The organism is Streptomyces sp. ADMS (assembly GCF_033441795.1).
Classification (GTDB): domain Bacteria; phylum Actinomycetota; class Actinomycetes; order Streptomycetales; family Streptomycetaceae; genus Streptomyces.
In genome coordinates, this window is sequence record NZ_JAVFVX010000019.1 from 1 (window position 1) to 44,115 (window position 44,115).

The window sequence follows — 44,115 nt, forward strand, 5'->3', positions numbered from 1 at the left end:
GGGGCCGCTGCCGTGGGCCCACGGCAGCGGCCCCTCACACGTGTGTCCGCGTCAGCGGGGTGACCGCCTGCGCAGGATCACCAGGGCGATGAGACCGCAGATCGCCCCCTGCAGCGCGTTGGTGATGATCGTGGCGATCATGCCGGGTACGGCGATCACCTCGGCGCTGTCCAGGAATGGCTGCAGAGCCAGGTTCAGCAGGATCGCCAGGACGCCGTACGCCACCCCGGCGAACGCCAGCGTCTCCACGGGCCGCTCGACCCTGCGTACGACGGCCACAACGATCCACACCACGATGATCAGGGCGGTGAGGACCAGGGGCCCCACCGGCTTGTCCAGCGGGCCGTCGTCGTAGGCGCCCGCGATGCTCAGCACCGGGCGGAGCAGGGCGAAGGCGCCCAGCGCGACGATCAGACCCCAGGACAGTTGGCGCAGGTCGCTGCGGGGTGTGTCCTTGATGGCCATACGGTCGCTCCTCTCGCGGGCGCTCGGCCGGCGCACCGCTCCGGCTGCCGACGGCACCGGCCGCCTCGCTTCGAATATAGACAGCCTACATGTAGACAGGCAAGACGATCAGTCGTGTGCTCGGACACCGCCCCGTGATCCCTCGACTCCAGTGCCCCGCGACCCGCCTTCGAGACCTCGCCGGAAGCGTGTGACCGCAAGCGCGAACGGACCCAATGGCGGACCTCGGAGGGGCGGTCACATGTCAGGTGTCGTCGGCTGGATCGACTACTCGCGGAACCTGGTCCTGCAACGGCCGGTGATCACCGCGATGACCGGGTCCCTCGCCCATCGGGGACCGGACGGAGAACAGGTGTGGACCGCGCCACAAGCCGCTTTCGGGTTCCGCGCGCTGGCGGTCGAGCCCGGGGACGGGCGTCAGCCCGTGGTCGTCGAGGTGGACGGGCGGCCGGTTGTCGTCTGCGTAACCGGCGCGCCCGGGGGACTCGCAGGGCTGCGGGACAGGCTGCGGGCGGCCGGACGTAGGGCGGCGGTCGACGCCTCCACCGCCGAGCTCTTCGCGCAGGCCTACCTGGAGTGGGGCGGCGACTTCGTGCCCTGGATGAGCGGGGCCTTCGCCCTCGCCGTCTGGGACGGCCGCAGCGAGGAACTCCTGTTGGCCCGGGACCAGTTGGGCGGCCAGACGCTCTTCTGCACCGAGACACCGACCGGAGTCGTCTTCGGTTCCGAACGCAAGGCGCTCCTGGTCCACCCCGAGGTGCAGCCCGTCGTCCACGCGAACGGACTGCGGGAGGTCATCTGCCATGCCGTGCCCACCGGGCCGCTGTTCTCCGGGTTCACCCAGGTCGAACCCGGCGAGATCGCGGTTTTCGGGCGCTCCGGATGGAGGCGCCGCCAGTACTGGAAACTGGAGACCCGCCCGCACACCGACGACCTACCCACCACCGTCGCCCGCATCCGCGCGATGCTCGACGAGAGCGCCCGCAACAGCGCCCCCACCGACCCAGCACACGCCGCCGTCACTCTCTCCGGAGGCGTCGACTCCTCCACCGTGACCGCCCTGATCGCGAACGAGCTGCGCCGCCGCGACAAGGGCCGGCTGACCGCGTACACCATCGACTACGCCTACGACGCCTTCCGTTCGGACGCCATGCGCACCAGCAAGGACGCCCCGTACGCCCGGATGGTCGCCGAACACGTCGACGCGCTGCACCACGTCGTGCAGCTGGAGGCCGCCGACATCCTCGACCCGGTCGTCCGGCTGGCGATGCTGCGCGCCAAGGACTGCCCGACCCGCATCTACGACATGGACGCCTGGCAGCAGCTGTTCCTCCAGCGGGTCGCCGCCGACGGGCACAAGGTGGTGTTCACGGGGCTCGGCGCCGACAACGCCTTCCTCGGGGCGACCTGGTGCAACGACCGGGGACTCGTCGAGTCCGGGACCTTCCCCTGGGTCGCCCTCGCCCAACGGCACGGCGCCCGCAGTGGTTTCGGCACCGGGCTCGTCAACCAGGATCTGCTGGCCGAGCTCGACCTGTCGACGTACTACGCGGACACCTACGCGGACTCCGTCGCGGGCGTCGAGCAACTGCCGGGCGCCGACGACTGGGAGCGGAAGATGCGCACGGTCGCGTATCTCGTACTGACCCAGTTCCGAGGGGACTCGTCCATCTTCTCCGCCACCGGGCTCCAGGTCCGCTCGCCCATCAACACCCATGAACTCCTGCAGTACACCTACAACATCCCCGCCGCCATGCACCGACACGGCGACATCGAAAAGGGGCTGCTGCGCGAGGCGATCTCCGACCTGTTGCCGCAGGAGGTCGTACGGCGGCCACGCAGCGCCACCCCGATCAGCCACGACCCCGGCTATCCGGTGCGCCTCCAGGAGGAGTTCAAGGCGATGCTCGCCGATCCCCAGGCACCGGCCCGGCCGCTGACCGATCTGGCCGCCGCCACCGAACTCGTGGGACAGCCCGACCGGTTGGCCAAGGACCGGATGGCCCGCGCGAGCGTCGAACTGATCCTCCAGCTCAACCTCTGGCTCGACCACTACCGGGTGCGGCTCGCCCTGTGACGGGGCCCGACGGAACCAGCGGACAGGAGGCACACCGTGCCGGACAGCGAACCCTGCGAGGTCAAACCGTGATCAAGGAAAGCCTCTTGGACACCATCGGGCACACCCCGATGGTCCGGCTGCGGCGGTGGGCGGTCGGCGGGTCGGAGATCCTGATCAAGCTGGAGGGCTGGAACCCCGGCCGCAGCATCAAGGACCGCTCCGCCCTGTCCATGGTCACCCACGCCGAACGTGACGGCCTCCTCGGCCCGGGCGGCACCATCGTCGAGTCGACCTCCGGCAACGTCGGCAAGGCGCTGGCCCTGATCGGCGTGGTCAGGGGCTACCGGGTCGTCCTTGTCGTGGACCGCAAGGCGCCCCGCTCGATGCTCAGTTACGCCGCCGCGCTGGGCGCCGAGATCGACATCGTCGACAAGCCCGACGCCCAGGGATCCATGCAGGGCGCCCGCATCGAACGGGTCAAGGAACTGCTCGCCGACATCCCCGGCTCGTTCTGGCCCGACCAGTACAACAACCCCGCCAACCCGCTCGCGCACGCCGAGACCACCGGGCACGAACTCCTCGCCGACGACCCGCTGTTCGACACCCTCGTCACAGCCGTCGGCACCGGCGGCCATATCAGCGGTATCGCCGCCACCGTCAAACGGGCCAGGCCCGAGGTCGTCACCGTCGGCGTGGACGTCATCGGCTCCGCCACCTTCGGCTTCCCGCACGGCACTTGGGCCACTCGGGGAATCGGGCTCGGCTGGCACCCGGGCTGCCTCGACCGCGCGGTCATCGACCGCGTCCACATGGTCGCCGACCACGAAGGGCTCGCCGCCTGCCGGCTGCTGGCCCGCACGGAGGGCGTGCTGGTGGGGGAGTCCGCGGGGCTCGCCCTGTTCGGCGCGCTGCACCATGCCCACCACCACCCCGGCAGCCGCATCGTCGTGGTGGCCGCCGACGACGGCGCCAACTACCTCGGGGAGACCTTCGACGACGACTGGCTTTGGTCGCGCGGGCTGCTCCAGACCATCGAGGAGGCCGGACTGACCAGCCTGGACGCCCTGATCGAGGCCGCCCGCACCCCGGTCAGCCCTGCCCTGCCCGAAGCGCGGGCGGGTGACGCCGACCTGCCCGCGCCCACCTGGTGACCAAGCCCAACTGCACTTGGAGGCAGCGATGTTGGCCAATCTGCCCCGGCTGACCCGGCACATGGACGAACTCGGCCTCGACGCCGTGGTCGCCACCACCCACGAGAACGTCTACTACCTCACGGGCATCCCCAGCGTCGCCCTCGAAGTGTTCCCGCACTCCGGCCAGTTCTACGCCCTGGTCACCCGCGACCGGCCCGACCGCGTCCGCCTCGTCACCTCCCGCTGTGACGCCGACCAGGTCCAGGACGCCGCAGTGGCCGTGGACTCCGCAGTCGGCTACGGCACCTTCTACCGGGAGAAGGGCGCGGACGCCGTCCTCACCGAGGCCGAGGAGGCGCTGTGGCACATCGCGGTCGACGGACCGGCGCCCGCCACCGCTCTGGACGGCCTGGTCCACACGCTGCGCGCCGCCGGTCTCGCCGGCGCCCGGATCGCCGTCGACGAGGAAGGGGTGCCGCACGGATTCCTCCGTGCCCTGCGGGAGGCGGCGCCCACCGCCGACATACGCCTCGGGTCCGAGGTGCTGCGCCGGACCCGGAAGGTGAAGACCGCCGAGGAGATCCGCCGGCTGACGGCGGTCGCCGAACTGACCGAGTGCGGGATCAGGGCGGCCACCGCGATCGCCCGGCCCGGAGTGACAGCCCGGGACCTCGTGCGCGAGTTCGAGACGACCGTCGCGGCCGGGGGCGCCCGGCCGAAGTTCGCGATGGTCGCCTTCGGCCGGGCAGGCGCGGCGGGCCAGGCCGTCTCCACCGAGCCGCTGCGGCGCGGCGACTCCGTCTGGCTGGACGTCGGCTGTGTCCTCGACGGCTACTGGTCCGACATCGCCCGCCTCTACAGCCTGGGCGAACCCACCCCCAAACTCGCCCGCTACCACGCGGCCATGGTCGCCGGCGAGGAACGGGCGCTGGCCGAGGCCTGCCCCGGTATGACGGGAAAGGAACTGTTCGATCTGGCCGTGGAAGCGGTTCGCGAGGCGGGCGTACCCCACTACCGTCGTCATCATGTCGGGCACGGCATCGGGGTGGAGATCTACGATCCGGTCCTCGTCACGCCCGACAACGACGACCGGCTGGAGGAGAACACCGTGGTCAACTTCGAGACGCCGTACTACGAGTTCGGGCTCGGCGCGGTACAGATCGAGGACCCGTTCGTGGTGGGCGCCGACGGAAACCGGCTGCTGACCACCTTGGAACGCCGGCTGACGGTGATCGGCTGACATGCCCGGACCGACCGCCCCCAGTACGGTGACCGTCGCTCAGAACCCCGCCCTGCGCTCCCTCGTCTGCCTCCGCTGCGGCACCCACCACCCCGTGGGGGACCTCCCGCGGGGCTGCCCGGCCTGTCTCGCGAACGGCACTCCGGCGAACGTGGCCTGCGCGTACGAAGGCGCAAACGGCACCTCCGGCGGAGTACACCTGCCCTACTCCGTGCCCTGCACCCTCGGCGAGGGCCGGACACCGCTGCTGCGCGCCGACCTCGACCTGGACCTCGACCTGCGGCTCAAGTGGGAGGGTGCCAACCCGACCGGGTCGCACAAGGACCGCTTCAGCGCGCTCGCCGTCGCCCGTGCCCTGCATGGCGGCTACCGGGCCGTGGCGGCGGCCTCCTCCGGCAACGCGGGTGTGTCCCTGGCCGCCTACTGCGGGCGTGCCGGTCTCGGGTGCGAGATCGCCGTCACGGACGACATCCCCGAGCGCGTCGCCACGCTGATGCGTGACCTCGGCGCACATGTCGTCTCCTTTCCCGAGGCGGCGGCACGGTGGCGGCATCTCGCCGCACACGTGGGCTCGCCGACCGTGCTGCCGGTCACCAACTTCCAGCTGCCGCCGGTCGGCAGCAGTGCGTTCGGCATCGAGGGCTACAAGTCACTCGCCGCCGAGATCCTCACCGATCTGGCGGGCGAGTGGCCGGACTGGGTCGTCGTCCCCACCTCGCGCGGTGATCTGGCCTGGGGCATGTATCTCGGCTTCCGCGAGATGTGCGGGGAGCGTCCGGTGCCCCGGCTGTGCCTGGTGGAGCCGTTCCCCAGGGTGTCGGCCGTGCTCGACGGCGCCGAGCCGTACGGCGACTTCCCGGGCGGGACCGGTGTGATGCCGTCCCTCGCGGGCAACTCCGTGGCGCTTCAGGCGGTGGAGGCCGTACGCCGTTCCGGTGGACGGGCGCAGGTGGTGGACGACGACACGGTGACCGCCGAGACCCGCCGGTTGTGGCGTACCGGTCTGCCGCTGGAACCCAGCAGTGCGGCGGCTCTGGTCGCGGTCGCCGACGCCCGTGTCTCCGGAGCCATCGAGCCCGGCTCTCGGGTGGTGGCGGTGGCAACGGCCCACGGCCTGAAGGGAATGTGACCGGCACCGGATCACCGCCCGGGTATGTCACTCGGGGCCTGCTGCGTGCGGTGGCCGCCGTCCCGGGGTCTCTTCGGCACGGGCGGCCGCTCGTGCGGTCCGTCATCCTGCGTGCATCTGTTCCGTGTGCGTGTGCGTGTGTGGACGTGCTCCGCTCCGTGCAGGGCCGCCCCGCTCAGGGCTGTCCCGGCCACCTTCCGTAGGGCTCGTGAGGTCGTGGCTCCTTCGAACGTCCGGTGTTCACCGGGCTCGGTCGGCCCCCGGTGCCGGAACCGGAGGCACGGTTCCTCAAGAACCGGACCAGATGCGGACTAGAAGCGGATGGCGTCCAGCGGTGCCGTGCCCTGTTCGAGGTCACCGGTCAGGATCGCGTGGTGCAGCCGCTGCAGCACCCCCGAAGGGTCCACCCCCAACTCCCGGACCAAACACTCTCTGGCCTGCTGGTAGACCTGTAAAGCCTCGGACCGGCGGCCCGCGCGGTACAGCGCGATCATCAGCTTGGCCTGGAATCCCTCGTGCGTGGGCTGCGAAGCGACCAACTTGATGAGTTCGGCGAGCAGTTCATGGTGGTAGCCGAGCCGCAGGTCGGCCCCGATGCGCAGTTCGAGGACGCTCTTGCGGATCTCCTCCAGCCGCAGTGCCTCGGACACCAGCACCGGGCCGGGGTTCATGTCGACCATCGCCGGCCCGCGCCACAGCTCCAGGGCCTCGCGCAGGGTACGCGACGCCTTGTCCGTCTCACCCGCGGTGAGCTGGGCCCGGCCGCGCTGGGCCCGTTGCTCGAACCGGAGCGAGTCGAGGTCCTCGGCCGGCAGGGTGAGCATGTACCCGCCGACGAAGGTCCGCAGCTCGTCGCCTGGGTCCTGGTCGCAGACCCCGGAACGGGCGGCCAGGCGGAGGGACTTGCGGAGTTGGTAGATGTACGTCTGCAGCGTCGTCGCCACGCTGTTGGGCGGGCGGTCCTCCCAGACCTCCTCTATCAGCTGTTCGTTGCGAACCACCTGATTCGCGGACGTGGCGAGCAGCGCCAGGATCCGGCGTGGTTTGGGTGCCGTGGGAGTGACGTTCTTGCCGTTGACGGTGACCGAAAGTGGTCCCAACAGGCTGATCTGCATGGCCTCCACACCCTTCGTTGTGAATGCAAACTGCAGTCCGCCGCCAAATTGATTGCATGGTCAACCAAATGGCGGCCAATGAATTTTCGGCACTATGCGCAATGCGGAAATGAGGGAGGTGGTGGGTGATGTCGTGACGCCGGCGGGCGGTGTGGCCGGTCGACGCTCTTGAAATCGTGCGCGAGATCAGCGAGGCCGACCGGGCGGCTGGATTTCGCGCAACAATTCGCGCGGCGACTCGCGGTGGGTTCCGGCCGTGACTTCCGCCGGCCGTCAGCCTGTGGCGCGTGGCTGGATGGTGCCGATCACCGCAGTGCATGGGCGAGCGTATTGAGACATCTCTGTTGTTCCCCCGATTTTGATGGCGAGCAGACCTCTACCAGCATCCAACTATGCCCGAGGCGGATTCCCCCGGCAAGTAATTTGGTGATTTTTGGAATTTTTTGAAAGAATCTCCTGCGGTGTCAGGTTCGATGAAAACAACCTTCGGTCGCTGTTCGGAAAGCATCGTATTCCCGGTGGCGGCGGTTTCACCGCAGCTGTGACCAGAGTGCGTTTTCCTCGGGTTCAAGCGGAACGTGCGGAATGAGACGTTCCGGGTGTCCGGGTGCGGGTCCCCCCGTGTCGTCACCGGCGATGTCGGGTTCCTCGGCCGGGAAGGTCGGGGCGGTGGGGGTGGCCGGGTGGTTCACGAAGACTCCCGGTGGCGGCGGCATGCCGATGGCGAGGGCGCCCATGATCTGGGCGCCGGCTCCCAGATCGTGCGCGAACGACAGGAGCATCCGGCCGCACCACCGCAGTATCCGCCGTGCCTTCATCCGCCGACCTCAGCTCTCGCTGTCGTTTCCGGTACCCGCATCCTGTTCGTGGCGACTCGACTTCTGGTCGAGGCACGGTGAGGGCGCGGCGCGAACCCGCTCGAAAAAGGGCCCGGACGTGCGACGACGGCAGACCGGGGGCGGTCTGCCGTCGAGGGGGTGGCGGTGGATCGGCGGTGCCGTCGGTCCCCGGATCGGGGCCGGAAGCGGGGCGTACGGTTTGTTCGACCGTGCCCGCGGGTGTCCTGTCCGCTCCTATCCGTGCTCGATCGCGACCTTGGGCAGGCGCTTCGCCACGCTGCCGGGCAGCCACCAGGCGTACCTGCCGAACAGCTGCATGACGGCGGGCAGGACGAGGCAGCGGATGATCACGGCGTCCACGAAGACCGCCACCGCCAGTCCGAAGCCGAACTGCATGAGCATCCGGTCCCCGCTGAACATGAAGGCCCCGAAGACCACGATCATGATCGCGCCGGCCGCTGTGACCACCTGGCCGGTGGTGGCCAGTCCCTGCCGGATGGCCAGGGCGGGGTCGTGGCTGCGCTCCCACTCCTCGTGCATACGGGAGAGCAGGAAGACCTCGTAGTCCATGGACAGGCCGAACACGATGGCGAAGATCAGAACAGGGACGTATGCCTCGATGGGTCCTTCCTGGACGCCCAGGGCGCCGTTCTGGAAGACCAGGGTCATGACGCCCATGGAGACGCCGACGCTCAGCAGGTTGAGCGCCGCCGCCTTGAGCGGGATCAGGATCGAGCGGAACACCAGGAGCAGGAGCAGTACCGACAGGCCGACGACCACGGCGACGAAGGCGGGCAGCCGGTTGGCGACGGCGTCGGCGAAGTCCTCGGCGGTCGCGGTGGAGCCGCCGAGGAGGAAGTTCGCCCCGGTGTCCCGGGCCACCGACGGCAGTACGTCGTCGCGGAGTTGGCCGACCAGCTCGTTGGTGGCGGCGTCCTGGGGGGCGGACTCGGGGAAGACGATGATCGTCGACAGGTCGTCGCCCGACGACTGCGGCGGCAGTACGGCGGCCACGCCCTCGGTGTCCTGCAGTGCCGAACGGGCACTGGCGGCGGCGGCGGAGTCGCCCTCGGCGACCACGATCAGCGGTCCGTTGAAGCCCGGGCCGAAGCCCTTGGCCAGCAGGTCGTACGCCTGGCGGGTGGTCGTCGACGTCGAGTCGGTGCCGGAGTCGGCGAAGCCGAGCCGCATGTCGAGCGCGGGCAGGGAGAGGGCCGCGAGAGCCGCGACCGGCACCAGGGCGGCCACCCAGGCCCGGCGCTGCACGGCGGCCGACCAGCGGCCCCAGCGCTCGCCCTCGGTGCCCTTGCCCTTCTCGACCCGGCGGCGCACCTGCTTCTCGATCCGGCCGCCGAAGACACCGAGCAGCGCCGGCAGCAGGGTCAGCGACGCGACCATGGTGAGCAGCACGGTGAGCGCGACGGCCACGGCCACGCCCTGGAGCGAGCCCAGGCCGAGCACGACGAGTCCGAGGAGCGCCACGATGACCGTGCAGCCCGCGAAGAACACCGTACGGCCGGCGGTGTCGATGGCCTTCGTGGTGGCCGCCTCCCGGTCGGCGCCGGTGGACAGTTCGCTGCGGAAGCGGGAGAACACCAGCAGCGCGTAGTCGATGCCGACGCCGAGGCCGACCAGCATCATCAGGGGGGCCGTGAAGTTGGCGATGGTCGCCAAGTGTGAGGCCAGGATGATCAGCCCGAGCGTCGATCCCACGGCGAACAGCGCGATGACGACGGGCAGTACGGCCGCGAACAGCGACCCGAAGAGCAGGACGAGGATCACCAGGGCGGCCAGGATGCCGATGCCCTCGGCGGAGCCGCTGTCCTCGCTCTGCACCGCCCGGACCGGATCGCCGGACAGCTCGACGCGCAGCCCGCCGCCGTCCGCCTTCTGTGCGGTGTCGACGATCTGTTCGGCGTCGGCGGCCGGGATGTCCTCGGACTGCTTGTCGAGCGCGACGGTGGCATAGCCGATGGTGCCGTCCTCGGAGACGGCGCCCGTGTTGCCGTATGGGCTGACCACACTGACGACGTGCGGTTCCTTCTTCATCGCGGCGAGCATCGACTCGACCCGCTGCCTGGTCGCCGCCTCGGTGAGTCCGCCCTTCGCCTCCAGGACGATCTGTACGCTCGTCCCGGCCTGGGAGGGTGCCCGTTCCTGGAGTACGTCGAGGGCTTTCTGGGACTCGGTGCCGGGCAGGCTGAAGTCGTTGTGGTAGGCGTCGCCGACCGCCTGGGAGCCCAGGCTCACGGCCACCAGGGCGACGATCCAGCCGACCAGCGCCCACCAGCGGCGCCGGAACGACACCCGTGCCAGGCGCTCGAAGGCGCTCGGCCGCTCCGTTCCCGGGGCGTCCTGCGCCCCGGGAAGGCTCTCTTTGGACGTGGCCACGGCAGCTCGACCTCCCGTTCCATGGTTCTCCCGCCGTCGGAAGGGGGCGGGAGGGGAGACCACGGATAGATAGATTGCCTACATGTAGGTGGCCGACGTTAGCACATGATGTAGATTGCCTACATGATGTCTGATGCGCTACGTGGCCATCTGGACGCGCTGATCCTCGCGGTGCTCGAGAAGGAGCCCCTGCACGGTTACGCGGTCATGGAGGCCCTGCAGGTGAGCAGCGGCGGCGCGCTCGACCTGCCGACGGGGTCGCTGTATCCCGCGCTGCGCCGGCTGGAGCGGGCCGGCCTCGTGGAGAGCGAGTGGAGCACGGTCGGCGGGCGGCGGCGCCGCACCTACCAGTTGACGTCGGCGGGCAGTCGCACGCTGGCGGCCGAGCGGACGAAGTGGCGGGACTTCTCCGCCATGGTCGACGGCGTGCTGCGACCGGGGCCCGCCACAGCCTGAGTGCTCCGCCGGAAGTGCCGTGTGTCGCCCGCGGGTTCGTCGTGGCCGGCCGCTTCCCTCACTCTCGGCTTCGCTCGAACGGGGGCCCCTCGCGGCGGAGCCGCAGATCGACGCGCCCCCGCGCCCCTTCGGGATGCTGCCGAACCGCTCTGGACTGCACCGGACCCGCTTTGGGCCTGCCCGGCGGTGAGGGAACAGTCGTGCCCGGTTTCTCCTGCCTGTCCGTCACGGGTGGAGCCGGTCGGTCAGGCGGCGCGCAGGCAGCGGTGGCCGGCGACCGCGACAGCGGCCAGGGGGATGCCGAGCAGCAGGGCGGTGCCCGGCAGGCCGGTGATGCCCAGCAGAGAGTCGGTGGCCGGGCTGTAGAGCGTCAGCAGCAGGCCCAGTACGCCGAAGACGGCGCACACCAGGAACGCGAACAGGCCCGCCGCGCGCACCAGTCGGCGCCGTATCCCCAGGAAGCGCACACCCGCGCCGGTGGCGATCGCGAGGGACAGGGCGATGGCGATGGCGATCCCGCCGGTCCAGCGGACCGCCTGGTCCACCAGCAGATAGCCCGCGCTCACGTCCCCGCCCCCGCCGTGCCCGGCGAGACGGAGCATGGCCCACCAGGCGACCGGCTGGGCGATCAGCACGGCGCAGATCAGCACCGCGGTGCGTCGGCCCTCGGCCAGGCCCAACTCCGCCTGGTAGTCGGGGGCGATGGTCTGCACGGCGCCGAAGTCGGCGACTGCGAGCCGCTCCGCGCTCTCGCGGTCCAGACCGCTCTCCTCGTACGCCTCCGCGGCGTCGAACAGCCCGTCCCGAGCCTCCGTGAGGAGGTCCGCCTTGGCTGCTCGCGGGCCGTGCAGCGCCTCGGCCAGCTCTTCGACGTATCGGTCAATCACCGGGTCTCCTGAGCTCTTCCGCCGCGTGCGGTCGTTGCCAAGTATAGGCAGCGGATGACCACGGCCGGTCAGGGAAAACCCTGACTCACCCCTGATCCGGCCGTGCTCCCGCTGGGTGTCCAGGACTCGCAGGTCATGCCCGGGTCTCTCTCACCCGCCTCTTTCGGCCCAGCCCCGAGTACGTCCAGTGCCTCCGGCGTTCGAGAGGCGAGGTCGCAGCCGTCCAGGCCGCTTCTGCAGCCCGAGCCGGGGTGTTTCCCTGTCCGGCGTTTGCAGGACAGGGCCCGTCCAGGGCGGTGACGGGGGCGCAGCCCCCAGGCATGGGCACGGGCAGGGGCGGCGGGGGGCGACCGTACGAGCCCGGCTTGCCGCACCGTGGTAGCCGCCGCCCGCACCGCCGCACCGGCCTCAGCCGCTCCCGGAGCCCGCGAGCGCGGGGCCGTCGAGGAGGTGGTCGACCAGGTCGGGGACGGTGGGCCGGTCGAACACCAGGGTCGCGGACAGCCGTAACCCGGTGGCTGCGGTGAGCCGGTTGCGCAGCTCGACCCCGGCCAGGGAGTCGAATCCCAGATCCTTGAACGTCTGGTTGACGTCGACCGGTTCGTCCTGTCCGTAACCGAGCACGGCCGCCACCTCGGCCACCAGCAACTCGGCCAGGACGTCCCGGCGCCGCTCGGTGGGCAGCGCCGCCAGCCGCCTCGGCCAGGCCGGACCCGTGTCGTCCGTCTGCTCCCGCCGGGCCGTGCGCCGGGGCGGCGGACGCAGCCCGCCCAGACCGCGCAGCACCGGCGGCAACTCGCCCCGGCCGGCCGACGCGCTGAGCGCCGGCCGGTTCCAGCGCACCGGCAGGACATGCGCGATGCCCGTGGCGAGCGCCGCGTCGAACAGGGCGAGGCCCTCCGCCGCGCCGAGCGCGGTCATCCCGCCCCGGCTCAGCCGCGCGCGGTCCGCCCCGGACAGATGCCCGGTCATTCCGCTCGCCTGCTCCCACAGTCCCCAGGCGAGCGAGGTGGCGGGCAGGCCCTCGGCGGCGCGGCGGTGGGCCAGGGCGTCGAGGAAGGAGTTGGCGGCGGCGTAGTTCGCCTGCCCCGGTGAACCGAGGGTGGCGACCACCGATGAGAACTGCACGAACGCCGACAGCCGTCGCCTGCGCGTGAGTTCGTGCAGATGCAGAGCCGCGTCCGCCTTGGGCCGAAGAACGCGGTCCACGGCGTCCACGGTGAGCGCCCCGACGGTGGAGTCCGCGAGGACGCCCGCCGCGTGCACGATGCCGGTCAGTGGCAGTTCGGGCGGGACGGACTCCAGCAGCCGGGCCACCGCCGCCCGCTCCGCCGTGTCGCAGGTGGCGAAGGAGACCCGGGCGCCCAGCGCGGACAGCTCCGCCGCCAGTTCCCCGGCCCCGTCGGCGTCCGCGCCCCGGCGGCTCGCCAGCAGCAGGTGGCGGACACCGTGCCCGGTGACGAGGTGCCGGGCCAGGAGACGGCCGAGGGTGCCGGTGCCGCCGGTGATCAGGACCGTGCCGTGCGGCTCGTCGAAGGCGGGCGGCAGGGTCAGCACGACCTTGCCGGTGTGGCGGGCCTGGGCCAGGTCGCGCAGGGCCCGTGGACCCTCCTGGACGGGCCGGGAGGTCACGGGCAGCGCGGTGAGCGCGCCTTGGGCGAAGAGGCCGAGGATCTCGGTGAGCAGCCGGCCCACGTGCTCGGGCGGGGTTCGGAGCAGGTCGTACACGTCGTAACGGATGCCAGGATGCCGCCGTTCGATCTCCGCCGGGTCCCGGATGTCGGTCTTGCCGATCTCGACCAGGTGCCCGGAGGGGGCCAGCAGACGCAGGGACGCGTCGAGGAGCCGGCCGGTCAGGGAGTTGAGGACGACGTTCATCCCGGCGCCGCCGGTGACCCGCCGGAACGTCTCCGCGAACCCGTCGTCCCGCGAACTCGCCAGGTGGTCGTCGGCCACGCCTGCGGCGCGCAGGGTGTCCCACTTGGCGGGGGAGGCGGTCGCGAAGACCTCGGCGCCCAGGTGCCGGGCGAGCCGGACGGCGGCCAGACCGACACCGCCGGCCCCGGAGTGGACGAGGACACGGTCGCCGGGGCGCACCTTCGCCAGCTCCACCAGGGCCTGGTACGCGGTCAGGAACACCACGGGCACACTCGCCGCCCGCACGAACGACCAGCCGTCGGGAATCCGTACCACCGCACGGTGGTCGGCGACGGCCCGTGGCCCGAAGGAGCCGTCCGTCACCAGCCCCATGACGTGATCGCCGGGCAGGAGGCCGTCCACACGGGACCCCGTCTCCAGCACGACCCCGGCACCCTCCAGACCCATGCCCTCCTGACCCGGGACCATGTCCAACGCCACCACTGCGTCACGGAAGTTGACGCCCGCCGCCCGCATGGACAGCCGTATCTCCTGCGGGCCGAGCGGGCGCGTCCCCCGGTCGTCGGGCAGCAGCGCCAGCCCGTCGAGGGTGCCGGGCGCGCGGGTGTCCAGGTGCCAGCTCGCGCTTCCACATGGGGTGTTGAGTGTGTCTCGTGCGGGTGTCGCGGTGAGGCGCGGGGTGTGCCAGGTCCCGCCGCGGAGGGCGAGTTCGGTTTCGCCCGTGGCCAGGGCGGCGGCCAGAGCGGCGGACCCGGCCTCCTCCGTACCCGTGTCGATCAGGGTGAACCGGCCAGGGTGCTCGCTCTGGGCGCTCCTCAGCAGACCCCGGACGGCTGCGGCCGCGAGATCGGGACCCGGCGGGAAAGCGGCGTTCTCGGTGACGACGACCAGTTGGGACGCGCGCAGCCGCTCGTCGGCCAGCCAGCCCTGGACCAGTTCCAGGGACGCTCGGACGGCCGAGTGGACCGTGTCGGGCTCGTCCTCGTCGTCGGGGACCGGGGGCCGGAAGACCGCCACCACGTCCGGTACGGCGGCACCGGCGTCGAGCGCCGACAGGAGCGCGGGGAGGCCGGGGTGGGTCGGTGCCGTCGGCAGGGAGGGGTGAGAGGCGGGACCGAGTACGGCCCAACCGGGCTCCGGTGGCGTCGGGTCGGCGGGCACAGGATGCCAGGTCACCTCGAACAGGGCGTCGGCGGCTGACGGGTCGGCCGTGGCGGCCAGTGCGGCGCGTGGTGTGCGGCGCAGCGTCACCTGCTCCACGGTGACGACCGGTGCGCCGGACGGGTCGGTGAGGATCAGGCGTGCCTGGTGAGGGCCGATGGGTGTCACCCGTACCCGGACGCGGTCCGCCTCGACGGCGTGGGTGCGGACTCCGCTGAAGGAGAAGGGGAGGAGAAGCCCGTCGCCGATGTCGGGCGCGGTCAGGCCGTGCAGGACCAGGGCATGGAGCGCGGCGTCCAGCAGGGCCGGATGGATGGTGAAGCCGGTGACGTCCGTGTGGTCAGGGGAGAGTTCGACCTCGGCGTACAGCTCGCCGGTGAGGCCGTCGCCCTCCGCCGGGTGTCCGGTCGCGCGCACGTTCCGGAAGGCCGGGCCGTAGTGGTAACCGGCCTGTGCCAGGCGGGAGTAGACGGTTTCCGGGGCGAGCGGGCGGGCTCCGGGAGGCGGCCACTCGGCCAGGGGGGACGGTGCCTCCTCGGGAAGCGCGGAGAGGGCGCCCGAGGCATGGCGGGTCCAGGGGGCCAAGGGGTCCGTGGCGGGGCGTGAGTGGATCGTGAGGGTACGGCGGCCGGTGTCGTCGGGGCCCGTGGCGGCGAACTGGACGTCCACGGCTCCGGACGCGGGCAGTGCGAGCGGCGCCTCCAGTACGAGGTCGTCCAGGGCGAGTCCGCCGAGGCGGTCGCCGGCGTGCAGGGCGAACTCGACCAGCGTGGTGCCCGACAGCAGCACCGAGTCGTGCACGACATGGTCGGAGAGCCAGGGATGGTCGGCCGTCGAGAGGCGGCCGGTGAGCAGCAGGCCGCCGTCGGCCGCCGCGTCCACGGCCGCACCGAGCAGCGGATGCCCGGTCGCCGTCACACCGAGACGGGCCAGGTCCCCGGTGGTCGGTTCCGGGGCGAGCCAGTAGCGGCGACGCTGGAAGGCGTACGTCGGCAGTTCCACGAACTCCGGTCCCGCGGGCGGGAGTACGGACGTCCAGTCGACGTCCGCGCCCCGGACGTACGCCTCTGCGAGCGAGGTCAGCAGCCGGCGCCGGCCGCCGTCGCGCCGGTGCAGGGTGCCGACGGCGGCGCCCGCGACGCCCGCTCCCTCCAGGGCGTCCTGGAGGGCGATGGTCAGCACCGGATGGGGGCTGCACTCGATGAACAGGTCGTGTCCCGCGTCGACGAGCGCGGTGACGGAGTCCTGGAACCGTACCGGGTTGCGCAGACTGCGGAACCAGTAGTCGGCGTCCATGACCGTGTCGTCGGTGAGCGGGCCGCCGGTGAGCGTGGAGTAGAGGGGGACTTCGGGGTGGCGCGGAGCCACCGGGCCCAGTACGTCGAGGAGTACGGCGCGCAGACTCTCCACGTCGGGCGTGTGGGAGGAGTAGTCGACCGGGACCACCCGCGCGTGCACGCCCTCGGTCTCCCAGCCGGCGACGAGTGTGGCGAGCAGCGGGGCCGGGCCCGCGATCACCGTGGCGGCCGGGCCGTTGACGGCGGCGATGTGCACCCGGCCCGCCGACTCGGCGAGCCTCTCCCGCACTTGGTCGTGCGGCAGGGCGACCGAGGCCATCCCGCCGGTGCCCGCGAGCCGGATCAGCGCCCGGCTGCGCAGCGCGACCACGCGGGCCGCGTCCGTCAGCGACAGCGCGCCGGACACGCACGCGGCCGCGATCTCCCCCTGGGAGTGTCCGATCACGGCGTCGGGCACGACACCGTGCGCCCGCCACACCTCCGCCAGCGACACCATCACCGCCCACAGCGCGGGCTGGACCACATCGACCCGGTCGAGTGAGGCGGAGCCGGGAGCGTCGTTCAGTACGTCGAGCAGCGACCAGTCGGTGTGCGGGGCGAGGGCTTCGGCGCACTGGTGTATCCGTTGCGTGAACACCGGTGATCCGGCGAGGAGTTCGCGTGCCATGCCGGCCCACTGGGACCCCTGTCCGGGGAACACGAAGACCGTACGGCCGCCCGCCGTCGCCCGGCCGCGTACGACGCCCGGCGGATCCTCGCCACGGGCGAACTCGGCCAGCAGGGAAGCGAACCGGTCGGTGTCGTCGGCGAGGACGACCGCTCGGTGGTCCAGCCGGGCGCGGGTCGTGGCCAGTGCGTGACCGAGGTCGCCGGGGTGCACGGGGTGTGATTCCGGGCGGTCGGCCAGGGTTTCGGCGAGGCGGGCGGCCTGGTCGCGGAGGGCCGGCTCCGTGCGGGCGGAGAGGGGCCAGGGAAAAGGGAGGGAGACAGGGCTTGCGGGGAGTGGCCGGGCCGCTTCGGCGCCGGCGATGTCGGCGGCGGGCGCCTCCTCCAGGATCACATGGGCGTTCGTACCGCTGATGCCGAACGACGAGACGGCCGCCCGGCGCGGCGCTGCACCGCGGGGCCAGGGGCGGGCACGGGTGAGGAGTTCGACGGTGCCGTCCGTCCAGTCGACGTGCGGGGTGGGCGCATCGACGTGCAGGGTCGCAGGGAGCAGGCCGTGGCGCATGGACTGCACCGTCTTGATGACTCCGCCGACCCCGGCGGCGGCCTGGGCATGGCCGATGTTCGACTTCAACGAGCCCAGGAACAGCGGGCGTTCACGGCCCTTGCCGTACGTCGACAGCAGCGCCCGCGCCTCGATCGGGTCGCCGAGCCGCGTGCCCGTGCCGTGCGCCTCCACGGCGTCGATGTCGTCGGGGGAGAGCCCGGCGGCCTGGAGCGAGGCCCGGATGACCCGTTCCTGTGCGGGACCGCTCGGGGCGGTGAGGCCGTTGCTGGCCCCGTCCTGGTTGACGGCGGAGCCCCGGACGACGGCCAGTACCCGGTGGCCATTCGCCCGGGCGACGGACAGGCGTTCCAGTACGAGGAGACCGACGCCCTCGGCCCAGGACGTGCCGTCGGCCCCCGCGGCGAACGGCTTGCACCGGCCGTCAGGCGCGAGCCCGCGCTGCCTGCTGAACTCCAGGAACATGCCCGGCCGCGCCAGCACGGTCGCCCCGCCTGCCAGCGCGAGATCGCATTCGTCGTCGTACAGCGAACGGCAGGCCAGATGCAGGGCGACCAGGGAGGACGAGCAGGCCGTGTCGACGGTGACGGCCGGGCCGCGCAGGCCGAGGGCGTACGCGATGCGCCCGGAGGCGACGCTCACCGTGGTGCCGGAGAGGAGGTAGCCCTCGACGCCCTCGTCGCCTGTGCGGGACAGCGAGGCGTACTCCTGCGCGGTGAGGCCGGCGAAGACGCCGGTGCGGCTGTCGCGCAACCGGGTCGGGTCGAGGCCGGCGTGCTCCAGTGCCTCCCAGGCGCCTTCCAGCAGGAGCCGTTGCTGCGGGTCCATGGCGAGCGCCTCGCGCGGGCTGATGCCGAAGAACTCCGCGTCGAACTCGTCGGCGTCGTGCAGGAACCCGCCGTGGCGGGTGTACGTGCGGCCGGGCGACGGGTCGTCGGCGCCCTGATCGGCGTCGTACGGGTCGAACAGCTCGTCCGTGCGCCAGCCCCGGTCGGTGGGGAACCCGGAAACGGCGTCCGTGCCGGAGGCGACCAGACGCCACAGGTCGTCGGGACCGTGGACGTCGCCGGGGTAGCGGCAGGCCATCCCGACGATCGCGACGGGTTCGCGGGCCCGCTCCCGTGCCTCGGCCAGTTCGCGCCGGGCCCGGTACAGCTCGGTGGTCGCCCGTTTCAGATAGGCGCGCAGACGGTCCGGGGGCATGACGGACTCGGTCCCGGACTCGGGCTCAGGCGTCGAACTCGTCGATGAGGGCGAAGATTTCGTCATCGGTGGCGGTTCCGATCTGTTCGATGAGGTCGGTGTCCCGGGCCCGCCCCGAAGAGGGGGACGGGGACGACGGATGCGCCAACTCGGCTGCTTCGTAAGAAAGTTGAGTGAGGAGGTGTTCGGCGAGGTCGGCCGGGGTGGGCCGGTCGAAGACGAGGGTCGTGGGCAGGCTCAGCCCGGTCAGCTCCCGCAGCCGGTCCCGGAACTCGACGCCGGTCGCCGAGTCGAAGCCGGAGTCGCGGAAGGAACGGGTGGCGTCGATCGCGCCGGGGCCCGGGTGCCCGAGCACGGCCGCTGCCTCGGCGCGTACCAGGCCCAGGGCGGTGCGGTACCGGTCCCTGGCCGTGGTGTCGGCCAACATGCGCTGCCAGTAAGGGTGTTCGGGAGCTCCGAGTCGCTGGGGGCTCGGCACGGGTGCCTGTGGTGACGACGGCTCGGGCAGCCAGTGGTGGGCACGCCGGAAGGCGTACGTCGGGAGGTCCGTGCGGGGGCCCGGGCCCAGGAGGGCGGACCAGTCCACCGGGACCCCGGCCGTGTGCAGACGGGCGACCGCGGTGAGCAGGGACTCCGGTTCCGGGCGGCCCGGACGGAGCGTGGCCGTCAGGGTCGGGGGCAGCGGGCCGGTGGTGGGGTCGGTGGGCGGCAGGCAGCGGGCGGCCTGGGGGATGAGGGCGGGGTCGGGTCCCAGCTCCAGGTAGGCACCGGTGGCGGACGCGGCGAGGGTGCGTATCCCGTCGGCGAAGCGGACCGTGGCCCTGATGTGCCGGGTCCAGTAGTCCGGTGAGCGGAGCTGATCGGCGGTGGCGATTTCGCCGGTGACGTTCGAGAGGACCGGGAGACGGGGGGCGCGGTAGTCGAGGCCGGCCGCCACGCGCCGGAAGTCGTCGAGGACCTGGTCCATGAGCGGGGAGTGGAACGCGTGCCCGGTGCGCAGCCGACGGGTCCTGCGGCCCAGCCCGGCCCAGTGTCCGGTCAGCTGCTCCACGGCCTCGATGGTGCCCGAAACGACCACGGAATCCGGTGAGTTGACCGCGGCGATGTCGACGGCGTCTGTGATGCCGGGCAGGGCGGTCAGCGCGGTGCGTACCTCGTCCTCGGTCGCCTGGACGGCGAGCATGGCGCCGGTGCCGGAGGCGTGGTGCATCAGCCGGCCCCGGGCCGCGACGAGCGCGGCGGCGTCGGCGGTCGAGAGGACGCCGGCCGCGTGCGCGGCGGTCAGCTCGCCGACCGAGTGGCCGGCAAGGACGGAGGGGCGGACACTCCAGGACTCCAGGAGCCGGAACAGGGCGGTCTCCAGGGCGAACAGGGCGGGTTGGGCGTAGTCGGTGCGAAGGGTCAGGTCACTGTCTGCGGTGGCGAACATGGCCTCGTGCAGGGGGAGTTCGAGGTACGGGTCGAAGTGGCCGCAGAGCTCGTCCAGGGCGTCGGCGAACACGGGGAAGGCGGTGTACAGGCCCTGTCCCGCTCCGGACCACCGGCCCCCCTGACCGGCGAACAGGACTGCGAGTCCGTCACCGGCGCCGACTCGACCTCGTACCGAGCCGGGATCGGGCCGTCCTTCGGCCAGTGCGCCGAGGGCGTCCGAGGGGGGTGCCTGTCCGGCGGCGGCGAACAGTACGGCCCGGTGTTCGTGATGGTTGCGGGCGGTGGCGAGGGTGCGGGCGATGGTGGGTGGAGGCAGGTCGGGGTGGTGTCGCACGTGGTCGAGGAGGGCACGCGCCTGGGCCCGGAGGGCGGGGGCCGTGCGGGCGGAGAGGAGGAAGGGGACGGGGGTGGCGGCGGGCAGAGGTGTCGGAGGCTCGTTCGCCGCGGGCGGGGGTCCCGCCATGACGACGTGGCAGTTCGTGCCGCCCATCCCGAACGACGACACTCCGGCGAGCGGCGGCTCGTCGGGGTGGGGCCAGGCGGCGGGTTCCGTCTGGACGCGCAGACCCAGGGCGTCGAGCGGGATCCCGGGGGGCGGACTCGTGAAGTTCAGGCTGGGGGCGAGGAGCCGGTGTCGAATGCACAGGGCCGTTTTGAGCAGGCCCACCAGACCGGCCGCGCCCTCCAGGTGCCCTACGTTCGTCTTGGCCGAGCCGACCAGAAGGGGATCGGAGGCCCGGCGGCCGGCGCCCAGCACCGCGCCCAGGGCCGCCGCCTCCACCGGGTCGCCCACCCGGGTGCCCGTGCCGTGGAGTTCGACGTACTGCACCCGGGAGGGGTCGACGCCCGCCGTCCGGCAGGCGCGGCGCAGCACGTCCTCCTGGGCCGCACGGCCCGGCACTGTCAGCGGGTCCGGGCCGGCGTCGCTGTTCATGGCCGAGCCCAGGACGACACAGTGGACGCGGTCCCCGTCGGCGAGCGCCCGGGCCAGCGGCTTGAGGACGACGAGGACGCCGCCTTCGCCCCGCGCGTATCCGTCGGCGCGCGCGTCGAAGGTGTGGCAGCGGCCGTCCGGTGACAGTGCCCCGAAACTCCGGGCCGCCAGCAGGCTGCCCGGCGCCAGGTTGAGGTGGACCGCGCCCGCGAGGGCGACCGGCGCCTCGCCGTGCCGCAGGGCCGTGCAGGCCAGGTGCACCGCGGCCAGGCCCGATGACTGCCCGGTGTCCACGGTCAGGCTCGGGCCGCCCAGGCCCAGGACATGGCTGACGCGGCCCGCGATGACGCTCCGGTGGACCCCGGGGAGGGTGTGGGCGGAGAGGGCTTCCGGGCCGCGTGCGTGGGTGAGCTGGGCGTAGTCGTCGGCCATCGCGCCCACGAACACGCCGGTGCCGGTGGCACGCAGGCCGGCGGGGACGGTGCGGGCGTCCTCCAGGGCCTCCCAGGCCAGCTCCAGCATCAGCCGCTGCTGCGGGTCCATGGCGTTCGCCTCGCGCGGCGCGATACCGAAGAAGCCCGCGTCGAAGCCGGCCACGTCGTCGAGGAAGCCGCCCCTGGTCACTCCGTCCGGAAGGTTGGCGTAGCGGCCGGGGGGCGGGTCGGTGAGGGCGTCGCGGCCGGTGCGCAGCAGTTCCCAGAAGGCGTCCGGGGTCGGTGCGCCGGGCAGTCGGCACGCCATGCCGATCACCGCGATCGCGTCGGTAACCGGGGTGCTCATGGTGAGGCTCCCTCCGTCGGCCGGGTCGGTCCGTCGATCCTGCGGGCCGGGCATGGAAAACGGCTGAAGGATGGTTGGGGGTGGGGAGTGGGGGTCTGTCCGGCGGATCGGGCCGGAGGAAGGCCGAGGCGCCTTGTCGGTGCGCGAGGCCGAGTGCGGGGGCGCCGGCTGCCGACGACAACGCCGCTGGGGGTCCCCGCCGGGGGAAGCCGCGCGTCTCCGGCACGGGCCGGGCCGCCCGACAGGCCCCAGGGCCTTGAGGAGGGTGCGTCCAGGGCTTGAGGGGGGCGCGGCACGCTGGCGCGGCCGGCCGCCGAGACGCCGGTGGCGGCTCCCGTGCTGCCTGCGGTCCCCGTTTCCAGGAGGCGATCCACGATGCGGCTCGGTGTGAATCTGATGGCCCACAGCGCGGCGACCATGGCCCCGGAGGCGGAGCGGCTGGGCTACTCCACCGCCCTCGCGCCGGAGGGCCTGCACGACGCGGTGAGTGTGCTGGGCCTGGCGGCCGGCCGTACCGAACGCCTGACGCTGATGTCCGGGGTGTGCCAGATCCCGGCCCGGCAACCGGTGTTGGCCGCGATGACGGCCGCCACGCTCGCCAAACTCTCCGACGGCCGGTTCCGACTCGGCCTCGGGATCTCCAACGAGCACACCACCCGAAACTGGTACGGCGCCCCGTTCGGCCGCCCGCTGGCCCGCACCCGCGAGTACGTGACCGTCGTACGCACCGCCCTGCGCGGTGACGAAGTGCGGTACCGGGGTGAGCACTTCGCGCTGCCGCTCGGCGAGGAGTCCGCCGGGTTCCGGCTGGCGTCCGGCGGGGTGGAGGTGCCGTTGGACCTGGCCGCCGTGGGACCCCGGAACCTGCGGCTGGCCGGGGAGATCGCCGACGGCTGGCTCGGGGTGTTCTGCTCGCCCGAGCAACTGGCCGTGGCGGTGCCGGAGTTGGCGGCAGGGCGGCAGCTGGCCGGGCGGACGATGGACGGCTTCGAGGTCACGCTGACGCTGCCGCTGGCTCTCGGTGACGACGTGGCGACGCTGGCCCGGCCGATCCGCGGGTACGTCGCCCGGTTCCTGAGTCTGGGCCACCGGCGCGCCAACTACTACTACCGGCTGGCCGAGTCGATGGGCTACGGGACGGAGGCCGCCCGCGTCCAGGACCTGTACACCGCCGGCGACCCGGCCGCCGCCGCGGCAGCCGTACCGCTCGAGTTCATCGAGGCGACCGCGCTGATCGGCCCCGCCGAACGGATCGCCGACCGCCTGAAGGCATACGCGGCGGCGGGCGCCACCACCCTGTGCGTGGGCTCGGTCGCCCCGACGATCGACGCACAGGTGGCGATGCTCGGGGAGGCGATGGACGTGCTGCGGTCGATGGGGGTCTGACCGGTTCAGGCGCGGGCGAGCAGGTGCTCGGGCCGCCGATCCCGGGGGAGCGGCGGCCCGGCCGGTTGTCAGTCCCTGTCGCGCGCCAGCACCCGGTCGACCGCCGCGCCCAGCGCCCCGTCGGGGTCCGGCAGTGCCGTCGTCGCCCGCCATGCCACGAAGCCGTCGGGGCGGATCAGGACCGCGCCGCTCTCCGTGACGTCCAGAGCCTCGTGCCAGGAACCCTCGTGCTCGGTCACGTCGTCGCCCACGCGTACGACATCCAGCTCGTCGCCCAGCGCGAGCGCCGCCTCGTGCCACTCGTCCGCCTTCGCTCCGGCCATGAGCAGCGGCCGGCGTTCCACCAGCGCGAGCGTGGACACCGTACGGCTGCCGGTGCCGTCGCCCGTGGTCAGCCATACGTGCGGAAGCCGGGTGCCGGGTTCACCGGAGAGGGTGCTCGGGTCGGCGAACTCCGTTGTTTCGGGCGGGAGTTCGGTGCCCTGAACCGTCTTCGAGCCGTACCGGTAGCCGAACATGACGCTCAGTGTGTCCGCGACGACCGGCGCTCCCTCTCGCGGGGGACCCCCCGCCCGCGCCGCCAGCCGCAGCACCGCCTGGCGCATCGTCGCCAGCCCGACCGGCTTGCGTTCGGCGTCGTAGGAGTCCAGCAGCGCCCCGCCCGCCCGGCCGTCGAGCACCGCGGCCAGTTTCCACGCCAGGTTGTGCGCGTCCTGGATGCCGGTGTTCGCGCCATAGCCGCCGACCGGCGGGATGACGTGGGCGGCGTCCCCGGCGAGGAACACCCGTCCTTCCGCGTACCGTTCGGCGACCAACGCGGCCATCTCCCAGGGCAGCGTGCTGAGTACGGTGACCGGCAGACCGGGCACCCCCACGGCGGTCCGCACCAACTCCGTGCAGCGCTCCGGGGTGTAGCTCTCGAACGGGTCGGCGGCCGGGTCGTGCGTCACGATCAGCGTGCCGCGCCGAAGCGTGTCGTCGTGACCCAGCACCCCGTCCACCAGCGGATTCGCGATCCGGCAGACGGCGAAGCGGCGCCCGTTCAACGGCCCCTCCAGCTCCGCCCCGAAGACGATGCTGATCTGGTGCCGCAACGTCCCGCGCCCGTGCCGGGCGATGCCCAGGCCTTCGCGTACGGGACTGTGGGCGCCGTCGGCCGCGATGACGTACCGGGCGCGGAGGCGCTGTTCGGTGCCGGTCTCCCGGGTGCGGACGGTGGCCGTGACGCCCTCGGCGTCCTGGGTGAGTCCGGTCAGCTCGGTCCCGAAGCGCAGGTCGCCGCCGAGCTGTTCGGCGCGGCGCAGCAGGATCGGTTCGATGCGGTCCTGGCTCAGGGAGAGGATGCGGGCGATCGGGCTGATGCCGCTGACGTCCTCCGGCTCGGGGATACGTGTGACGGACAGTTCCCGGCCGGTCAGCGACTCGACCTTGCCGTTGAGGTTGTGGCCGGCGAAACCGGCGGCCTCGGTCAGCAGTTCGCCGGTCACGCCCACGGTGTCGAACAGCTCCAGCGTGCGCGGGTACAGACCCCACGCCCGGGGGTGGACGGAGGTGCCGGCATGCCGTTCCACCAGGACGTTGTCCACGCCGTGCCAGGACAGGAACAGTGACGCGGACAGACCGACCAGGCCGCCGCCGACGACCAGGACGGGTGTGGTGCCGTCGAGCATGTCGGACCCCTTCCGGGAGTGCCGGGCCCCGGACTGGGGCCCGTGGTCCCGGCGAGCCTGGCAGGGCGGCATGCAGGATCACTCGAACCGCGATCGAAGCACCCCGAACCCGAACGGCCTTACCTCACGCTGAAGTTGGCCATCATCCCCATGTCCTCGTGCTCCAGGTTGTGGCAGTGGAAGACATAGCGGCCCTTGTAGCCGGTGAAGCGGGCGATGACCTCGATCTCCTTGCCGGACTGCATGTCCACCGTGTCCTTCCAGCCCGCGTCCCACCGCCCCGGCTCGTTGCCGTTGCGGCTGAGGACCTGGAAGTGGGCGAGGTGGAGATGGATCGGGTGGTCGGCGTCGCCGTCGAACCGCCAGATCTCCGTCGCGCCCAACTCAGGGTCGGCCTGGTCCTCCTCGGGGTCGTACATCGCCCCGTTGATGTCCCAGCCCTCGTCGCTGCGCTGGTTGAAGTGGAACTTGCGGGTCACGGTGGCCGCCGACCGGCTGAGCGGTTCGAAGTCCACGAGCCTGCTGGGCACCGTGCTGTCGTCGGCGGCCCTGCGCACCACATGGAACTGCATGACCTTGCCGGCGTCGCCGTCGCCCAGCGTGTTGAGCATGCTGACCTTGGTGCCGACGGGGAACTGCGAGAAGTCGACGACGACGTCGAAGCGTTCGGCCTCGGACATCCGGATCTCGTCGTGCCCGATCGGCCGTCCGAGCAGCCCGGAGTCACTGCCGACCTGTACGAAGGCGGGCCCGGACTGCGGGCCGGGGTCCAGGGAGAGCTGGTAGCGACGCGCGTTCGACGCGTTGAGCAGCCGGAAGCGGTAGCGGGCGGCGTCGACTTCGAGGACCGGCCAGGGCGCGCCGTTGACCAGGATGACATCGCCGAGTACGCCCTTCATGTACTCCTGCGTCACCCCGTGCTCGCCGGTGAGACTGGGGTCGATGGAGGGGTAGGCGAAGGCGCCCGACTCGGTGAAGGAGCGGTCGCAGATCATCAGCGGGATGTCTCGGTCGCCCTTGGGCAGCGGCAGGTTGTCCTCCTCCTCGTCGTGGACGAGGTGGAAGCCGGCCAGCCCCTTGTAGACCTGCGGGCCGGTGAAGTCCATCCGGTGGTCGTGGTACCAGAGGGTCGCCGCGGGCTGGGCGAGCGGATACTCGTACGCGCGGCTGCCCTGCGAGGTGTTGCCGCCGTGCATGGTGTGACCGCTCCAGCCGCCGTCGGGCAGGATCAGGTCGGTCGGGAAGCCGTCGTGCTCGGCCGGGGTCTTCGCGCCGTGCAGATGGACGGCGACCGGCACCTCCAGCTGGTTGGTGTGCCGTACGACGATCTTCCGCTCGCTGCGGGTGGCCAGGGTCGGGCCCGGAAAGAGGCCGTTGTAACCCCAGATCTCCGTCTTGAGACCCGGGAGGATCTCCACCTGGGCGGGCTTCTGGACGATGTCGTAGTAGTCGACGCCGCCTTCGCTTCTGGACGGCTTCAGTACGGGCGGCACCGGCAGCGGCACCTTGAAGAGGGTGGGCACCTTGGCGTCGCTCTTGCGTAACGCCCCTGTGCTCCCCTCGTCCTGGCAGCCGCTCAGGACGGACGCGACGGGCAGCGCCACGGCGGCGCCTCCGGCGAGCCGCAGCAGCTTCCGGCGGGTCAGGGACATCCCAGGCTCCTCACTGACAGTGGGGGAGCGGTCGCCGGTGCATGCGGTTCGTGCGTACCCGACGCGGTGCCAACCCCCATTCGACGCCAGGCAGTCTACATGTAGCACATCTACTTATTGGGGTGATTGGGTGTGACGGGTGCTTTGCGTGGGGCGCCTGTCCCGTCGTACGTCGTGTCGCGCGCCCCCTCCCGCGCCCCCGCGAGCCGCCCCTTCAGTGACCCGCCCCGCACCGTCAGTGCCACCCCCACCACCAGCCCCACCAGGGACAGCACCAGGTAGTACAGCGGCTCCGGCACGACATCGGCGAGCCGCGCCAACTGGCCGCCAGAGGCCGCCCCGACGGCCGCGAACAGCCAGAACAGGCCCAGCATCCGGCCCGTGAAACCGGGCGGCGCGACCTCCGCCGCCAGGCTCAGCCCGATCGGCGCGACGGCCAACTCCCCGCAGACGAGCAGGAGATAGACGGCGATCAGCCACAGCGGCGACACCGCCCCGGAACTCGCCGCGGACGCCGCCGCTGCCATCACCACGAACGCCCCGCCGCCCAGCAGCAGGCCCGCCGCGAACTTGGCCGGCGCACCCGCCCGGCGCCCGAGCCGCAGCCACAGCCCCGCCGCGATCGGCGAGAGCAGCAGCAGGAACAGTGGCTGCACGGACTGGAACCAGCTGGCCGGTACCGTCCAGCCGCCGACCACCCGGTCCACCGAGTCCCGCGCGAAGAGGTTGAGCAGTGCCGGCCCCTGCGCGAACAGCAGCCAGAACCCGGACGACGCCAGCAGCATCCACCGCAGTGCCCGCAACCGCCCCCGCTCGGCCGGACCGATCTCGGGGGCGCGCAGCAGCGCCCGGAAGTACAGCACCGGCGTGGTCAGCACGGCCAGCCCAGCCAGCATCAACACCTGCCGCAGACCCAGTACGTCCGTCACCGCGCCGGTGAGCACAAGCAGCGCGGGCAGAGCGCCGTACAGGCCGGTCCGGCGCAGCACCGGCCGCAACTCGCCCGCCGGCAGCGGACGTTCCGGCCGTGCGCCCACCTCGCCGAACCCCGACCACCCCACCGCGTAGCAGATCACCCCGACCACCATCCCCAGCGCGGCGGCGCCGAAACCGAGGTGCCAGTGGACGGTCTCCCCGAGGAAACCGGTGATCAGCGGCGCGAGCAGCGCGCTGACCTGGATGCTCATGTAGAAGAGGGAGAAGGCGGCCTCCCGGCGCTCGGGCTGCCCGCCGTACATCCGCCCGACCATCGAGGCCATCCCCGGTTTGACGAGACCGCTGCCCGCCACCACCAGGCCGAGCCCCGGATACAGCCAGCCGTCGGCGGGCACCGCGAGCAGCAGATGGCCGGCCGTGATGAGCAGCCCGCCGTAGAGCGTGGCCCGGCGGGCGCCGAAGACACGGTCGGTCAGCCAGCCGCCGGGCAGCGCCGACATGAAGACGAGCGACATGTACAGGCCGGACAGCGCGGCGGCGTCACCCTCGGTCATCCCGAGGCCGCCGTCGTGCGGATCGGCCACGAGATACAGGTAGAGGATCGCCAGCATGCCGTAGAAGCTGAACCGCTCCCACAGATCGACGACGAAGAGGGTGCCGAACCAGCGGGGCTGGCCCAGGAATCCGGTACGCCCGCTCATCGCGTGTCTCCTGGGTCCCCGGTGCTCTCCGGCCGCCCCAGCACCTCCACCACCGCGCACGACCACGAGAACCCGGCGCCCACACCCGCGAGCAGACACAGCTGCCCCGGCGCCAGCGCCCCGGAGTCGGCCAGCCGGCCGAAACCCGCGAGCTGGTCCCCGGCGCCCAGATGACCGACGCTCCGGCCCCACGACCAGGTCGTCCGCTCCACGTCGATACCCAGCGGCCGCAGGAAATGGGCGTCCAGGCGGGGCCGGCCCAGATGCGGCAGCACGTACCAGTCCACGTCCGCCTGTGCCACGCCCGCCTCCGCCAGGCACCGTTTGAGGGTCTCCCGCTGGCCGGTGTCGATCCGGCTGAGCACCGTGTCGAGGCCCGCCCCGGCCACGAAGTCCCGGCGCGGCGGCTCCAGATCCATGGGCTGCCGGACGGCGAAGGGCGCCGCACCGAACGGGTCGTCGCCCCGGTGCATCGCCTCCAGACCAGGGTCGGCATACGTCACCAGGGCGCGCAGCCGGGCGAAGCCGCCCCGCCGGGACAACACCAGCGCGGTGCCGCCGTCGCCGTACGGGGTGCCCGCGTCGCTGCGCCACCGGTCGACGCCCGGCGGGCAGAAGCGGTCCCCGGTGGTGAGCAGCGCCGCCGCCCGGTCCGGCGCGCCCCGCAGCCAGCCCGTCGCCAACTCCAGTGCCGCCATACCACCGTTGGACATCTGCCGGACCTCGATCGCCGGGCAGGTGGAGCCGCCGAGGGCGACCCGCTGGACGTAGGAGGCGGGCGCCCACATGTCGTGGCCCTGGTAGTAGGTGGTGGCGTGCAGCAGAAGGTCGATGTCGGCGGGGGAGGCCCCGGCCTGTCGTAGCGCCGCCCGGGCCGCCCGCGCCGCCATCTCCGGGCCCGAGTCCCCGGGGGAGACCCGGACCGCCTCGACCTCGGTACGCCACAGCGCCCGCCGCCGGCACAGGCCCGCCGCCTCCGCCTCCGCGACGGTCACCGCCGGAGGCAGCCAGCGGCCGGTGCCGGCGATGTAGAGATCGGCGACGCTCACGTGGGCGCCTCCACGAAGGCCGCGGTGACCTCGTACACCTCGAAGAACCGTTCCCGGTCGCGGTCCTGGTAGGGGCGCAGCGGTGAGGTGGACGGGCGGTGGCTCGCCGTCTCCTCCCAGGACTTGAAGGCGGCCAGGCTCTCCCACTCGCTCATCACGACGAGCCGTCCGGGGTCTTCGGCCGCCCGCAGCAGCTCGTTGCCGAGCAGCCCCGGTGTGCCCGCGAGTTCCCGGCTGATCAGCTCGTACGCCCGTGCCACCGCCCCCGGGTCGTCGACGGGGGCCCGGTGCCAGATCAGCACCCGGGCCCGTGCGGTCATCGGGCGGCCCCCGAGGGCGAGTTGACGGGTCCGGAGGGCGTGGGCGGCAGGAAGTGCACACCGCGCATGATGTGCATCGAGCCGCCGCGCCGGTACGGGTGCAGCTTCGTACGGTGCTCCACATGGGCGTCGCTGTGCTCGAACTCCCGGAAGCGCGGCTCGTCGGCCCAGTCGCTGATGACGTAGTACACCGACTCCTCGTCGGCCGAACGCATCAGCCACTGGCCCAGGTTGGCCGGGTGCCCGGTGATGACGCTGCCGATGGACAGCCAGGTCGCCTCGAAGTCGCTCTCCATGCCCGGGTTGATCTCGAACCGGAGGAGCACACGGAAGAGTTCGCCGGTGTCGGCCATGGCGGTCAGATCCCTCCGTCGACGGGGATGGCGGCGCCGGTCACATACCGGGACTGCTCGCTGACGAGGAACAGCACCACGTCGGCCACCTCGTCCGGCGCGCCCAGCCGGCCCAGCGAGGTCAGCGCCCGGTAGCGGGTCTGCATCGCCTCGTACTGCTCGCGCGGGAGTTCGGCCGCGGCCTCCGTCTCGATGACCCCCGGGTCGACCATGTTGACCCGGATACCGCGTCCGCCCAGCTCCTTGCAGAGCGTGCGCGTCAGACCGATCAGGCCCGACTTCGCGGCGGTGTAGTGCGCCCGCATCGGCAGCCCGACCGTTGCCACCCGGGAGCCGATGTTCACGATCGACGCGCCCTCCCCGAGGAGCGGCAGCGCCCCCTGCGTCACCAGGAACGCGCCGGTGAGATGGGTGTCGAGGACCCGGTGCCAGTCCTCCTCGGACAGCTTGTCGAAGGGGACGTGGCTGATGACGCCCGCGTTGTTGACCAACCCGTGCAGCGAGCCGAACCGGGTGCGCACCTCGTCGAACAGCGCGCGCACCTGCGCGGGGTCGGACACGTCCGCGCGGATCAGGCGGTGCTCGCCGGGCGTCTCCTTGAGCTCGCGGGCCAGCGACTCGGCGGCCTCGCCCTCCGTCCGGTAGCAGGTCACGACGTTGGCGCCGGCCCGGGCCAGGGTGAGCACGGTGGCCCGCCCGATCCCACGGGTGCCGCCGGTCACCAGGATGTTCCTGCCGACGAGTTGATCGGTCATCGCTCCTCCAGGGTCTGCGCGGGGGCGGCCTGCGCGGCGGCGGCCTCGATCCGTTCCTTGATGTGTGCCATCTGCACGGCGCTGTTGTCGGTGAGGTGCCTGGCCATCGCCTCGTCGCCGAACGGCATCTCGTCCTTGACGTGGAACTCCTGGACCCAGCGCATCTCGCAGGCGCCGTCCGTCTCGCGGTAGTCCCAGAAGATCCGCATGAAGGCGAAGGGCCCGGTCTCCACGCGGTGCGCCCGCACGGTCCGCGAGGCCGGGTCGGCGGTGCGCACCGACACCCAGCTCCACACCTTGCCGTCCTCGTCCGGGTGCATGGTGAGCCTGAACCTGACGGTGTCCCCGTCCCGCTCCAGCACCTCGACACCGGCGTACTCGGTGAACAACCCGGTCCACGACGCCAGGTCGTTGGTCATGTCCCAGACCAGGTCGAGCGGCGCCGCGATCAGCACCGAGCACTCGGTGCGCGTGCCCGTACTCATGAGGCGACGGCCTCGTTGAGCCGTCCGCTGACGTACTCCGCCAGCCTGCCCGGCGTCGTCAGGTCCGCGACCGCCTCCTCCGGGACACTCGTCCCGTACTCCTTCTCGATCTTGCCGACGATCTCCAGCAGGGCCAGCGAGTCGTAGCCGAGGTCGGTGAACTCGGTGGCCGCGATGTCGGAGTCCAGATCGACGGAGTCGTCCACGCCCACGGCCGCACGCATCACGCGCCGCAGGTCGTCCAAGGTGAAGTCCTGCACGAATTCCTCCAGTTGGGACAGTTCCGGATGGATGGGGTGGTGCCGTTCAGGCAGCCGGGGCGCGGACCACCAGGGCCGAGTTGAAGCCGCCGTGGCCCCGGGCCAGCACGAGTGCGGTGCGGACCCGCGCGGGGCGGGGGTGGCCACAGACCAGGTCGAGGCCGTAAGCCGCGGCGGGCTCGGCGACGTTGGCGGTGGGCGGGATGACGCCGTCCCGGATCGACAGCAGGGCCGCGACGACATCGAGGGCGCCGGCACCCGCGTACAGCCGCCCGGTCATCGACTTCGGCGCGGTCACCGGCACCCCGCGCGCCCCGAACACACCGGTGATCGCCGCCGACTCCGTCCGGTCGAGGTCCGGGACCCCGTAGGCGTCGGCGAACACGACGTCCACCGCGTCCGGGGTCAACCCGGCGTCGTCCAGGGCCCCTTCGATGGCCGTACGGAGGGTCGGCGGGCGTCCGCTCCCGGGCGCCGGGTCGAAGGTGGCCGCGTACCCGGCAATCTCGCCGTACCGCTGCCCGGCCCCGCGCTCGGCCGCCTTCCCGCCCTCCTCGACGATCAGGATGGCGCCGCCCTCCCCGGGCACATAGCCGCAGGCGTCGGCGTCGAAGGGCAGATAGGCGCGCGCCGGGTCGTCGCGCCGGCTCAGATGCCCGGGAAGCTGGGCCACCAGGCCCGCCGGGGACATCGCGGACTCCGTGCCGCCCGCCATCACCATCCGGTGCCCCTGACGCAGCAGACGGCGGGCCTGCCCGAGGGCGTCGAGCCCGCCCGCCTGCTCGCTGACCACGACCCCGCACTGCCCGCGCAACCCGTGCCGGATCGACAACTGGCCCGTCGTGGCCGCGAAGAACCAGGCGATCGACATATAGGCGCCGACATCGGACGGCGAGCCGCTCCACAGGTTCTGCAGTTCCCGCTGCCCGAACTCCACGCCCCCGGTCGCGTTCGCGGTGACCACGCCCAGCTCGTACTCGGGCAGCTCGGCCGGTACGATCCCGGCGTCCGCGAGCGCCATCTCTCCGGCGACCAGGGCCAGATGACTCATCGTCGACGTCTCGACCAGCAGCCTGCTCGGCAGCCGCTCGGCCGGGTCGAACGCGGACAGCTCACCGGCGAGCGTCACCGGGTACGAGGACGGGTCGAACCGCTCGATCCGGTCGATCCCGCTCTTGCAGTCCAGCGTCGCCGACCAGTAGGCCTCGGTGTCCATGCCGTTGGGGGCCATCACGCCCAGCCCCGTCACAACGGCCGTGCCGCTCCCACCAGTACTCATGCGGGCACCGCCTCGGGGTCGGCCACCACGATCGCGCTCTGGAACCCGCCGAAGCCGCTGCCCACGGACAGCGCCACGTCCGTGCGGTGATGACGGGCCGTCACCGGTACGTAGTCCAGGTCGCATTCGGGGTCGGAGGTGGTCAGGTTGGCGGTCGGCGGGACCACGTCGTGCTCGATGGCCAGCGCGCACGCGGCGATCTCGATCGACCCGATGGCGCCCAGCGAGTGCCCCACCATCGACTTGATGGAGCTCATCGGCACCCGGTACGCGTGCGCGCCCAGCGTCGACTTCACGGCCGCCGTCTCGTGCCGGTCGTTCTGCTTGGTGCCCGAGCCGTGGGCGTTGACGTAGTCGACGTCGTCCGGGTTGAGACGGGCCTCGTCCAGGGCCACCCGGATCGCCTCGGCCATCTCCCGGCCGTCCGGCTTCAGCCCCGTCATGTGGTAGCCGTTGGCCCGGCCGCCGTACCCGGCGATCTCGCAGTACACGTGCGCCCCCCGCCGGCGCGCGGAATCCAGCGACTCCAGGACGAAGAACGCGGCCCCCTCCCCGAGGACCAGCCCCCGCCGGTCGGCGGCGAAGGGCCGGCAGGCCGACTCGGGGTGGTCGTTGTAGGTCGAGGTGGCCTTGATGGCGTCGAAACAGGCCAGCGTTATCGGGGAGATGGGGGCGTCGGTCGAGCCCGCGATCACGATGTCGGCGCTGCCCTCGCGCAGGATCGCGGTCGCGTACCCGAGCGCGTCGATGCCCGAGGTACAGCCCGAGGAGACCACCGCCGCCGGACCCTCGGCCCCGCACGCCCACGCCACCTCCCGCGCCAGCGAACTGGGCGCGAAGTAGTCGTAGAGGTGCGGCACCGCGTACTCGTGGTCGACGAGCCACTTGCGCCCGCCGTCGCTCACCACCCGGTACTCCTGTTCCAGGCCCGTCGTGCAGCCGACCGCGTTGCCGACGGTGACGGCGGTGCGCGCCGGGTTCAGCTTCCCTGGTGCGAGGCCCGAGTCGAGCAGTGCCTCCCGGGTGGCGAACACGGCCATCTGGGCGGCCCGGTCCATCCGCCGGATCTCCTGCGGGCTCAGCCCGCGCTCCTCGGGGTCGAAGTCGGCCTCGGCGGCGACCTGGCAGCGGAAGGCGGCCGGGTCGAAGGAGGTGATCCGGCGGGTGGCGGTACGCCCGGCCGTCAGCATCGACCAGAACGCCTCACGTCCGACGCCCCCGGGGGCGACGACACCGATCCCGGTGACGGCCACCCGGATCGGGCCCGGTCGCTGCGCGCTCATCGGACGCCGCCGACCGGGGGCGCCGGCTCGTCGGACCGGCCGGGCAGGAACTCCGTGTCCACATGGCCGAGTTCGGGGCGCGGAGCCAGCGGGGCCAGATGGAAGATCACCTGCGCCCGCTCGTCCCCCTCGTTGACCATGCGGTGCTTGACGCCCTTCGGCACCATGACGGAGTCGTGCGCCTCCAGGTCGACCAGCTCCTCGCCGATCCGGATGCGCAGCCGCCCGCCCACGACGTACACGAACTCCTCGGAGTACGGGTGGAGGTGCTCGCACACGTACTCCCCGGGCTCCAGGGTGAGCGAGCCCCCGAACCCCGACGTCGACCCGACGGTGCGCGGGCTGAGCAGGATACGGACGTCGCCGCCGCGCCGCCGGTTCGGCGCCACGTCGGCCGGGCCGACCTTGCGCACAGGGGTGCTGGTCACACTGTTCTCCTCGTCGCCGGGGACGCCGGCACCGACGGCGCTCACCGGTCGGGCGTCCATGTGTAGAAGGCCTCGGCCATGGCGTCCTTGGGCTCCTGCCAGTCGGGGTCGTACGGCGTCATGAACTTCGCGAGCTTGGTGTGGATGTCCTGGTACAGCGGGTGGCTGCGGGCCCGGTAGAGGTTCTCGGTGATCTCCTGCTCGGCCTCCACGAGCTGGAAGTACAGCCCGTGGAACCGGAACAGGGTGCGGCGCGAAACGCCGACCATGTACGGCAGTTCGGTCGCGTCCGACTCGGCCCACACCTTGGCCACCGCCTCGGTGTCCTCGGGTTTCATCCGCGCGACGATGAGTGTCCTGTGCACGTTCGGTGCCTCCTCGTTGTGATCCTTCGGCCGGCGGTCTTCGGCCGGTGGCCCTTCAGTCGGTGAGCCTGAACCGGCCCACCCGCACCCGGGTCCCGGCCAGCACCAGCTCCTCGCGGGTCGGCGGCCGGTCCCGGGGCAGCCCCACACGCAGCGCGGCCACCGCCTTCGGTCCCTGCCGGGCCGCCAACTCGCCGAGCAGATCGGCGACTTCCTCCGCCCGCTCGACGACCGTGGGCTTCGCCGAGCGCCAACGGCCCTTCAACCGCAGCCGAACGGGCGATCCGCCCCGCAGGCTGACCGGCCAACTCGTCCCGACACTCGTCGCGATGACCTCGTCGGTGCCGTCACCGCCGTCCCAGACGCGATAGGCGACCGGAATCCGGTAACGGGTCCCGGTCCGGCGGCCGGTGTACTCCAGGAGCATCAGCCGCCGCCCCATCAGCGCGCCCAGCGGGGACAGCAGCAGCGGCCGGACGATCCGGTTGGCGGCCCGCGCCACGGCGATCGGCGGGGGCTTCCAGTCGTCCGGCGCGTCGCGGACGTCGCTCACGTCAGGGTCACCAGCTTGTAGAAGCCGTCCAGCGCACGGGAGTGGCCGGTGGTGGTGCTGGTGATCCACGACGACAGCAGGTAGCCGCCGGGGGCCAGCGACGTGGTCAGCAGCGCGGAACGGTTGGGGGAGAGCGGCGGCAGCCCTACCGGTCCGCCGATCAGCGGGTACGACGGCGGCTGGGTGCCGCCCCGGAGCGCCTCGAAGAACGCGTCGATGCCGGCGGCCGTGGTGCCCGGCCGGACGGGGATCAGCACGGCCTCGTTCAGCAGCCCGGACCGGTTCACCACGTAGTGCGTACCGGCGGCCTTGAGCCGACCGCCGGGTACGTCGAACCCGGTCGGCGTGTGCGCGAAGCAGTCCACGGCGTCCGGCGGCGAGCCGCTCGCCGGTCCCTTCACGGTCAGGGTGTGCGCGACCGGGTGCACATCGGTGCCGTCGAAGTCGTAGGCGACCAGGTGGTACGTGCCGGGCGTCAGGATCTGCGTGAAGGCCACCCCGGTCCCGGGCTGTACGACACCCCCGCCCAGGTTCACCGCGCCCGCCTCCACGGCGGCCTCAGCGGCGGCGGCCTCGGCCGGAGTGGCGGCCTTGCTCAGCGTGTTGAGGTCGGCCAGGTACTTCGCGACCGGCACCCGCAGCTTGACCAGCGGAAGCGCGAGCCCGCCCGCGGTGGCGGTGCCGACGTTGAACGTCACCGGCCCGCTGGGTACCGCGGCGGGCGCGGTGATGGTGTCCGGCGCGACGGAGACGTCGTAGGCGGTGGCCGGCCGCGCGGTGGCGGCCTGCGCCCCGGACGCCGCGGCCGGCAGCGCACCGAACAGCGCACCGGCGGTCACACCCGCACCGAGCAGCATGCGGCGCCGGGAGAGGGACAGGGAGTCGGGGGAGGGGACTTGAGCTCGGGAGAACACGGGCGTGGGCCTCCTTAAATAGGCAACTCTTCGCGCTGGAAAGCAAGTTGGTGGAGCGCGGAACAGCCGGGCGCCGTTACGCCGTCCCCTTGTGGCCCACCACCAGCGTGTCCGCCGCCGTCAGCGGCACCGTCTCGGTCCGGGAGAACCCCGCCTCGGTCAGCCATCGGCGGCAGTCGGCGCCCGTGTACTCGGAGCCGCCCGCGGTGACGAGCTGCATGTTGAGGCTCAGAAGCAGGTTCTTGGGGTCGCGGCGGACGTCGTCGATGAGGGCGTCGTAGATCAGCACCGCACCGCCCTCGGGCAGCGCGTCGTACGCCTTGCGGAGCAGGGCCAGACGCTGGTCGTCGTCCCAGTCGTGCAGGACGTGTCCGAAGATCAGGACGTCGGCGGTGGGCAGCGGCCCGGTGAAGAAGTCGCCGGCGTGGAAGTGCAGCCGGCTGGCGAGACCCAGCCGGGCCACGTGCTCGTCGAAGAACGGCTCCACCGGAGGCAGGTCGAAGCTGCCGCCCCGCAGCTGCGGATGGGCCTTGACGATCGCCGCCGCGAGGTTGCCGCGCGCTCCCCCGACATCGATGAACGACGTACGGCCGCTCCAGTCGAACTCCTTCGCGAGCGCCGGTCCGACGAGCGCGTTGGCGCCGTCCATGGCGACCATGAAGCCGCGTACCGCCTCCGGCTTGGCGTAGAACTCGTCGAAGTGCTTGGGTCCCTTGGTCTGCGGCGCGCCCGTGCGCAACAGGTCGGTGAGCTGTGCCCAGAGGTTGAACTGCCAGTTCAGCATCTTCAGGAAGCCGCCCCGGTAGGGGAGTTTGCCCTCGTCGAGGTAGAGGTCGGCGGCCGGGCTGTTGCGGTAGGTCTCCCCGTCCCGCTCCAGCACACCGAGGCCGACCAGGGCGTCCAGGAAGTCCCGGGTGGCGCGCGGGTGCAGGGAGAGGCGCTCACGGATCTCCGGCTCGGTCGCCGGCTCCTTCGCGAGCAGCGTGAACAGCCCCAGTTCGATGGCGCTGAGCAGCGTCTTGGAGGCCCAGTAGCTCTGGCCGAGCTCCAGGACCTCGGCGGCGTCGGGGGTGCCGGGTGCGATGGGCGTTTCGGGCATGCGAACTCCTTCTGCGAGAAAAGGGTGTTGGTGAGCCGGTGATGACGAACGGGTACAGGGGTGTCGGCTCAGAGTTCGAGTCGGACCCGGTACTGGTCCAGCCACGCGTTGAGCTGGAAGAGCATCTCCACGTGCGTGCGGGCCACCCAGGCGCGCGGACCGGTGACCAGCGCCTCGGGGTCCTCGGCGAACGCCCGTGCCGCGGCCGTGTCGATCAGTGCCGCCGCCGGCGCCTGCGGGTCGGACGACAGCCGGAGCAGTTCGTCGCACAGGGCGCGGGCGTAGGCCACGTCCTGGGTGACGGGGTAGGGCGACTTGCGGCGCTGGAGGATCGACTCGGGCAGGACGTCGGCGAGCGCGGCGCGCAGCAGGCTCTTCTCGCGCCCGTCGAAACCCTTCATCGACCAGGGCGCGTTGAACACGTACTCCACCAGCCGGTGGTCGCAGTACGGCAGTCGCAGTGCCAGCCCCAGTGACTGGGCGACGGACTCGCTGTGCGGCAGCAGGGTCTCCAGCCAGTTGGTGACGTTGAGATACCAGATCTCCCGCATCCGGCGCTCCTCGTCCGACTGCCCGGCCACGTGCGGAACGCGGGTCATCGCGTCCTGGTAGCGGTCGGCGCAGTAGCCGGGCACGTCGAGCTTGGCGAGCAGTCCGGCGTCGAGCAGATCGGTGCCCATGCCGTGCTTTCCGCCGCTCCAGTTCGCCATCGCCGTCCACGGGAACGTCCTGGCCTGCAGCAGCGGAGGCATCGACATCCACATCGTGCCGCCGAAGATCCCGTCGGCCGCGTCGCCGAGCACGGCCACGTCGGCGTGTTCGCGGATCGCCCGGAACAGCACGTACAGCGAGGTGTTCATGTTGCCCAGCGGGCTCGGTACGTCCTTCGCGCGCAGGGCGTTGGCCTTGACGACCGGGTCGAGCAGGTCCTCCGTACCGAGCACCACGTCGGTGTGGTCGGCGCCGACCCGTTCGACCAGCTCCCGGGCGAACGGCGCGTCGGGCGTGGACCACACCTCGTCCGCCTGGAACTCCCCCTCCTGCCGGAACGAGGCGGTGAAGGTCCGCAGCGGCGGCGCCCCGCGCTCACCGAGCGTCCGGGCGGCGAGCGCGGTGATCCCACTGGAGTCCAGCCCGCCGGACAGCATCATGCACAGCGGTACGTCCGCGTCGAGCTGCTCGGCGACGGCACGCTCCAGCAGTTCACGCACCGTACGGACGGTCGTGTCGAGGCTGTCGGTGTGCTCACGGGCCTCCAGCGCCCAGTACCGGTGCTCGCGCACCCCGTCGCGGGTCACCCGGACGAAGTGGCCGGGGCGGATCTGGTGGATGCCCCGGAAGACCCCGTGGCCGGGCGTACCGGCGTACGACAGGATCTCCCGCAGGCCGTCCATGTCGACGACCGGCTCGACCAGCGGATGGGCGAGGATCGCCTTGCGTTCCGAGCCGAAGACCACCCCGTGCTCGGTGGGCCGGTAGAACATCGGCTTGTTGCCCAACCGGTCGCGGGCCAGCAGCAGCTCCTCGGCGCGGTGGTCCCAGACGGCGAGCGCGAACACACCGACGAACCGCGACACACAGTCGGTGCCCCAGCGCAGATGGGCGGCGAGAACGACCTCGGCCTGCCCGCCGTCCCGGAACGGATGCCCGTACGACGCCAACTCGCGGCGCAACTCAGCCGTGTTGTAGATCTCGCCGTCGACCGCGGCAACGGCCACCGTCTCGCCGTCCGCGACGAAGGCGAAGGGCTCGGGCAGCGCGTCCGCGTCCATGAGGACCTGCCGGCGGTGTCCGAGCACCGCGTGTTCCGAGGCCCACAGCCCCTCTCCGTCGGGGCCTCGGCAGGCCATGGTCGCGGTCATCGCGCGGACGGTGGCCCGTTCGCGCGTCAGGTCGCGACGGTGGTCGACCCAGCCGGCGATACCAGACATGTGGGGCCCTCCTCGGTTGATGGCGTGACCGGTTGCGACAGGCTGTCCCGCACTCCTCGCGGGGTTCTGAAGCGCCGGTGGAGCCATCACCGACGTTCGTGACCGCTGTCCTGTCATCGAGCCCGCCTCGAACCGGAGTTGAGGCCGCACCGGCACTGTCCAGCGACGACTGGGCCAACGGGCCCGCTCGGGGACCGAGGGGAAGGTGAGGGGTTCATGATCGAGCTGCTGAGCACGGCCGCCGTCATCGGCAGCGGCATCGTGGCGGGCGTGTTCTTCGCCGTGGCGGTCAGCGTGCTGCCCGCCGTGCAGACACTGCCGGCCGACCGGTACGTCGACCTGCACCGCAAACTCGGCGAGGGCTACCACCCGGTGATGCCGCTGGTGGTCACGGCGGGTGTGCTCGCCGACGCCGTCCTGCTGTTCGTCGCGTCCGGGGCCGCCGCCCGGACCCTGTTCGGGGTGGCGCTGCTCGCCCTGGTCGGCGTCCAGTTGGTGTCCCAGTTCGGGAACGTGCCGATCAACAAACGGGTGCACGCCCTGGATCCGGGCGCCATTCCGGCCGACTGGCAGGACCCGCGCGAGCCCTGGCGCGCCTGGCACCGGCTGCGCACCGCGTTCGCGCTGACCGCGCTGGCCTGCAACGCCCTCGCCGTGGCGCTGCTGCGGTGAGCGCTCCGGAGAAGGCCCCGGCGGCGCCGGCCGAGGAGACCGCGTCGACCGTACGGCATCCCCTGCGCGCCCTGGCCGTGGTCCTGCTGGCCACCTTCATGAACCAGTTCGACATCACCGGCGTCAATGTCGCGATCCCCGAGATCCAGCGCGACCTGGGCGCCGGAGAGGCCGCCGCCCAGTGGGTGCTGGCCGGATACGCGCTGCCGTTCGCCCTGCTCCTGGTCACCGGCGGGCGCCTGGGTGACCTCGCCGGACGCCGGCGCGTCTTCCTGGCCGGCACCGTCGGCTTCACCCTTGCCTCGGCTCTCGCCGGAGCGGCCGGCACCGTATCGACGCTGGTGCTGGCCAGGGTTTTCCAGGGTGCCTCGGCCGCCATGATGGGACCCCAAGTCCTCGCCGTACTCCAGGTGTTGGTGCCGCCCGCGCGCCGGGGACCGGCCATGGGCCTGTACGCGGGCGTCGTCGGCCTCGCCACCGTCGGCGGACCGATCCTGGGCGGCGCACTGGTCCAGGCCGACCTGTTCGGCTGGGGCTGGCGCGCCCTGTTCCTCGTCAACCTGCCGATCGGACTCCTGGCCGTGGTCGGCGCCCTGCGCTACCTGGGCGAGTCCCGCGCCCCCGACGGCCGCCGCCTCGACCTCACCGGCGTCCTCCTCGCAGCCGTCACCCTGCTGCTGTTCCTGTGCCCCCTCACCTACGGCCGCGAACTGGGCTGGCCCTGGTGGGCCTGGGCGGCGCTGGCCGCCTCCGCTCCGGCCCTCTGGTTCCTCATCGCCCACCAGCGGCGCCGCGAACGGACGGGCGGCGCCCCGCTGATCGCGCTGCACCTGTTCTCCGGGCGGGTGTTCAGCGCCGGAGTCGCCACCACCTTCAACCTGGCCGCGCTGATGACCGGCTTCTTCTTCGTCTTCGTCCTCTTCCTCCAGCAGGGCCTGGACTTCGGACCGGCGCGTGCCGGACAGAGCCTGCTGCCGTGGGCGCTGGGCACCGCCGTCGCCTCCTTCCTGGCGATCCCGCTGGCCCGCAGACACGGCCGCCGGGTGCTTGTGGCGGGCGCCGCGATCGCGGTGGCGGGCCTGGGGCTGCTCACGGTCACTGTCGTGGCGGTGGGCCGGGACCTGTCGGGGGCGACGGCGGCGCCCGGCCTTCTCCTCTTCGGCATCGGTGTCGGCCTGGTCAGCACTCCCGTCCTCAACGTCACGCTGAGCGGGGTCGCGCACGCCGACGCGGGCTCGGCGTCCGGGGTGTTCTCGACGTTCCGGCAGGCGGGTGCGGCGGTCGGCGTGGCGGTCACCGGCGGTGTCTACTACGCCGTGCTCGGCGACGGCGCGAACGCCGGCCCCGCCGACTACGAGCACGCCGTCGTCCTCACCCTGCTCCTCCAACTGGCCGTCGCCCTGGTCACGTCGGCCCTGGTCTTCCTGCTCCCGAAGGAGAGCGGCACCCAGGAAGCAGCCCGGCAGGAGAAGTGAACGGGCACAGCAGGGCGCCCCGGCTGCCGACCCGCAGCCGGGGCGCCCACCGGAACGGCCGTCAGCCCGTCGCGGGCGTACGGCGCCGCAGCCGCCGTACGCCCCGGGAGACAGCCGTGACGAGGCCGACGAGGATGATGCCGCCCCACAGCATGTCGGGCACGTTCACCCCCACGGGGATCGCGCACAACAGGAACAGCGCGGCGAGATTCCAGGTCCGCCGCTCCGGACCGGGCGCGGCGCGCAACGCCCGCACCGCCAGACAGACCACCGGAAGTACCAGCACGAGGGCGAGCCAGGCGGGTACCTCGAACTCGCCCACAGCGTCCTCCACGGGGCGGATGAACGACATCAGCTCGACCACCCAGAAGACCAGGAAGTACGCCCCGGTCACCACGGCGGACACGACCCACCACACCCGCCACCCGCCACCGGGGGAGGTCCGGAACGCCAGCTCCGCCCGGTCGGCGATGTTGAACGGCGTGTACAGCCGGTGCCGGCGTCCCGTCACCAGCGCGGGCAGCGCGGTGACTTCGGCCCCCGCGTACCCCAGCGCCGGGCAGAGCACGAACCCCAGCAGTGTGTACAGCCCGAGCCCGTCGTGCAGCGACGACGGACCGATGCCCATCGGATAGATCAGCGTCGGCACCAGGAACATCGCGGTACCGGTCCAGGGGCTCATCCGGTCGAGTACGCCCGACAGCAGCCGGTACGCCACCACGTACACGACCGCGACCAGCACGCAGCACAGCACGGTCCGCAGGAAGTAGGCCCCGTCGAACCGGGCGTCGCGGTCCACCCGGTACCAGACCGCCACGGCCGCGAACAGCGCCCGCAGCGCCCGCCCGGCGGGCGGCATGTCGAGGCCGACGGTGACCCGGCGGGCCTCGGTCGGGGTGGCTCCGGCCGGTTGATCGGCTGCCCGTACTTCGCTTGTCATCGCACACACCTCCGGGTGCGGAAACGGACGGTAACGGAAGGCACTTGGTGGTGGCGTCTCACAGCAGCACGCCGATCGCCGTGCCGTTGACGGCGAGGGCGACGAGGGTGAAGGAGGCGCGCACCAGGTTCCAGTTGCGCCACCGGACCCGGCGGTGCAGCAGCCGGTCGAAGTCGGGCGGCAGGGCTTCCGGGTCGAGAGTCTTGAGCCACTTGTTGATCGGCACGTTACGGGTCAGCGACACGTACACCGTCGCCGCGAGCAGCAGCACGGCCACCGCGTACAGCGCCTGTGCGGCGGCCCGGGACGCGGTCAGGGCGAGCGCGAGGTTCGTCGCCAGCGCGACCAGGATGCAGATCGGCATGAAGGGGTCGAACCGGGTCACCAGCAGTTGGTGCAGGGCGACATAGCGCTGCGGCGGCAGGGTCAGCAGCAGGGGCGCGCCGAGTACGGCGATCATCATGCCCCCTGCCGCCATACCGCCCGTGATCGCGGCCACCGGCACGAGAACGTGCGTCAACCAGTCCCAGTCCATGGCGTGTTGCCCTCCGTCCGCGGTCCACACGGGAACGGCCGTCCATGGGCGCCCCGCGTCGAGCGGCCAGCGTCGAGCGGCCGTCTCAAGCACGCGCGGAGGATGACTGGAGGGGCCCGAGAGCCCCGCCCGGACCCAGGTCCAGAGGGTCTCCACGGCGTCTCCACGGGTTTTCGAGCGGCGCCGCACACGCTGCTTCCGCCCGAGCCCTGGAGGTGTGAGCGCTGTGGAAACCAACCGAGCGGCCCCGTACTTGCTGCTGTGGTCGGCGGCGGACGAAGCCCGCGAGAACCGCCGACGGCACGCCCTGCGCCGGTATGTGACCCTGGACGACGCGAGTGACCGGCTGCCGCGCGCGGCCCGGCTCTCGGCCGGCCGCCGGGGCACCGGCCCACTGCGCGGCGCCGTCGTGGCCGCCGACGCCGACGAGGCGGTACGGGCACTGGAGGCGCCCCCGGACCGGACCCCCGCCCGCCACCGCCCCGTCGCGCTTCTCTTCCCCGGCCAGGGAACCCAGCACCTCGGCATGGCCACGGGCCTCTACGGTTACGAGCCGCTGTTCACGGATGCCCTCGACCAGGTCTTCGCGGTGTTCGGCCCCGAAGGTGCCCGCCTCCGTGCGGAGTGGCTGTCCGGCGACCCGGACATCCCGCTCGACGACGCGACCAGGGCCCAGCCGCTGCTGTTCGGCGTCGGCTACGCGCTCGGGCGGATGGTGCTCGGCTGGGGCGTCGTCCCGGCCGCGCTGCTCGGGCACAGCGTGGGGGAGCTGGTGGCCGCCACGATCGCCGGAGTGTTCACGCTCCCGGACGCGGTACGGGTGCTGCGCGACCGGATCGACGCGGCCGTCGCGACCGGACCCGGCGGCATGCTCGCGGTGGCCGCGCCGGCGGCGGAACTGACCGGATATCTGCCACTCGGCGGCAAGGTGGCGGTGGCCGCGGTGAACGCGCCGCGCCAGACCCTCCTGGCCGGCCCCGACCCCCAACTGCGCGAGGTCGAGGAGAAGCTGCGGGCCGACGGCATCACCTGCCGCCGGGCCGCCGCCCGCCAGGCCTTCCACAGCCCGGTGATGGACCGCGCGGCCGAACGGGCCCGCCCCCTGATCGCGGCGGTACGCCCCGGCGCCCCCGCCTGGCCGCTCTACTCGGCCTACACCGGCGGCCTCCTGGAGGCCGGCCGGGCGACCCAATCAATCTTCTGGGCCCGTCAGCTGGCGGACCCGGTCCTGTTCTGGCCAGCCCTGGACGCCCTGTTGACCAGTGGCGACCACCTGCTGATCGAGGCGGGCCCCGGCCAGGGCCTGTCCGCCCTCGCCCGCCAGCACCGCACCCTGCGCACCGGCACGAGCACGGCGGTCCCCCTGCTCCCGGCCCGCCCGGGCCCTCCGGCCGAGGATCGCCGCGCTCTCCTGACGGCGGTGGCGTGCCTCTGGCTGGAGGGC

34 protein-coding genes and 1 pseudogene are annotated in these 44,115 nt (G+C 72.2%); 9 read left to right on the plus strand and 26 right to left on the minus strand.

Annotation, left to right across the window (positions count from 1 at the left end; all coding sequences use genetic code 11):
- Positions 1-51: 51 nt before the first annotated feature.
- The gene (locus tag RB628_RS11210; protein WP_318320191.1) at positions 52-465 is read right to left on the minus strand and encodes a hypothetical protein; all 414 of its coding nucleotides are present in this window, start codon (positions 463-465) and stop codon (positions 52-54) included.
- A 241-nt stretch (positions 466-706) separates the two neighbouring features.
- On the opposite strand from RB628_RS11210, the gene RB628_RS11215 reads away from it, so the two are divergent.
- The 4 genes from RB628_RS11215 (at position 707) to RB628_RS11230 (ending at position 6,026) form a co-directional block, all read left to right on the plus strand.
- Complete coding sequence (locus RB628_RS11215; protein WP_318320192.1) at positions 707-2,542, plus strand: asparagine synthetase B; 1,836 nt, start codon at positions 707-709, stop codon at positions 2,540-2,542.
- 86 nt (positions 2,543-2,628) lie between these two features.
- Complete coding sequence (locus tag RB628_RS11220) at positions 2,629-3,675, plus strand: cysteine synthase family protein (RefSeq protein WP_318320193.1); 1,047 nt, start codon at positions 2,629-2,631, stop codon at positions 3,673-3,675.
- 28 nt (positions 3,676-3,703) lie between these two features.
- Complete coding sequence (locus tag RB628_RS11225; RefSeq protein ID WP_318320194.1) at positions 3,704-4,897, plus strand: Xaa-Pro peptidase family protein; 1,194 nt, start codon at positions 3,704-3,706, stop codon at positions 4,895-4,897.
- A 1-nt stretch (position 4,898) separates the two neighbouring features.
- Positions 4,899-6,026: a pyridoxal-phosphate dependent enzyme gene (locus RB628_RS11230; RefSeq protein ID WP_318320195.1), complete on the plus strand. Its 1,128-nt coding sequence runs from the start codon at positions 4,899-4,901 to the stop codon at positions 6,024-6,026.
- A 311-nt stretch (positions 6,027-6,337) separates the two neighbouring features.
- Here RB628_RS11230 and RB628_RS11235 read toward each other — a convergent pair whose 3' ends face one another.
- From RB628_RS11235 to RB628_RS11245, 3 genes are all read right to left on the minus strand, one after another.
- Positions 6,338-7,141: an AfsR/SARP family transcriptional regulator gene (locus RB628_RS11235; RefSeq protein ID WP_318320196.1), complete on the minus strand. Its 804-nt coding sequence runs from the start codon at positions 7,139-7,141 to the stop codon at positions 6,338-6,340.
- A 530-nt stretch (positions 7,142-7,671) separates the two neighbouring features.
- A complete protein-coding gene (locus tag RB628_RS11240) occupies positions 7,672-7,959 on the minus strand; it encodes a DUF6059 family protein (protein ID WP_318320197.1) in 288 nt (95 codons plus the stop codon).
- A 255-nt stretch (positions 7,960-8,214) separates the two neighbouring features.
- Positions 8,215-10,287 carry an MMPL family transporter gene (locus RB628_RS11245; protein ID WP_318320280.1) on the minus strand — a complete coding sequence of 691 codons (2,073 nt, stop codon included), beginning with the start codon at positions 10,285-10,287 and terminating at the stop codon, positions 8,215-8,217.
- 207 nt (positions 10,288-10,494) lie between these two features.
- On the opposite strand from RB628_RS11245, the gene RB628_RS11250 reads away from it, so the two are divergent.
- Positions 10,495-10,827, plus strand: a complete 333-nt coding sequence (locus tag RB628_RS11250; protein ID WP_318320198.1) for a PadR family transcriptional regulator — start codon at positions 10,495-10,497, stop codon at positions 10,825-10,827.
- Between the two features lie 245 nt (positions 10,828-11,072).
- On the opposite strand, the gene RB628_RS11255 is transcribed toward RB628_RS11250, so the two are convergent.
- The 3 genes and pseudogenes from RB628_RS11255 to RB628_RS11265 all read right to left on the minus strand — a co-directional run bounded on the left by RB628_RS11255 (position 11,073) and on the right by RB628_RS11265 (position 21,630).
- The gene (locus RB628_RS11255) at positions 11,073-11,714 is read right to left on the minus strand and encodes a permease prefix domain 1-containing protein (RefSeq protein WP_318320199.1); all 642 of its coding nucleotides are present in this window, start codon (positions 11,712-11,714) and stop codon (positions 11,073-11,075) included.
- A gap of 408 nt (positions 11,715-12,122) precedes the next feature.
- A pseudogene (locus RB628_RS11260) lies at positions 12,123-18,458 on the minus strand (type I polyketide synthase); the annotation flags it as partial.
- 52 nt (positions 18,459-18,510) lie between these two features.
- Positions 18,511-21,630, minus strand: a complete 3,120-nt coding sequence (locus RB628_RS11265) for a type I polyketide synthase (RefSeq protein WP_318320201.1) — start codon at positions 21,628-21,630, stop codon at positions 18,511-18,513.
- Positions 21,631-22,005: 375 nt separating this feature from the next.
- Here RB628_RS11265 and RB628_RS11270 point away from each other — a divergent pair, with 375 nt between their 5' ends.
- A complete protein-coding gene (locus RB628_RS11270) occupies positions 22,006-23,016 on the plus strand; it encodes an LLM class flavin-dependent oxidoreductase (RefSeq protein ID WP_318320202.1) in 1,011 nt (336 codons plus the stop codon).
- Between the two features lie 68 nt (positions 23,017-23,084).
- On the opposite strand, the gene RB628_RS11275 is transcribed toward RB628_RS11270, so the two are convergent.
- From RB628_RS11275 to asnB, 17 genes are all read right to left on the minus strand, one after another.
- Positions 23,085-24,686, minus strand: coding sequence for an FAD-dependent monooxygenase (locus RB628_RS11275; protein ID WP_318320203.1), 1,602 nt, complete (start codon positions 24,684-24,686; stop codon positions 23,085-23,087).
- Between the two features lie 119 nt (positions 24,687-24,805).
- Positions 24,806-26,338, minus strand: coding sequence for a multicopper oxidase family protein (locus RB628_RS11280; protein WP_318320204.1), 1,533 nt, complete (start codon positions 26,336-26,338; stop codon positions 24,806-24,808).
- A 110-nt stretch (positions 26,339-26,448) separates the two neighbouring features.
- On the minus strand, positions 26,449-27,975 hold the full coding sequence (locus RB628_RS11285) for an oligopeptide:H+ symporter (RefSeq protein ID WP_318320205.1): 1,527 nt from the start codon (positions 27,973-27,975) through the stop codon (positions 26,449-26,451).
- Complete coding sequence (locus tag RB628_RS11290) at positions 27,972-29,024, minus strand: ketoacyl-ACP synthase III family protein (protein ID WP_318320206.1); 1,053 nt, start codon at positions 29,022-29,024, stop codon at positions 27,972-27,974. Before RB628_RS11290 ends, RB628_RS11285 begins: the two co-directional genes overlap by 4 nt.
- Entirely contained in the window at positions 29,021-29,344 is a 324-nt protein-coding gene (locus tag RB628_RS11295; protein ID WP_318320207.1) for an antibiotic biosynthesis monooxygenase, read from the minus strand. The genes RB628_RS11290 and RB628_RS11295 overlap by 4 nt, the downstream gene beginning before the upstream one ends.
- Positions 29,341-29,697 (minus strand): antibiotic biosynthesis monooxygenase family protein, encoded by a 357-nt coding sequence (locus tag RB628_RS11300; protein ID WP_318320208.1) that lies wholly within the window; start codon positions 29,695-29,697, stop codon positions 29,341-29,343. The genes RB628_RS11295 and RB628_RS11300 overlap by 4 nt, the downstream gene beginning before the upstream one ends.
- A 5-nt stretch (positions 29,698-29,702) precedes the next feature.
- On the minus strand, positions 29,703-30,452 hold the full coding sequence (locus RB628_RS11305; protein WP_318320209.1) for an SDR family NAD(P)-dependent oxidoreductase: 750 nt from the start codon (positions 30,450-30,452) through the stop codon (positions 29,703-29,705).
- The gene (locus tag RB628_RS11310; RefSeq protein ID WP_318320210.1) at positions 30,449-30,937 is read right to left on the minus strand and encodes an SRPBCC family protein; all 489 of its coding nucleotides are present in this window, start codon (positions 30,935-30,937) and stop codon (positions 30,449-30,451) included. The genes RB628_RS11305 and RB628_RS11310 overlap by 4 nt, the downstream gene beginning before the upstream one ends.
- On the minus strand, positions 30,934-31,197 hold the full coding sequence (locus RB628_RS11315; protein WP_318320211.1) for an acyl carrier protein: 264 nt from the start codon (positions 31,195-31,197) through the stop codon (positions 30,934-30,936). Before RB628_RS11315 ends, RB628_RS11310 begins: the two co-directional genes overlap by 4 nt.
- A 46-nt stretch (positions 31,198-31,243) precedes the next feature.
- Complete coding sequence (locus tag RB628_RS11320; RefSeq protein WP_318320212.1) at positions 31,244-32,476, minus strand: ketosynthase chain-length factor; 1,233 nt, start codon at positions 32,474-32,476, stop codon at positions 31,244-31,246.
- Positions 32,473-33,759: a beta-ketoacyl-[acyl-carrier-protein] synthase family protein gene (locus tag RB628_RS11325; protein ID WP_318320213.1), complete on the minus strand. Its 1,287-nt coding sequence runs from the start codon at positions 33,757-33,759 to the stop codon at positions 32,473-32,475. The genes RB628_RS11320 and RB628_RS11325 overlap by 4 nt, the downstream gene beginning before the upstream one ends.
- Complete coding sequence (locus tag RB628_RS11330; RefSeq protein WP_318320214.1) at positions 33,756-34,187, minus strand: cupin domain-containing protein; 432 nt, start codon at positions 34,185-34,187, stop codon at positions 33,756-33,758. The genes RB628_RS11325 and RB628_RS11330 overlap by 4 nt, the downstream gene beginning before the upstream one ends.
- Before the next feature lie 41 nt (positions 34,188-34,228).
- Positions 34,229-34,552: a TcmI family type II polyketide cyclase gene (locus tag RB628_RS11335; RefSeq protein ID WP_318320215.1), complete on the minus strand. Its 324-nt coding sequence runs from the start codon at positions 34,550-34,552 to the stop codon at positions 34,229-34,231.
- A gap of 55 nt (positions 34,553-34,607) precedes the next feature.
- Positions 34,608-35,105: a hypothetical protein gene (locus tag RB628_RS11340; protein WP_318320216.1), complete on the minus strand. Its 498-nt coding sequence runs from the start codon at positions 35,103-35,105 to the stop codon at positions 34,608-34,610.
- The gene (locus tag RB628_RS11345) at positions 35,102-36,019 is read right to left on the minus strand and encodes a hypothetical protein (RefSeq protein ID WP_318320217.1); all 918 of its coding nucleotides are present in this window, start codon (positions 36,017-36,019) and stop codon (positions 35,102-35,104) included. Before RB628_RS11345 ends, RB628_RS11340 begins: the two co-directional genes overlap by 4 nt.
- A gap of 76 nt (positions 36,020-36,095) precedes the next feature.
- Entirely contained in the window at positions 36,096-37,118 is a 1,023-nt protein-coding gene (locus tag RB628_RS11350; protein WP_318320218.1) for a methyltransferase, read from the minus strand.
- 68 nt (positions 37,119-37,186) lie between these two features.
- Positions 37,187-39,049, minus strand: coding sequence for an asparagine synthase (glutamine-hydrolyzing) (asnB, locus tag RB628_RS11355; protein WP_318320219.1), 1,863 nt, complete (start codon positions 39,047-39,049; stop codon positions 37,187-37,189).
- 216 nt (positions 39,050-39,265) lie between these two features.
- Here asnB and RB628_RS11360 point away from each other — a divergent pair, with 216 nt between their 5' ends.
- Together RB628_RS11360 and RB628_RS11365 are read left to right on the plus strand one after the other, a co-directional pair.
- Positions 39,266-39,721: a DUF1772 domain-containing protein gene (locus tag RB628_RS11360; RefSeq protein ID WP_318320220.1), complete on the plus strand. Its 456-nt coding sequence runs from the start codon at positions 39,266-39,268 to the stop codon at positions 39,719-39,721.
- Positions 39,718-41,196, plus strand: a complete 1,479-nt coding sequence (locus tag RB628_RS11365; RefSeq protein WP_318320221.1) for an MFS transporter — start codon at positions 39,718-39,720, stop codon at positions 41,194-41,196. Before RB628_RS11360 ends, RB628_RS11365 begins: the two co-directional genes overlap by 4 nt.
- A gap of 61 nt (positions 41,197-41,257) precedes the next feature.
- On the opposite strand, the gene RB628_RS11370 is transcribed toward RB628_RS11365, so the two are convergent.
- A complete protein-coding gene (locus RB628_RS11370) occupies positions 41,258-42,136 on the minus strand; it encodes a DUF6410 domain-containing protein (RefSeq protein ID WP_318320222.1) in 879 nt (292 codons plus the stop codon).
- A 58-nt stretch (positions 42,137-42,194) separates the two neighbouring features.
- On the minus strand, positions 42,195-42,764 hold the full coding sequence (locus tag RB628_RS11375) for a DUF1772 domain-containing protein (RefSeq protein ID WP_318320223.1): 570 nt from the start codon (positions 42,762-42,764) through the stop codon (positions 42,195-42,197).
- Between the two features lie 133 nt (positions 42,765-42,897).
- Between RB628_RS11375 and RB628_RS11380 the strand changes: the two genes are divergently transcribed.
- Positions 42,898-44,115, plus strand: a 1,218-nt coding sequence (locus RB628_RS11380; protein WP_318320224.1) for an acyltransferase domain-containing protein, incomplete at its 3' end; no start/stop codon positions are given.

Bases quoted from the DNA above. Each gene is read 5' to 3' on its own strand.
- RB628_RS11325 (WP_318320213.1), bottom strand. From the start codon at position 33,759: ATGAGCGCGCAGCGACCGGGCCCGATCCGGGTGGCCGTCACCGGGATC.
- RB628_RS11305 (WP_318320209.1), bottom strand. From the start codon at position 30,452: ATGACCGATCAACTCGTCGGCAGGAACATCCTGGTGACCGGCGGCACC.
- RB628_RS11370 (WP_318320222.1), bottom strand. From the start codon at position 42,136: ATGACAAGCGAAGTACGGGCAGCCGATCAACCGGCCGGAGCCACCCCG.
- RB628_RS11265 (WP_318320201.1), bottom strand. From the start codon at position 21,630: ATGAGCACCCCGGTTACCGACGCGATCGCGGTGATCGGCATGGCGTGC.
- RB628_RS11280 (WP_318320204.1), bottom strand. From the start codon at position 26,338: ATGTCCCTGACCCGCCGGAAGCTGCTGCGGCTCGCCGGAGGCGCCGCC.
- RB628_RS11320 (WP_318320212.1), bottom strand. From the start codon at position 32,476: ATGAGTACTGGTGGGAGCGGCACGGCCGTTGTGACGGGGCTGGGCGTG.
- RB628_RS11235 (WP_318320196.1), bottom strand. From the start codon at position 7,141: ATGCAGATCAGCCTGTTGGGACCACTTTCGGTCACCGTCAACGGCAAG.
- RB628_RS11230 (WP_318320195.1), top strand. From the start codon at position 4,899: ATGCCCGGACCGACCGCCCCCAGTACGGTGACCGTCGCTCAGAACCCC.
- asnB (WP_318320219.1), bottom strand. From the start codon at position 39,049: ATGTCTGGTATCGCCGGCTGGGTCGACCACCGTCGCGACCTGACGCGC.
- RB628_RS11275 (WP_318320203.1), bottom strand. From the start codon at position 24,686: ATGCTCGACGGCACCACACCCGTCCTGGTCGTCGGCGGCGGCCTGGTC.
- RB628_RS11295 (WP_318320207.1), bottom strand. From the start codon at position 29,344: ATGACCGCACGGGCCCGGGTGCTGATCTGGCACCGGGCCCCCGTCGAC.
- RB628_RS11360 (WP_318320220.1), top strand. From the start codon at position 39,266: ATGATCGAGCTGCTGAGCACGGCCGCCGTCATCGGCAGCGGCATCGTG.
- RB628_RS11250 (WP_318320198.1), top strand. From the start codon at position 10,495: ATGATGTCTGATGCGCTACGTGGCCATCTGGACGCGCTGATCCTCGCG.
- RB628_RS11270 (WP_318320202.1), top strand. From the start codon at position 22,006: ATGCGGCTCGGTGTGAATCTGATGGCCCACAGCGCGGCGACCATGGCC.
- RB628_RS11210 (WP_318320191.1), bottom strand. From the start codon at position 465: ATGGCCATCAAGGACACACCCCGCAGCGACCTGCGCCAACTGTCCTGG.
- RB628_RS11285 (WP_318320205.1), bottom strand. From the start codon at position 27,975: ATGAGCGGGCGTACCGGATTCCTGGGCCAGCCCCGCTGGTTCGGCACC.
- RB628_RS11300 (WP_318320208.1), bottom strand. From the start codon at position 29,697: ATGGCCGACACCGGCGAACTCTTCCGTGTGCTCCTCCGGTTCGAGATC.
- RB628_RS11350 (WP_318320218.1), bottom strand. From the start codon at position 37,118: ATGCCCGAAACGCCCATCGCACCCGGCACCCCCGACGCCGCCGAGGTC.
- RB628_RS11240 (WP_318320197.1), bottom strand. From the start codon at position 7,959: ATGAAGGCACGGCGGATACTGCGGTGGTGCGGCCGGATGCTCCTGTCG.
- RB628_RS11310 (WP_318320210.1), bottom strand. From the start codon at position 30,937: ATGAGTACGGGCACGCGCACCGAGTGCTCGGTGCTGATCGCGGCGCCG.
- RB628_RS11215 (WP_318320192.1), top strand. From the start codon at position 707: ATGTCAGGTGTCGTCGGCTGGATCGACTACTCGCGGAACCTGGTCCTG.
- RB628_RS11225 (WP_318320194.1), top strand. From the start codon at position 3,704: ATGTTGGCCAATCTGCCCCGGCTGACCCGGCACATGGACGAACTCGGC.